The sequence below is a fragment of the Halorussus pelagicus genome, assembly GCF_004087835.1.
Taxonomy (GTDB): Archaea; Halobacteriota; Halobacteria; order Halobacteriales; family Haladaptataceae; genus Halorussus; species Halorussus pelagicus.
This window is the reverse complement of sequence record NZ_CP035119.1, coordinates 1957976-2013029: the sequence shown is the minus strand read 5'-3', so window position 1 is coordinate 2013029 and position 55054 is coordinate 1957976. Positions and strand designations below refer to the sequence as shown.

The 55054-nt window shown below is 67.2% G+C and carries 60 protein-coding genes and 1 tRNA gene (2 of these 61 cut by a window edge); 32 read left to right on the top strand and 29 right to left on the bottom strand.

Annotation, left to right across the window (positions count from 1 at the left end):
- The 8 genes from EP007_RS17775 to EP007_RS10070 form a co-directional block, all read left to right on the top strand.
- On the top strand, nucleotides 1-2392 hold the 3' portion of the coding sequence (locus EP007_RS17775; protein WP_208023483.1) for a hypothetical protein. Its footprint begins 1937 nt before the window's first position; only the last 2392 of its 4329 coding nucleotides appear in the window; the start codon falls outside the window, past its left edge; its stop codon occupies nucleotides 2390-2392.
- Between the two features lie 54 nt (nucleotides 2393-2446).
- Nucleotides 2447-2728 (top strand): 50S ribosomal protein L37ae, encoded by a 282-nt coding sequence (locus EP007_RS10100; protein WP_128477535.1) that lies wholly within the window; start codon nucleotides 2447-2449, stop codon nucleotides 2726-2728.
- Nucleotides 2725-2859, top strand: a complete 135-nt coding sequence (locus EP007_RS10095) for a DNA-directed RNA polymerase subunit P (RefSeq protein ID WP_128477534.1) — start codon at nucleotides 2725-2727, stop codon at nucleotides 2857-2859. Before EP007_RS10100 ends, EP007_RS10095 begins: the two co-directional genes overlap by 4 nt.
- A gap of 13 nt (nucleotides 2860-2872) precedes the next feature.
- The gene (locus tag EP007_RS10090) at nucleotides 2873-3172 is read left to right on the top strand and encodes a KEOPS complex subunit Pcc1 (RefSeq protein ID WP_128477533.1); all 300 of its coding nucleotides are present in this window, start codon (nucleotides 2873-2875) and stop codon (nucleotides 3170-3172) included.
- A 261-nt stretch (nucleotides 3173-3433) separates the two neighbouring features.
- Nucleotides 3434-3835: a prefoldin subunit beta gene (locus EP007_RS10085; RefSeq protein ID WP_128477532.1), complete on the top strand. Its 402-nt coding sequence runs from the start codon at nucleotides 3434-3436 to the stop codon at nucleotides 3833-3835.
- Nucleotides 3836-4078: a DUF3194 domain-containing protein gene (locus tag EP007_RS10080; RefSeq protein ID WP_128477531.1), complete on the top strand. Its 243-nt coding sequence runs from the start codon at nucleotides 3836-3838 to the stop codon at nucleotides 4076-4078. It abuts the gene before it with no gap.
- 288 nt (nucleotides 4079-4366) lie between these two features.
- Complete coding sequence (locus tag EP007_RS10075) at nucleotides 4367-5017, top strand: helix-turn-helix domain-containing protein (protein ID WP_128477530.1); 651 nt, start codon at nucleotides 4367-4369, stop codon at nucleotides 5015-5017.
- 84 nt (nucleotides 5018-5101) lie between these two features.
- Nucleotides 5102-5518: a DoxX family protein gene (locus EP007_RS10070; RefSeq protein WP_243700364.1), complete on the top strand. Its 417-nt coding sequence runs from the start codon at nucleotides 5102-5104 to the stop codon at nucleotides 5516-5518.
- A gap of 152 nt (nucleotides 5519-5670) precedes the next feature.
- Here EP007_RS10070 and EP007_RS10065 read toward each other — a convergent pair whose 3' ends face one another.
- The 4 genes from EP007_RS10065 to EP007_RS10050 form a co-directional block, all read right to left on the bottom strand.
- Nucleotides 5671-7605, bottom strand: coding sequence for a DUF2070 family protein (locus tag EP007_RS10065; RefSeq protein ID WP_128477529.1), 1935 nt, complete (start codon nucleotides 7603-7605; stop codon nucleotides 5671-5673).
- Nucleotides 7606-7650: 45 nt separating this feature from the next.
- Nucleotides 7651-8199: a GMP synthase subunit A gene (locus EP007_RS10060; RefSeq protein WP_128477528.1), complete on the bottom strand. Its 549-nt coding sequence runs from the start codon at nucleotides 8197-8199 to the stop codon at nucleotides 7651-7653.
- Nucleotides 8200-8314: 115 nt separating this feature from the next.
- A complete protein-coding gene (locus EP007_RS10055) occupies nucleotides 8315-8755 on the bottom strand; it encodes a VOC family protein (RefSeq protein WP_128477527.1) in 441 nt (146 codons plus the stop codon).
- Between the two features lie 52 nt (nucleotides 8756-8807).
- Nucleotides 8808-9428, bottom strand: a complete 621-nt coding sequence (locus EP007_RS10050; protein WP_128478561.1) for a DUF7097 family protein — start codon at nucleotides 9426-9428, stop codon at nucleotides 8808-8810.
- Nucleotides 9429-9568: 140 nt separating this feature from the next.
- Here EP007_RS10050 and EP007_RS10045 point away from each other — a divergent pair, with 140 nt between their 5' ends.
- Both EP007_RS10045 and EP007_RS10040 read left to right on the top strand, forming a co-directional pair.
- Nucleotides 9569-9916 carry a DUF192 domain-containing protein gene (locus EP007_RS10045; RefSeq protein WP_128477526.1) on the top strand — a complete coding sequence of 116 codons (348 nt, stop codon included), beginning with the start codon at nucleotides 9569-9571 and terminating at the stop codon, nucleotides 9914-9916.
- A gap of 136 nt (nucleotides 9917-10052) precedes the next feature.
- Nucleotides 10053-11294: an MFS transporter gene (locus EP007_RS10040; protein WP_208023482.1), complete on the top strand. Its 1242-nt coding sequence runs from the start codon at nucleotides 10053-10055 to the stop codon at nucleotides 11292-11294.
- 11 nt (nucleotides 11295-11305) lie between these two features.
- On the opposite strand, the gene EP007_RS10035 is transcribed toward EP007_RS10040, so the two are convergent.
- Both EP007_RS10035 and EP007_RS10030 read right to left on the bottom strand, forming a co-directional pair.
- A complete protein-coding gene (locus EP007_RS10035; RefSeq protein WP_128477525.1) occupies nucleotides 11306-11875 on the bottom strand; it encodes a DUF3368 domain-containing protein in 570 nt (189 codons plus the stop codon).
- 9 nt (nucleotides 11876-11884) lie between these two features.
- Nucleotides 11885-12160, bottom strand: a complete 276-nt coding sequence (locus tag EP007_RS10030) for a UPF0175 family protein (protein WP_243700363.1) — start codon at nucleotides 12158-12160, stop codon at nucleotides 11885-11887.
- 263 nt (nucleotides 12161-12423) lie between these two features.
- Here EP007_RS10030 and EP007_RS10025 point away from each other — a divergent pair, with 263 nt between their 5' ends.
- The gene (locus EP007_RS10025) at nucleotides 12424-13932 is read left to right on the top strand and encodes an alpha-isopropylmalate synthase regulatory domain-containing protein (protein WP_243700486.1); all 1509 of its coding nucleotides are present in this window, start codon (nucleotides 12424-12426) and stop codon (nucleotides 13930-13932) included.
- Nucleotides 13933-13956: 24 nt separating this feature from the next.
- On the opposite strand, the gene EP007_RS10020 is transcribed toward EP007_RS10025, so the two are convergent.
- The gene (locus EP007_RS10020; protein ID WP_128477523.1) at nucleotides 13957-14235 is read right to left on the bottom strand and encodes a hypothetical protein; all 279 of its coding nucleotides are present in this window, start codon (nucleotides 14233-14235) and stop codon (nucleotides 13957-13959) included.
- A gap of 104 nt (nucleotides 14236-14339) precedes the next feature.
- On the opposite strand from EP007_RS10020, the gene EP007_RS10015 reads away from it, so the two are divergent.
- Complete coding sequence (locus tag EP007_RS10015) at nucleotides 14340-14849, top strand: TspO/MBR family protein (protein ID WP_128477522.1); 510 nt, start codon at nucleotides 14340-14342, stop codon at nucleotides 14847-14849.
- A 124-nt stretch (nucleotides 14850-14973) separates the two neighbouring features.
- Entirely contained in the window at nucleotides 14974-15369 is a 396-nt protein-coding gene (locus tag EP007_RS10010; RefSeq protein WP_128477521.1) for a hypothetical protein, read from the top strand.
- Between the two features lie 100 nt (nucleotides 15370-15469).
- Here EP007_RS10010 and EP007_RS10005 read toward each other — a convergent pair.
- Nucleotides 15470-15555, bottom strand: a tRNA-Ser gene (locus tag EP007_RS10005).
- Between the two features lie 102 nt (nucleotides 15556-15657).
- On the opposite strand from EP007_RS10005, the gene EP007_RS10000 reads away from it, so the two are divergent.
- Together EP007_RS10000 and EP007_RS09995 are read left to right on the top strand one after the other, a co-directional pair.
- Nucleotides 15658-16608 (top strand): AAA family ATPase, encoded by a 951-nt coding sequence (locus tag EP007_RS10000; protein ID WP_128477520.1) that lies wholly within the window; start codon nucleotides 15658-15660, stop codon nucleotides 16606-16608.
- Between the two features lie 122 nt (nucleotides 16609-16730).
- Nucleotides 16731-17339 (top strand): response regulator transcription factor, encoded by a 609-nt coding sequence (locus EP007_RS09995; protein WP_128477519.1) that lies wholly within the window; start codon nucleotides 16731-16733, stop codon nucleotides 17337-17339.
- 115 nt (nucleotides 17340-17454) lie between these two features.
- Here the strand turns inward: EP007_RS09995 and EP007_RS09990 are convergent, their stop codons facing one another.
- The 6 genes from EP007_RS09990 to EP007_RS09965 all read right to left on the bottom strand — a co-directional run bounded on the left by EP007_RS09990 (nucleotide 17455) and on the right by EP007_RS09965 (nucleotide 24991).
- Nucleotides 17455-17955: a DUF7519 family protein gene (locus EP007_RS09990; RefSeq protein WP_128477518.1), complete on the bottom strand. Its 501-nt coding sequence runs from the start codon at nucleotides 17953-17955 to the stop codon at nucleotides 17455-17457.
- The gene (locus tag EP007_RS09985) at nucleotides 17952-19229 is read right to left on the bottom strand and encodes a DUF58 domain-containing protein (protein ID WP_128477517.1); all 1278 of its coding nucleotides are present in this window, start codon (nucleotides 19227-19229) and stop codon (nucleotides 17952-17954) included. Before EP007_RS09985 ends, EP007_RS09990 begins: the two co-directional genes overlap by 4 nt.
- On the bottom strand, nucleotides 19226-19921 hold the full coding sequence (locus EP007_RS09980; protein WP_128477516.1) for a DUF7269 family protein: 696 nt from the start codon (nucleotides 19919-19921) through the stop codon (nucleotides 19226-19228). Before EP007_RS09980 ends, EP007_RS09985 begins: the two co-directional genes overlap by 4 nt.
- Nucleotides 19918-20862, bottom strand: a complete 945-nt coding sequence (locus EP007_RS09975) for a DUF4129 domain-containing protein (RefSeq protein ID WP_128477515.1) — start codon at nucleotides 20860-20862, stop codon at nucleotides 19918-19920. Before EP007_RS09975 ends, EP007_RS09980 begins: the two co-directional genes overlap by 4 nt.
- A gap of 314 nt (nucleotides 20863-21176) precedes the next feature.
- Entirely contained in the window at nucleotides 21177-22892 is a 1716-nt protein-coding gene (locus tag EP007_RS09970) for a hydantoinase B/oxoprolinase family protein (protein ID WP_128477514.1), read from the bottom strand.
- The gene (locus EP007_RS09965) at nucleotides 22889-24991 is read right to left on the bottom strand and encodes a hydantoinase/oxoprolinase family protein (protein ID WP_128477513.1); all 2103 of its coding nucleotides are present in this window, start codon (nucleotides 24989-24991) and stop codon (nucleotides 22889-22891) included. Before EP007_RS09965 ends, EP007_RS09970 begins: the two co-directional genes overlap by 4 nt.
- Before the next feature lie 216 nt (nucleotides 24992-25207).
- Here EP007_RS09965 and EP007_RS17465 point away from each other — a divergent pair, with 216 nt between their 5' ends.
- Both EP007_RS17465 and EP007_RS17460 read left to right on the top strand, forming a co-directional pair.
- The gene (locus EP007_RS17465) at nucleotides 25208-25360 is read left to right on the top strand and encodes a hypothetical protein (protein WP_166035528.1); all 153 of its coding nucleotides are present in this window, start codon (nucleotides 25208-25210) and stop codon (nucleotides 25358-25360) included.
- Nucleotides 25361-25519: 159 nt separating this feature from the next.
- A complete protein-coding gene (locus EP007_RS17460; RefSeq protein WP_166035526.1) occupies nucleotides 25520-25672 on the top strand; it encodes a hypothetical protein in 153 nt (50 codons plus the stop codon).
- Nucleotides 25673-25747: 75 nt separating this feature from the next.
- Here the strand turns inward: EP007_RS17460 and lanM are convergent, their stop codons facing one another.
- From lanM to EP007_RS09945, 4 genes are all read right to left on the bottom strand, one after another.
- Nucleotides 25748-28951, bottom strand: coding sequence for a type 2 lanthipeptide synthetase LanM (gene lanM, locus EP007_RS09960; RefSeq protein WP_128477512.1), 3204 nt, complete (start codon nucleotides 28949-28951; stop codon nucleotides 25748-25750).
- Nucleotides 28952-29024: 73 nt separating this feature from the next.
- Nucleotides 29025-29864 (bottom strand): ABC transporter permease, encoded by an 840-nt coding sequence (locus tag EP007_RS09955; RefSeq protein WP_128477511.1) that lies wholly within the window; start codon nucleotides 29862-29864, stop codon nucleotides 29025-29027.
- Entirely contained in the window at nucleotides 29861-30778 is a 918-nt protein-coding gene (locus EP007_RS09950) for an ABC transporter ATP-binding protein (RefSeq protein ID WP_128477510.1), read from the bottom strand. Before EP007_RS09950 ends, EP007_RS09955 begins: the two co-directional genes overlap by 4 nt.
- A gap of 179 nt (nucleotides 30779-30957) precedes the next feature.
- Entirely contained in the window at nucleotides 30958-32148 is a 1191-nt protein-coding gene (locus EP007_RS09945; RefSeq protein ID WP_128477509.1) for a hypothetical protein, read from the bottom strand.
- Between the two features lie 174 nt (nucleotides 32149-32322).
- Here EP007_RS09945 and EP007_RS09940 point away from each other — a divergent pair, with 174 nt between their 5' ends.
- Nucleotides 32323-34545 carry a type II/IV secretion system ATPase subunit gene (locus EP007_RS09940; protein ID WP_128477508.1) on the top strand — a complete coding sequence of 741 codons (2223 nt, stop codon included), beginning with the start codon at nucleotides 32323-32325 and terminating at the stop codon, nucleotides 34543-34545.
- A gap of 33 nt (nucleotides 34546-34578) precedes the next feature.
- Here the strand turns inward: EP007_RS09940 and EP007_RS09935 are convergent, their stop codons facing one another.
- Entirely contained in the window at nucleotides 34579-34833 is a 255-nt protein-coding gene (locus EP007_RS09935; RefSeq protein ID WP_128477507.1) for a hypothetical protein, read from the bottom strand.
- A 180-nt stretch (nucleotides 34834-35013) separates the two neighbouring features.
- On the opposite strand from EP007_RS09935, the gene EP007_RS09930 reads away from it, so the two are divergent.
- The 13 genes from EP007_RS09930 (at nucleotide 35014) to EP007_RS09875 (ending at nucleotide 47608) form a co-directional block, all read left to right on the top strand.
- The gene (locus EP007_RS09930; RefSeq protein WP_128477506.1) at nucleotides 35014-36915 is read left to right on the top strand and encodes a type II secretion system F family protein; all 1902 of its coding nucleotides are present in this window, start codon (nucleotides 35014-35016) and stop codon (nucleotides 36913-36915) included.
- Nucleotides 36912-37691 (top strand): DUF7289 family protein, encoded by a 780-nt coding sequence (locus EP007_RS09925; RefSeq protein WP_128477505.1) that lies wholly within the window; start codon nucleotides 36912-36914, stop codon nucleotides 37689-37691. The genes EP007_RS09930 and EP007_RS09925 overlap by 4 nt, the downstream gene beginning before the upstream one ends.
- Entirely contained in the window at nucleotides 37684-38262 is a 579-nt protein-coding gene (locus EP007_RS09920; protein ID WP_208023479.1) for a DUF7266 family protein, read from the top strand. The genes EP007_RS09925 and EP007_RS09920 overlap by 8 nt, the downstream gene beginning before the upstream one ends.
- The gene (locus tag EP007_RS09915; RefSeq protein ID WP_243700362.1) at nucleotides 38259-38936 is read left to right on the top strand and encodes a DUF7263 family protein; all 678 of its coding nucleotides are present in this window, start codon (nucleotides 38259-38261) and stop codon (nucleotides 38934-38936) included. Before EP007_RS09920 ends, EP007_RS09915 begins: the two co-directional genes overlap by 4 nt.
- The gene (locus EP007_RS09910) at nucleotides 38929-39369 is read left to right on the top strand and encodes a DUF7262 family protein (protein WP_128477504.1); all 441 of its coding nucleotides are present in this window, start codon (nucleotides 38929-38931) and stop codon (nucleotides 39367-39369) included. Before EP007_RS09915 ends, EP007_RS09910 begins: the two co-directional genes overlap by 8 nt.
- A complete protein-coding gene (locus EP007_RS09905) occupies nucleotides 39366-39905 on the top strand; it encodes a DUF7261 family protein (RefSeq protein ID WP_128477503.1) in 540 nt (179 codons plus the stop codon). Before EP007_RS09910 ends, EP007_RS09905 begins: the two co-directional genes overlap by 4 nt.
- A 253-nt stretch (nucleotides 39906-40158) precedes the next feature.
- Nucleotides 40159-41007 carry a hypothetical protein gene (locus EP007_RS09900; RefSeq protein WP_128477502.1) on the top strand — a complete coding sequence of 283 codons (849 nt, stop codon included), beginning with the start codon at nucleotides 40159-40161 and terminating at the stop codon, nucleotides 41005-41007.
- A gap of 35 nt (nucleotides 41008-41042) precedes the next feature.
- Nucleotides 41043-41858: a hypothetical protein gene (locus tag EP007_RS09895; protein WP_128477501.1), complete on the top strand. Its 816-nt coding sequence runs from the start codon at nucleotides 41043-41045 to the stop codon at nucleotides 41856-41858.
- Nucleotides 41848-42408: a hypothetical protein gene (locus tag EP007_RS09890; RefSeq protein WP_128477500.1), complete on the top strand. Its 561-nt coding sequence runs from the start codon at nucleotides 41848-41850 to the stop codon at nucleotides 42406-42408. Before EP007_RS09895 ends, EP007_RS09890 begins: the two co-directional genes overlap by 11 nt.
- Before the next feature lie 7 nt (nucleotides 42409-42415).
- On the top strand, nucleotides 42416-42571 hold the full coding sequence (locus EP007_RS17455; protein ID WP_166035524.1) for a hypothetical protein: 156 nt from the start codon (nucleotides 42416-42418) through the stop codon (nucleotides 42569-42571).
- Nucleotides 42565-43500, top strand: a complete 936-nt coding sequence (locus EP007_RS09885) for a hypothetical protein (RefSeq protein ID WP_128477499.1) — start codon at nucleotides 42565-42567, stop codon at nucleotides 43498-43500. The genes EP007_RS17455 and EP007_RS09885 overlap by 7 nt, the downstream gene beginning before the upstream one ends.
- Before the next feature lie 34 nt (nucleotides 43501-43534).
- Nucleotides 43535-44479 carry a metallophosphoesterase family protein gene (locus tag EP007_RS09880; RefSeq protein WP_128477498.1) on the top strand — a complete coding sequence of 315 codons (945 nt, stop codon included), beginning with the start codon at nucleotides 43535-43537 and terminating at the stop codon, nucleotides 44477-44479.
- Nucleotides 44480-44884: 405 nt separating this feature from the next.
- Entirely contained in the window at nucleotides 44885-47608 is a 2724-nt protein-coding gene (locus EP007_RS09875; RefSeq protein ID WP_128477497.1) for a PKD domain-containing protein, read from the top strand.
- Here the strand turns inward: EP007_RS09875 and EP007_RS18265 are convergent.
- Nucleotides 47553-47771, bottom strand: a complete 219-nt coding sequence (locus EP007_RS18265; RefSeq protein WP_368408102.1) for a hypothetical protein — start codon at nucleotides 47769-47771, stop codon at nucleotides 47553-47555. The genes EP007_RS09875 and EP007_RS18265 overlap by 56 nt on opposite strands.
- Here EP007_RS18265 and EP007_RS17925 point away from each other — a divergent pair.
- Nucleotides 47664-47912 (top strand): hypothetical protein, encoded by a 249-nt coding sequence (locus tag EP007_RS17925; protein ID WP_243700361.1) that lies wholly within the window; start codon nucleotides 47664-47666, stop codon nucleotides 47910-47912. The two genes, EP007_RS18265 and EP007_RS17925, sit on opposite strands and share 108 nt — an antisense overlap.
- A 28-nt stretch (nucleotides 47913-47940) precedes the next feature.
- On the opposite strand, the gene EP007_RS09865 is transcribed toward EP007_RS17925, so the two are convergent.
- The 9 genes from EP007_RS09865 to cobS all read right to left on the bottom strand — a co-directional run.
- Complete coding sequence (locus tag EP007_RS09865) at nucleotides 47941-48570, bottom strand: hypothetical protein (protein ID WP_128477495.1); 630 nt, start codon at nucleotides 48568-48570, stop codon at nucleotides 47941-47943.
- Complete coding sequence (locus tag EP007_RS09860) at nucleotides 48567-49340, bottom strand: nucleotide-binding protein (RefSeq protein ID WP_128477494.1); 774 nt, start codon at nucleotides 49338-49340, stop codon at nucleotides 48567-48569. The genes EP007_RS09865 and EP007_RS09860 overlap by 4 nt, the downstream gene beginning before the upstream one ends.
- A gap of 359 nt (nucleotides 49341-49699) precedes the next feature.
- Nucleotides 49700-50374, bottom strand: a complete 675-nt coding sequence (locus EP007_RS09855; protein ID WP_128477493.1) for a PKD domain-containing protein — start codon at nucleotides 50372-50374, stop codon at nucleotides 49700-49702.
- 71 nt (nucleotides 50375-50445) lie between these two features.
- Nucleotides 50446-51072, bottom strand: coding sequence for a cob(I)yrinic acid a,c-diamide adenosyltransferase (locus EP007_RS09850; protein ID WP_128477492.1), 627 nt, complete (start codon nucleotides 51070-51072; stop codon nucleotides 50446-50448).
- A complete protein-coding gene (locus EP007_RS09845; protein WP_128477491.1) occupies nucleotides 51069-51857 on the bottom strand; it encodes an adenosylcobinamide amidohydrolase in 789 nt (262 codons plus the stop codon). Before EP007_RS09845 ends, EP007_RS09850 begins: the two co-directional genes overlap by 4 nt.
- A complete protein-coding gene (gene cobD, locus EP007_RS09840) occupies nucleotides 51850-52860 on the bottom strand; it encodes a threonine-phosphate decarboxylase CobD (protein WP_128477490.1) in 1011 nt (336 codons plus the stop codon). The genes EP007_RS09845 and cobD overlap by 8 nt, the downstream gene beginning before the upstream one ends.
- Nucleotides 52847-53887 (bottom strand): nicotinate-nucleotide--dimethylbenzimidazole phosphoribosyltransferase, encoded by a 1041-nt coding sequence (locus EP007_RS09835; RefSeq protein WP_128477489.1) that lies wholly within the window; start codon nucleotides 53885-53887, stop codon nucleotides 52847-52849. The genes cobD and EP007_RS09835 overlap by 14 nt, the downstream gene beginning before the upstream one ends.
- Complete coding sequence (locus tag EP007_RS09830) at nucleotides 53884-54444, bottom strand: NTP transferase domain-containing protein (protein ID WP_128478556.1); 561 nt, start codon at nucleotides 54442-54444, stop codon at nucleotides 53884-53886. The genes EP007_RS09835 and EP007_RS09830 overlap by 4 nt, the downstream gene beginning before the upstream one ends.
- Nucleotides 54444-55054 carry the 3' portion of an adenosylcobinamide-GDP ribazoletransferase gene (cobS, locus tag EP007_RS09825; protein WP_128477488.1) on the bottom strand. The gene runs 166 nt beyond the window's last position, so only the last 611 of its 777 coding nucleotides appear in the window; its start codon lies off the right edge, out of view; it ends in the stop codon at nucleotides 54444-54446. Before cobS ends, EP007_RS09830 begins: the two co-directional genes overlap by 1 nt.

Below are 55054 nucleotides of genomic sequence, written 5' to 3'. Positions count from 1 at the left end.
CGGCGAGGAAATCGAGCGAGATAGCGACCCGCTGGACGCTGGCGACCCGGCCTCGCAGGACGCCGACGGCGACGGTCTCGCCGACCCACAGGAGCGCGAACTCGGCACCGACCCCGAGAATCCCGACACCGACGGCGACGGACTCGACGACTTCGAGGAGATTTACGACTTCAACACGGACCCGACCGACTCGGACACCGACAGTGACGGACTGGCCGACTTCGAGGAAGTCCGGCAAGGAAGCGACCCGACCAACCCCAACGACCCCGAACCGACCGACAGCGACAGCGACGGCCTCACCGACGACCGCGAGCGCGAACTCGGCACCGACCCCGAGAATCCTGACACCGACGGCGACGGCTACTGGGACGGCGAGGAGGTTCGAGAGGGGACCGACCCGCTGGACTCGGCGAGTCCGGGCACGACAACGACCACGAGGATGACCGACACCACGACCACTGAAACCACGACTTCGACCATCGACACTACGACCACTGAAACCACGACTTCGACCATCGACACTACGACCACTGAAACCACGACTTCGACCATCGACACTACGACCACTGAAACCACGACTTCGACCATCGACACTACGACCACGACGACTGCAACGACCACGGAGGAACCGACGACAACCGAGACAACCACTGAAACGACGACTACCACAACAACTGAGAGGCGAACGCCGGTGACGACCGTCGATGGTCCCGATTCCGACGAGGACAACCTGACCGATGGCCGCGAGCGCGAACTCGGTACCGACCCCCAAGACCCGGACACCGACGGCGATGGACTCGAAGACGGCTTCGAGGTGGCTGGTCTCCCGAACTACGATTTGGAACCGACCGACCCAACCGACTCCGATACCGACGGCGACGGACTCACCGACGGCGAGGAGTTACTGGAGGAACCGCTCAGCGACCCGAGCATGGCCGATACCGACGATGACGGACTGGACGACGGGCGAGAGATAAACGAAGTCGGGACGAACGCGACGCTCGCGGACACCGACGACGACGGCTTCACCGACGGTGAGGAAGTCGAACGAGGGAGCGACCCCCTCGACCCGTCGAGTACGTCCGCGCAGGATACGGCGGACGAGAACGAGACGACCACGATCGAGACGACGACGGAAACAGCGACCGAGACGACGACCACGACGACGACAGAAGACGGAGCCACGACCACCACGGAGACGACAACAACGGAAACGACGACAGGGGACACAGGTCCCTCCGGAGAGGACGCACCGACAACAGAAACGACGGCAACGACGACTAAGACGACCACCACGGCGGAACCGACGACCACCGAAACGACTACCACGGAGACGACTACCACCGAAACGACTACCACGGAGACGACTACCACCGAAACGACTACCACCGAAACGACTACCACGACTGCAACCACGACGACTGGTACAACCGAGACGACCGCGACGACTGAGACCACTTCCACAACTACCGAGACGACTACGACAACCACTACTGCGACAACCACGACCACGACGACTACGACCACGACAACTACGACCACGACGACCACAACGACTACTGCAACGACAACCACTACTGCGACAACCACGACCACGACGACGCCAGCAGACTCCGACGAGGACGGTCTGACCGACGCCGAGGAGGAGGAAGCGGGCACCGACCCCGAGAGCGCCGACACCGACGGCGACGGGTTAGACGACGCCCGCGAAATCAAGGAACTCGACACCGACCCGACCGCGGCGGACACCGATGAGGATGGACTTGCCGACGGCGAAGAAATTGAGGCAGGTACCGACCCGACCGCGGCAGACACCGATGAGGATGGACTCGCCGACGGCGAAGAGGTTGAGACAGGTACTGACCCGACAAGTCCGGACTCGGACGACGATGGCCTGCTCGACGGCGAGGAAGTGAACGAGTACGGCACCGACCCGACCGTCCCAGATACCGACGACGATGGCCTGCTCGACGGCGAAGAAATCGAGGCAGGAACCGACCCGACCGCGGCAGACACCGATGAGGATGCACTGACCGACGGCGAGGAGGTGAACGAGTACGGAACCGACCCGACCGTGCCAGATACCGACGACGACGGGCTAACCGACGGCGAAGAAATCGAGGCAGGCACCGACCCGACGAACGCTGATTCAGACGAGGACGGACTCGAAGACGGCGAGGAGGTGAACGAGTACGGCACCGACCCGACCGCTCCAGATACTGACGAGGACGGACTCGAAGACGGCGAGGAAGTCGAGCGCGGGAGCGACCCGACGAACGCCGATTCCGACGGCGACGGCGTGCCCGACGGCGAGGACTCCGACCCGACGGACCCGAGCGTGCCCGCCGACGACCCCGACGAGGACGCGCCCGCAACCACGACGGCGGCCTGAGCGCCGCCTCGACTCAAAGGCTTTATCAGCGCGCCGGGGCAAATGCGCAGTACTATGGCCGAAAACACGAAGAGTCGAACCGGAAGCGCCGGTCGCTTCGGCGCGCGATACGGCCGCGTCTCCCGCAAGCGCGTCGCCGACATCGAGAGCGACATGAACGCCGACCACACCTGTCCCGAGTGCGGTACCGACGACGTTGACCGTCAGGGGACCGGTATCTGGCAGTGCAGCAGTTGCGGCTACAAGTACGCGGGCGGTACCTACCGCCCCGAGACGCCCGCGGGCCGGACGGTCACGCGTTCCATCCGTGCCGCGCTCGGCGAAGACGAAGAATGAGCTACAAGTGTTCGCGGTGTAAGCGCGACGTGGAACTCGACGAGTACGGCGGCGTTCGCTGTCCGTACTGCGGGCACCGCGTCCTCCTGAAGGAGCGGAGCCGCGACGTGAAGACGGTCGAAGTCCACTAACTCGCCGCTCTTCATGGGCGACTCTTCTGACGCGAGCGCGCGGTCGTACGACGCCGATGAGTCGAAACGCCGACCGCACGACGCGACGCTTCGGTTCGAGTACGAGTCGCCCGCGCGCGCTCGCGCAATCGCCCGCGCCGTCGCCCAAGAGGTCGGCGAAATCGACGGCGAGCGCTCGGCCGCGACGGTATCGCGCGAGGAGGTAGCGGTGGTCGTCCGCGTCGTCGCGGACGACCTCGTGGCGCTCCGCGCGGGGTGTAATACGTGGGGGTCGCTGGTCGAAGTCGCGGAGCGCACGTCGAGTCTCGCGTAGCGGTGCGGGCGGGCAACGATGGCGTCGGCGGTAGCTGTTACTTTCTCGGCGAGGTCTGGAAAAGCGAGTGGCTGCCGACGCCAGTCGGGACCGCACAGCACTGCGGCTCGGCGGAGACACCTCCGACTCGACAGCGTCCGTTCGGCTCACACCCGTCGAGCGACCCATCAGCCGACCGCGAACCGCCGAATCCGACGCCCTCGCTTGGACCGACAAAACCGAAAGCGGGGGTTTTTCTGTCCGGGTCGCATTTCCGTAGGTATGCAGGGTAATCTACCACCGGAAGCACAAGAGAAACTCGAAGAGCTACAGGACCTACAGGAGACCGCACAGCAGGTCGCTGCCCAGAAGAATCAGGCTGAGACCCAGCTCAACGAGGCCCAGACCGCCCTCGACGAACTCGACGACATCGACGAGGACACCACGATGTACCGAGAGGTCGGCGAACTGCTCGTCAAGACCGGCTACGACGAGGCGCAGGACGACCTCGACGAGAAGGTAGACAGCCTCGAAATCCGCGTCGAGACCCTCCAGAAGCAGGAAGAGCGCGTGCAGGAGCAGTTCGAGAGCCTCCAGTCCGAGCTTCAGAACATGCTCGGCGGCGGTGGCGGTCCCGGCGGCCCGCAGGGACCGGGAATGGGCGGCGGCGCTGGCGGCGCATAAATGCCGACTGACGACGAAGTCGTCCAGACGGCCGCCGAGGCAGCCGAGGGCCTGATATTCGCTCGGTTGCAGAACTCGACGGTCAAGGACCTCGACGTAACTGTCGAGTTCGAAGATGGCGTCCTCGACGTGGACGTGTATCTCAACGCGCCCGAAGCCGACGAGGAAGACGAAATCGCCGAGGACGCCGCGCTGGCGGCCCGGTCGGCGGTTGACGAACTGTTCGCCGACGCCGAGGACTGACTTCGGACTCACCGTTCTCGCGGATATTTCTTGCCGGGAGCGGATGCTATCGAGAGTCGTTGACCCGGCCGAGCGCGAAGCGAATAATTTCGAAATCCGGCGGCGCGCAACCTATTCAGGCATCACAAGACCTATTTATAACGCCCGAAATGCCGTGAACACCGCGGGTAGGGGTACCTTGCGGTGTTTTTTCGATCCGGTTCGGAGCGTCGCATCGCCCGGACCGAGCGAGCGGGACAGTTCAAAGAAAAATCACAATTAATACGTGATACCGCGGAGTGGGTAGTAATGAGCGTAGTAGCCGCGTTTACCGTTCCGGGAAACGACTTCCTATTGGGGTGGACGCTCGAACGCGTCCCCGAGATGCAGATCGAAATCGAACGGGTCGCCGTCGAGGACGAGGACGTGACGCCGTACTTCTGGGCCGCGGGCGGCGACTTCGAGACTTTCGAGGCGGTGCTAGAAGACGACCCGAGCGTCGAGGGCGTCACCACGCTGGAGGACCACGGCGACCAGCGCCTCTATCGGGTCGCGTGGAAGCGCGACTCGAAGGGAATCGTCTACGCCGTCTCGGAGGTTGACGCGACGGTGCTTCAGGCCACCAGCGACGGTACCGACTGGTCGGTCGAACTGCTCTTTCCCGACGACGAGATGGTCTCGGAGTTCCAAGAGTACGCCGCGACCCACGACCTCTCTTTCGAACTCCGGTGGCTTCACAACTCGGCCCACCCCGAGGCGTTCGGCCGGTACGGCGTCACCGACGAACAGCGCGAGGCGCTCGTGACCGCCTACCGAATGGGGTATTTCGAGGTGCCGGGAGAAGCGTCGCTCGGCGAGTTGGCCGACGAACTCGGCATCTCGAAGAACGCCGCCTCGGCCCGCCTCCACCGAGGCTACTCCAACCTCGTGGAGAACGCCCTGATTCACGACATTCTGTGAGAGAGTAGCAGGTCACGGCCGGGGAGCGCAGTCCTCGGCCAGAGAGCGAAACTGTTTCACCTCCGTGAGAGGTATCCATCGAGTATGAACGAGATTCTACACCGGCTCAAGCGCCCGTTACTTTATTTAATGGGTCCGGCGTACGTCGTCGCAGGCGTTCTGCATTTCGTCGTGCCGGAGTTGTACGTCCAGATCGTCCCGCCGGTGTTTCCGGCAGCGCTCGTACTCGTCTATCTGTCCGGCCTCGCCGAAATAGCCGTCGGGGTCGGGCTATTGATTCCCCGAACTCGACAACGCGCAGCCTGGGCGACGGTCGCGTTACTCGTTGCAATCTTTCCTGCAAACGTCTACATGGCGACCCACGGGGTCGTCATCGAGGGGTTGTCGGGCGGTGGCGACCCCTCCGACCTCGTTCGCTGGGGCCGACTCCCACTGCAGGGCGTGTTAATTCTCTGGGCGCTCTGGTACACTCAGCCACCGTCCAGAACCGAATCCCGTTGAGACAGGCAGAGAGCAACCCACGGCAGAAAAGTTGGCACCCTGGGTAGCGACTACCTCCACAAATTTATATATAATAGTTTGGAGATGCGAGTCGCCGATTCAACGTGCGATGTCTACCAGCGACGAGAGACTATTCGAAACCGAATCCCGACTCATGACCCCGCGAGGAAGAAGATGAGCAGGCTCAGGGCCATCGCGGCCATGATGACCGTCGCGGCCAGCGCCGCGCCCATCGAGATGAGCGCGTTGGCGTGACTGGCCAGCGTCTCGGTCCGGTCGTTGCCGAACACCGTCACCTCGGCGCGCTCGGTTGCCATGCCCGCCTCGACCGGTTCGAGGTCGTCGGCCGCCTTGCCGACGAGGCGGTCGATGACGGCGACGAGTTCGTCTTGGTCGATGGACTCGCCGACCTGATTCGAGGCCTCGACCTGATTGACGATGTGGGTGTCCGTGGTCATCACTTCGGCCTCGTCGATGGCCGGGAGCGGTGCGCCGTCGGCCGCGGCGGCGGAGTCGGTCTCGCCGACGCCCTCTTGCTCGCCGGTCAGTCGCGCGACGATGCGGTCGCGCAGGCCGGGTTCCATGTTGTTGCCGTCCACGAGGACGTAGGCCGTGCGGTGGTCGCCGACCTCCAGAATCGAGACGCGGACCCCGAGCGGACCGATGCCGTCGAGGGGAGTCCAGTCGGTCGCGTCCCACGCGACGCCCATCCTGACGGGGGCCTGTTCGGTCTCGGCCAGTCTGTCTCCGGTCTCGCCCGCGGCCTGCATCATGTCGAACGAGCGCTCGCTACCGGGGTAGACGTGGCCGAGGTCCGGCCCTTGCAGTCCGTTGTTACAGTTGTGCGCGTCCACGAGCATCACGTCCTCGACGCCCGCCGACCGGGCCTCCGCGGCGGCCGAGAGACCGACCGCGTACTCCACGTCGTCGGCGAACTCCGGCGAGTAGGTCGCCACCAGCAGGGCGTCGCCGCCGAACGCCTGCCCGACGAGTTTGGCATCGCCCTCTTGGACGCGAATCGCGGGTGTCGCGGTGTCGTGATATTCGATGTTCTCGAAGGCCTCGTCGGCCGTCTCGATGAGGGTCTCGACCTCGTGTTCGGTGACGAGGTTGAAGTCGTGTCCCGCGGTGGCGTGTGGCGGGAAGGCGATGCCCTCGGCCGACTCGGCGACGCGCTTGGGCAGGTTGCCGCCGCCGATTTCCCCCATCGGGCCGGGGTGAATCATCGGGAGGACGAACCGGGCCTTCTCGGTTCCGCTGTCTGCGCTCCGGAACGCGAGGACCGTCACGGGCACCACGGCTTCCTCGCCGATGTCCTCGAAGAATCCTTCCAGTTCGTTGGTCCCCTCCGCGATGTGGCCGATGAATCCACGGACAAAGTCCAGCACGCTCACGCCGAGGCTTCGCTTCCACGGCCGGTCGATGAACTGGACGAACGCCCAGACCGCGAACCCGTAGATAAGGCACATGATGGCGAGCAGGGCGAAGTCCACGGGGACGATAACCCCGAGTTCCGGCGGTGCCTCGTCGGCCCGCATGAACAGAATCTCGATCAGCGGGCCGCCCCCGACGTAGAGATACTTCATCGTGCCGCTGTAGATGAAAAACAGGAGGGCGGCCGCGGCCGTCTGGATGCTGGCCGGAATCACCGCGATGAGAACCGACCGCCGCGAGACCGCCATGACGACCAGCAGGCGGAGCGCGAACACCGAGGCGACGCCCACGATGAGCGCGTCGAAGACGAACTGCTGGCCGAGATGCGACGTGAGTTCAGCTATCGCTCCCGCCGCCGCCATGATGGCGACGATGACGACTTCGCAGGTCAGCGCCAGTAGCGACGACCGACTGTAGGTCAACTGGCCGCCCAGCCAGCGGTCAACCGGCGTGGTCAGGAGGCTGGCGGCGACGGTCGGGACGCCGATAAAGAAGACGCCCTGCCACGCGTCTTCCAGCACGAACTGGGAGTCGAACGCGCCGACGCCAGCGACGGCGGCGATGAGGAGCGCGAACGTCACGCTGGCGTACCATCGCGGCGCGCGAAAGATATACCGCGACAGATTGGCGAGGTCGCCCTGCGTCGCTGTCATACTCGAGATTTTCTGCCGCGGAAAATAAAAGGTGCTACTCTCTGCTTACTCGCAGATTGCCCGGAAGTTCTCGAACACTTCCTCGCCCTCCTCGGTGTGGGCAACCTCGGGGTGCCACTGGACGCCGTAGAGGTCCCGGTCGGCGTCGGCCATCGCTTCGACGCCGCACACGTCGCTGGTCGCGGTCCGGGAAAAGCCCTCAGGAACTTCCTTGACCTCGTCGGCGTGACTCGCCCAGACGCGCGTCTCGGGCGCGAGCGACCCGACGAGCGGGTCGTCGTCGGCCAGAACCTCGACGCTCACGTCGGCGTAACCACCGTACTCGCCCTCGCCGACCCGGCCGCCCAGTTCGTCGGCGATTATCTGCATGCCGAGACAGATGCCCAGCACGGGCACGTCGAGGTCGAAGTAGTCGGCGCAGTTGCCGATGTTCTCGATGTCGGGACCGCCCGAGAGGACGAGTCCGTCGGCATCGATTTCTTCCGGCGGCGTCGTGTTATCGATGATTTCGGTCTCGACGCCCATGTCGCGGAGCGCGCGGTGTTCCAAGTGCGTGAACTGCCCGTGGTTGTCAACTACGACGATACGAGTCATTGACGAATCGTAGTTAGTAGCCCTACTAAAGCAGTTCGATGACGGGAAAATCGAGTCGAGTCGAATCGAACGAAACCACGTCGAATCGACCACCCAGAGGCTCGCCGGACCCGTATCACGCTCCGAGCGATTCGGGGTCGAACCGCGCGTTCTCGCCGCGCCACTCCTCTCGGTCGCGTTCCTCGCGCGTGTCGAGATACACCTCCACGCCGTTTCCGTCGGGGTCGTCGAAGTACAGCGCCTTGCTGATGCCGTGGTCCACGGGCGCGACTTCGACGCCGCGCTCGCGGAGTCGGCGGTAGGTCGCCCGGAGCGCGTCGGCGTCCGGCACTTCGAAGGCGACGTGGTACATCCCGACGCCGGGACCGGGACCCTCGGCGTCCGGGCCACGGCCCTGCAAGGCAACGTCGTGATGCTTCTCGCCCCACGAGAGGAACGCGTAGTCGCCGATTCGCTCGGTCACGTCGAGACCCAACACGTCGCGGTAGAACGCCACGGAGCGGTCCACGTCGCGGACCTTCAGGTGGACGTGACCGAGTTCTGTCGGATGGTCCATATCGGCGTTTCGAGGCGACCGAGCAAAAACCGGCGGTTCGCGGCCGATTCTGTCACTCGTCGTCTGCGTGGAATCGCTCGGCGGCCGACTCGAACCCGGTCTCCGACTGCTCGCGCGACCGGCGGTCCTCCGTCTCGGCGATTGCCTCGGGGTCCGGGTTCGCGTCGTCGTCGATGCGCGCCCACGACTTGTGGACCTTCGCGTGGCACCACCGACAGAGGTAGACCGTGATTTCGTGGCCGAGCGTCTCGCCCTCGCCCGCGTCATCGGACGGCGTCGGATTGCTCTGTGAACCCCGTTCACCGGGGTACGAGAGGTGATGCTCTTCGAGGAGCGGGCGCTCGTCGGAGTGGGCCATCCGGCGCTCTTCGAGACCGCACCGGACGCACTTGCGGTCGCGCTTTCGACAGCGGTAGTGCGGACAGGACGCCCAGTCCCAGTCGCCGCTCGCGGTTCCACCGCTCTTTTTCGAGGCGCACGACGCCTCGCCGTCAGGGTCGGCGGCGGGGCACCGCAGGTCCTCGCGCCTGCGCTCGCGGGCGAACTCCGGGTCCTGCTCGGGATGGTCGAAGGCGAACCGGCACTTGCCCTCGTCGGTGAGATGGTCGCAGCGTCCCGCGTGGTCGTAGGGGTCGTCCACGCCGACCGGGGTCCCGGTGGGCGTCTCCTTCATCGCACGGTCGTTGGTCGGCGTCGGTAATAAGGGTGCGGCGATGGGCGTCTCCACCGCGGCCGAGCGTGGCGCGGAAACCACCGATTCGGCCCCTGTCGCGGACGGAAACGTTTTTCGTGCCGCCGCGAACACTTTCGGTCGTGCGACTGGTACGCGACGACGGCCGGACCGAGCAGGTCCTCGCCACCGAGGTCGAGACCGCCGACTCGTTCCTCTCGCAGGCCCGCGGCCTGATGTTCCGGCGGTCGATTCCCGACGACTACGCGCTCGTGTTTCGATTCGACGGCGTGGACGCCCGCGACGTACATATGGTGTTCGTCCCCTTCCCGCTTGACGTGCTGTGGTTGCAGGACGGCGAAGTCCAGCACAAAGAGCGCCTCTCGGCGTGGACCGGACTGGCGGAGGCCGAGGCCGACCAGCTAATCGAACTCCCGGCGGGCAGTGCGGACGAGGTGGCGGTCGGCGACGACGTGCGACTGGTGGAGTAGTCACCGACGAGGGTCGTCGGGTGAAGTAGTCGGCCGATTTCGGCAGTAGTTTCGCCCGCCTCGGCCGTTTTATTACGCTTCGCCCGATTCGGTCATAACAAGACGTTTCCGAGGTTCGGGAGTATCGTCGCTGTCGATGACAGAGCGCGAGTGGTCTCGTCTACCGGACTCGGCCGTGGTCAGGTACTACCTCTACAAGGCGACGAAAGCGGTCGAGTTCTACCGGCCCGTGATGTACCTCTACTTCCTCTCGCAGGGGCTATCGTTCACCCAAATCGCCCTGCTCGAAGCGACCTACAACGTCACGACGGTTCTGGGCGAGGTGCCGACGGGCTACATCGGAGACCGAATCGGCCGCCGAAACAGCCTGCTGGTCGGGACCGGACTCATCGCGGCGACGCTCGTCGCCATCGGCTTCGCGGGGTCATTTCCGGCGCTCGTCGCTCTCTACGTCTGCTGGTCGATGGGCTACAACTTCCGGTCGGGGAGCGAGGACGCGTGGCTCTACGATACCCTGACCGACGACCGCTCGGCCGACGAGTTTTCGCGGGTCCGCGGGCGCGGCGAGTCAGTCTCTCTGTTGACGGGCGTCGGCGCGGCCGTCGTCGGCGGCTACCTCGGAAACCTTGACCTCGCGTACCCCTTCTTCGTCGCCGCCGGAGTCACCGCGCTCGGGCTTCCGGTCTTGCTCTCGGTCTCCGAATCCGACACCTACGAGGAGACCGACCGAGACGACCTCTCGCTCCGGCGGAGCGTGGGCATCGTGCGCGAAACGGTGACGAACCGCCGGATTCGCGCGTTCGTTGTCTACTACTACGTCCTGTTCGCCGCGGTCCTCTATCTCGTCTTCATGTTCGTCCAACCCGTCTTCGAGTCGGTCGTCGTGGACCTCGGCGTCGCGTCAGGCCGCGTCGAGTCGCTTCTCGGGTGGTACTACGCCGCAATAAGTCTCGTCGGCGCTGGCGTCAGCTACTACGCCGGAGCCATCAGGGACCGAATCGGACTCCGGACGTGGTTTCTCGTCCTGCCGTTCGCCGTCGGCGCGGCGCTGGTCGGGATGTACGCCGTCCCGGTGCTGGCGCTCCCCGTTCTTCTGCTTGCCCGCGGCATCGCGGACGCGACCCGCGCGCTCGCCAGCCAGTACGTCAACGACCGCACCGAGTCGCTCGGCCGGGCGACGGTCCTGAGCTCGATGGCGATGGTCAGCGGCCTGACCGTGATTCCGTTCCAGTTGGCGAGCGGCGCGGTGTCGGACTTCTCGTCGCCGCTACTGGCGCTGGCGATAGCCGGGGGCGTCCTGATAGTCGGGTCGCTGGCGGTCGTCGCGTGGGAGGTTCCGGTAGCCGCCGAGCAGAGAGCCAAAATCCGCGAATTGTAGCGCGAGTGCAGTCACTCGGCCGCGCTGTCGACTAGCTTCTCGGCGCGCCGGAGCAGACGGGCGCTCAATCTCGCCCCTACCTCGTCCATGGTGACGAGTGCATCCTTGGCGGCGTCCGGGTCAAGGACTCCCGTCTCGACTGCTGCGACCAGTACACCGATGGACCCGGACAGAGAGACGCCGAGCGCCTTGCAGGCCTTCCGTAGCGGTTTGTCGTCAGTCACGACGACCGGATTTTCTACAACCATACCGAGAGCAAGGAGTGCAACGTCTCCTTCGAACTCGGGGGCGTCGTCCCGGTCGGCGTTTCTACTGACAGGCGTTGCGTCGAGATGTGACGCCGCATGGTTGACAGTCTCGGCTCCAGCAGTTTCGACGGCGTCCACGATTCGAAGCCAGTCGTCACTGGCCGAATCGAGATGTGAAGCGGCCGGTTCGTCGGAGATTTCGTCGGCCACGGCCCACGGTACGACCACCTCCCCGTCGAGTCCAGCGAGTAGATTAAGGTGGTCAATTTCCGCGAGAGTGATGAAGACGCTAGCGTCCACGAACAACTGTTTCGGCGGGAGTTCGTCGCTCATCTTCGGGCCTCAGAGCAGGTTCTCCACGTCGGATTCGAGGTCAGTCTCGTCGTAGTTACTCAGGACGCCGCGCTCATTGGCTTCGGCCATCATTTCCGCAACGGTGAGACCCGCAATGTCGGCGGCCCCGCGCATACCGACCTCGCCGTGTCGGTACTTCTCCAACGCGACGCGGACGAGCTGTTCGCGCGCTCCGCTCCGAATTGCGGCCCGAATCGCATCGCTCCGACTCCCGTCGTGCTGATCGGCGAGTCGGTCCACCAGATCGAGTTCCTCGTCGCTCATGCGAGTCGTGACGTTCTCCATGTGAAATACATTGCAATGCAACGTATTATTCTTGGCGGAGCGAAACCGGTCCGACAGACCGGCCTGTCACAAAGGCCCCCTTAACTACTCCCCGGTGAAAGCGAGAGCGTGGTCAATCATGGCCAGTGAACGATTTATTCGGGGGTTCCCCGAATAACACATCCCCCGCAGACGGCGACGGACAGAGCGACGAACGCACCGAACGACGCGCCGACCGCGACCGACGACTCTCGGGGCGCGACGTGCAACTTCTGGACACCACGCTCCGAGACGGCGAGCAGGCGCCGGGCGTCTCGCTGACTCCCGAGGAGAAAGCCGAGATAGCGACCGCGCTCGACCGCGCGGGCGTCTCGGTCGTGGAGGCCGGGAGCGCCTGCACGGGCGAGGGCGAGCGCGAGACCATCCGTCGCGTGGCCGACCGCGGCTTGGACGCCCGCGTCACCAGTTTCGCGCGCGGCGTCCGCGACGACATCGACCTCGCGCTCGACTGCGGCGTGGACGGCGTGAACCTCGTCGTGCCCGCAAGCGACCGCCACGTCGAAGGCAAGGTCGGCACCTCCCGCGACGAAGTAGTCGAGACGACGGCCGATCTTGTGGCGTACGCCCGCGACCACGGTCTCTGGGTCGAAGTCATCGGCGAGGACGGCTCTCGGGCGGATTTCGAATTCTTGGAACGCCTCGCCGCGGCCGCCCACGACGCCGGAGCGGACCGGTTCTGCTTCGCGGACACGGTGGGCCACACCGGCCCGGAGAGCGCCTACAAGGCGGTCTCGCGGCTCTCGGAACTCGGACCGACCAGTACGCACACCCACGACGACCTCGGACTGGCAGTGACGAACGCCCTCGCCAGCGTGGCCGCGGGCGCGGACCTCGTCCACGCCACGGTCAACGGCGTCGGCGAGCGTGCGGGCAACGTCGCGCTCGAAGAGGTCGCCATCGCTCTCGACCACTGCTACGGCGTCGAGACGGCCGAGACGACCAAACTCTACGACCTCGCGCGAGCGGTCGCGGACGCGACCGACGTACCCCTCGCGCCGAACAAGGCCGTCGTCGGCGAGAACGCATTCGCCCACGAGTCGGGTATCCATACCGACGGCACGCTGAAGGACGAGCGGATGTACGAACCCTACCCGCCCGAAAAGGTGGGTCGGGAGCGCCGACTCGTCCTCGGCAAGCACACCGGCCGGGCGGGCGCGAAGGCGGCGCTCGCCGAACACGGCGTCGAGGTCAGCGACGACGAACTGGCCGAGGTCGTCGCGCGCGTCCAGCGACTCGCCGAGCAGGAAAAGCGCGTGACCGACGCCGACCTGCTCGCCATCGCCGACGACGTGCGGGACCGCGAGCGGGACCGCCGTATCGCCCTGCTCGAACTCACCGCGACCAGCGGCGGGCCACAACCCACCGCGAGCGTCCGCCTCGAAGTTGATGGCGACGAGCAGGTCGCCAGCGGCACCGGCGACGGACCGGTGGACGCCGCGGTCAGCGCGGTCCGCGAGGCGGTCTCCGGGTCGCGCGAGTCGGCCGCCGTGGCGGCCGACGCCGCGCTCGATTCGTACCATGTTGACGCCATCACGGGCGGGACAGACGCGGTGGTGACGGTCGAAGTCGAGATGTCGCGGGGCGACCGCTCGGTGACGGTCCGGGCGAGCGACGGCGACATCACCCGCGCCAGCGTCACCGCGATGGTGGACGCGCTGGACCGACTGCTCGTCGTGGACGACGAGACCGAGCGCGCGAGCGCGGACGACTGAGAAGTACGGCGGGCGCGCTCTGCTCTATTCGTCCCGAAGCGCCGCCGCCACCGCTTCCAGTTCCGCCTTCCGGAACGAGTTCGGAGCCTCCTCCGGGTCGTCGTCGTTCAACTCGCCGAGTGTCCACAGAATGCCCGCGCGCATCTGTGGCTTCGACGGGAGCCGATTCTCGTCGATGTCGTAGCCCACAGCGTCACAGATTGCCGCCAGCGCCTCCTTCGTGAACCCGGTCGATTCGACGCGTTCGTACCTGCCTACGGCCGTCCGGATTTCGTTCCGGAGGTCGTCCACGGTCGGTGACATACGGACAGAGACGGAGAGACCGGTCCTGTAAGTTGCGGTCTAGCGACGGAAACGCTCGAAATGGACCCTCCATCTCTTTCCCGCTTCCCGACCTACAGAGGCGCATGACCATTACTGAGACACTGACCCGAGGCAACGACGGAGAGGGCGTCTCGTGGGTTGCGCTCGTCGCCAGCGTCCTCGTCTGCGAACTCGCCGGTATCGTCCCGTCGCTGTTGACCGCCGACGAGGTAGCGACGTGGTACCCGACGCTCGCCAAACCCGCGTTCACGCCGCCGAGTTGGCTGTTCGGCCCGGTCTGGACGACGCTCTACCTGCTGATGGGCGTCGCGCTGTATCTGGTCTGGCGGAGCGACGACGGGCGACCCCGGACGGTCGCGCTGGCGCTGTTCGGCGCACAACTCGTTCTGAACGCCGCGTGGACGATGGTCTTCTTCGGCGCGCAGGCCATCTTCGGCGGACTGGTCGTCATCCTCGTCCTACTGGCGACGATTCTGGCGACCATCGGCGCGTTCGCCCGAATCGACCGCCGGGCGGCCGCACTGCTCGTGCCGTACCTGCTCTGGGTCGGGTTCGCCACCGCGCTGAACCTCCAGATTTGGCGACTCAACTGACCCCGAGTAGCAGGTCGTTACCGCCGAATCGCACGGACCAACCACGCCTGACGCCCGATTGGGCCGCGATTACGCCGACTATTCGCGGTCTATAACAAAGGATTCGCACGGCGTCGGCGGTGTCGTGTCGAACGACGCGTCCACCTACGCCGTCGGCGGCGGCCGCTTCGCGGTCGGCGCGGACCGCCTCACCCTGCTCGCGGTGCTGGTCGTCGGCAAACTGCTCGACGCCGTCAGCACCGTGACCGTCCTCTCGCTCCGCGACGACGTGTACGAGTCGATGTGGCTGACTCGAACGCTGATGGGCGAGTTCGGCATGGTCGAGGGCGTCCTCGTCACCGTCGTTCTTGCCGTCGTCGGGGTGGTCCTGCTGGCCGAGAGCGGCGCGGTCGTCGCCCGACTGGTCCCCGACGAGTGGGCACCGGACCGGTATCCCGCCGTGTTCCGCGTCGTGACCTACTGCTCGGCTGGCGTCTGGTACGGCTGTCTGGGCGTCCACAACGTCTCGTTTCTGTTCTGAGCGAACGTCGAAAGTTAGTATACATGGATGTCTCGATTCAGTGGCCCTGAAACCAAAAGCAAGAGATGCCCGTAGCTAAGAAGGCTGAAAGTCGGAAAAACGCCGAGAAGGAGATTCGAACTCCTGTGTCCGTAGAGGACAGTTGCTCTCGAAGCAACCGCCTTGGCCGGGCTAGGCTATCTCGGCTCACTCTATCTTTCTGCCCTCTTCGACTTAGGGATTTCGATTCCGCGCGCTTCAGTCAGTAGACCGTCACCTTCAAGCGGACGGCCCGCCACCGGGTAGGGTATGGACGTAACCGAGGCCAACGAGCAGTGCGACGCCGTCCTCGACGCTATCGGCAACGCCGTCATCGCCGACCGGGAGTTCCTCGAAACCGTACTCTTGGGCGCGATGGCGGGCGGGCACGCCCTGCTGGAGGACGTTCCGGGAACGGGCAAGACCCTGACTGCGCGGAGTTTCGCGTCGGCGCTCGGCCTGTCGTTCTCGCGGGTTCAGTTCACCCCCGACCTGCTTCCCGCGGACGTGACCGGAACGCACGTCTTCAACGAGCAGGACCGCGAGTTCGAGTTCAACGAGGGACCGATCTTCGCAAACGTCGTCCTCGCCGACGAGATCAACCGCGCGCCGCCCAAGACCCAAGCCGCCCTGCTGGAAGCGATGGAGGAAGGGCAGGTCACGGTGGACGGCGACACTCACGACCTCCCCAAGCCGTTTTTCGTCATCGCCACGCAGAACCCCGTCGAGCAGGAGGGCACGTTCCCCTTGCCCGAGGCGCAGGTTGACCGCTTCGCGGTCAAGTCCTCTATCGGCTACCCCGAAATCGAGGGCGAGTACGAACTCCTGCGCCGACGCGCCGGGCGCTCGGCCCAGAGTCCGTCGGTCGGGACCGTGCTGGACGAGCAACTCGTGACCGAACTTCGGGAAGTGCCCGAGACGGTTCGGGTGGACGACGACCTGTTGGAGTACATGGCCAACATCGCGCGCGAGACCCGCGAGGACCGCCGCGTGCAGGTCGGCGTCTCCCCGCGCGGGACCCAGCGACTCTTCGAGACCACCCGCGCCTACGCCGCGATGAACGGTCGGGAGTTCGTCACCCCCGACGACGTGAAGCGCGTGGCTCACCCCGTGCTGGCCCACAGGGTCGTTCTCACGCCCGACGCGCAGGTCAACAACGTCTCGAAGTCCTCGGTCGTGGACCGCGTGCTGGACGACGTTCCCGTTCCGACCGTAGAGTGAACACGATTCGCACGAAACGGTTAGTTCGGATTACCTTCCCCCTACGATATAAAACAATACAGTTAAAGTTGGAAAACCATCACAATCTATATACGAAGATACTCTGATAATTCGGACAGAAAATGGGCGTCGAACCGTGGACGGAGAGCGAAACCCGCACTCGCGCGTCGAACGTTCTGCTGGTCGGAGAGGCGGCGAACTTGTGTACGGAGTGGCTACCGAGACTGAACGTAACGACCGCCAGCGACGGCGAAATTGCGCTCGCGGTCGCCGACGCCGACGTGGACGCAATGCTGATACCCCAACGCTGTCCGGACCTCTCGGGCGACGAACTCGTCTCGAAACTCCGCGACCGTGGCGTCGAAGCACCCGCGGCGGTGGTCCTCCCCGAAGCCTCCGACGCCGACGTGCTCGAACTCGGGTTCGACGACTACGTCTGTCGGCCGCTCACCGAGCGTAAAATCGAGACGGTACTCCGGCGACTCATCAAGCGACAGACGTACAACCGACTGCTCCGGCGGTACTACCGACTCGCTATCTGTCAGACGAATCCGGTAATACGCGAGGACGAGTCGAGCGCCGAAGCACGCGCCCGAATCGAGGCGGAGTTACGAGACGTGCAGGACCAACTGGCCGCAATCGAGAGCGAGATGGCGGCCGATGAGTACGAGGACCTGTTTAGAGACCTCCAGCGGGCCTTAGCCGATGCCGCCGAGCGGAGTGAGGGCTGAATTTTCCCGTCCGCGATGACTAGCGCGCCCCGGAGCGAACGTCCTGCGGGATTTTCCGGTCGTTCGAAGCATCGAGCGATGGCTTCGAAAAGCCACCGGGCGCGGAACCCCGGTCTCAGTTCCGGAGCGCCGACGTGAGAACCACGGCGGCCAACAGCAGGAAGACGAGCGCGGACACTGGCTGACCGCCCGACGCGGCCAGATAGATGCCGTAGCCGAGCGCGCCAGCGCCGACGCCGACCACGGTACTGCCCGCGGCGTGGGTCACTTCCAGTTGCGTCGTGTCGGTCTCGCGGCCCAACTGCTCGCCGACGTTGATGGCCTGCTCGGCGAAGTCCCACGCTAACACCGTGGCGATGACCCCCGGCAGAAGGACGTACGGCGCGCCGACGAGCAGGCCGCCGACCAGCGCGCCCACGAGCAGGGCGCTCGCGCCGAGCGTGACGCCGCGCCGGGAACCGCGAACGACGCCGACCGCGACGACGACGAATCCGGCCACGCCGAGCGCGAGTCCGGCGCTCGTCGTGAGCGCGCTGGTGCCCGCCGCGAGCGCCGCCGCGCTCACCGCGAGCGCCGACGAGAGGCGCGCTGGCGAGCGGTCGATTTCGCGGGTCACGCGCCACCTCCTGTCACTCTGGCCATCCGTGACAGCGCGACGCCCAACTGCTCGTCGGTGTCCCAGTCCACGACCCGGAGACCCGCCTGCCGAAGCTCCGAGACGCGGTGCTTGCGCTGGGTCCGCGCGAACCGCTGGCCTGCGGTGTCCGTCGCGGTGGGGTCCGGGCTAACGACGGTCACGAGGTGGCCCTCGGCGTCGAGTCTGCGGGCGACCTCAGGCCCGAAGTCGTCACAGAGCGGCGTGACGAAGACGACCTGCGTCGAGGCGGGCAGGCGCTTTCGCAGTTGTTTGAGCCGCGTCGTCGGGTAGAACATCCCCTCAGGGGGCGTCGGCGCGAACGCGGGATGAGTCGCCAGCAGGTCCCGAGCGCGGGCCTGATGGTCGTGGCCAGCGCCGGGCGCGAGCCAGCAGGTCTTCGGTCCGAGCGAGGCCACTCCCACGCGGTCGCCCGCGTCGAGCAGTTGCGTGACGATTTTTCCCGCGGCGTCCACGCCGTACTGGACCGCGTTGCGCGCCTCCTCGTCGCGGGCCAGATACGCCTTCTCGCGGGTGTCCACGAGGACGACCACGCTCGCGGCGCGCTCCTCGCGGAAGTCGATGGTCGTGAGTTCGCCCGTGCGCGCGAGGCGGTTCCAGTCCACCCGCGAGAGGGGGTCGCTGGTCCGATACTCGCGGGTCGCGTGGAACTCGACGCCCGACCCGCCCGTGTCGGTCGTGACCCGACCGGTGTACCGGGTGGTCTGGGCGCGCAAGGGCACGTCCACGGTGGTTCCGAGTTTTGGGACGCACCGGAGCGTCGTCTCGCACTCGATTCCCTGCTCAACCTCGATGGCACCACTGAAGTCCCGGACGATGGCCGTCGCGGGGTCGAACTCGTGGTCGCCGCGCTCGGTCTCCACCGTGTAGGCCAGCGTCGCCGACTTGCCGGGACGGAGCGCGGTGCCGAGGCGCGCAGAGCCGGAGACGACCGGCAGGGCCTCTGGCACGCCGTCTACGACTCGAAGGTCCGGGACCATCGAGTCGCCGACGTTCTCGACGGTGAGTCGGACCTGCACCTCCTCGCCCGGCAGGGGTTCGTCGTCGCTGACGGTCCGGGTCACGTCGAGGTCGGGGTCGGGCGTGCCCGCGGTCCGGGCGTAGGCCGCGAACGCGACGCCGACGACGCCCGACAGCAGGACCAGCGGTCGGCTGAACAGCACGCCGAGCGCGCCCGCCAGCAGGGCCACGCCGCTGATGCCGCGCCAGCGGTTCGTCTGTCGAATCGACTTCACGCTTCGGTCTCCATTCGACTCGATTCGTCGGCGCGAGAGTGAGTCGGCTCGTCGGTCTCGGACGCGCGAGCGCGCCCGGCAGTTTCTTGCACATTATTTTGGGAGTCGTCTTCGTCTTCGACGCCCGCCGTCCGGGCCACCGCGTCGGCGGTCCGGCGAATCCGGTACTGGAACGGCGACTGGGTGCTGGCCGCGATTTTCACCCGGTCGGCCAGCGGCGGCGAGGGAGCGTCGGGACCGCCGAGGAACGTCGCGGCGTGGGGGTCGTCGGTCCACGCGCCGGTCTCGATGCGGTCGCGGGCCTGGTCGCGCGAGCAGTTCTCTCGGTCGGCGACGGCGGTCAGCGCCGCGGTTTCGAGGGTGTCCCGGAGGTCCGACCGCTCGCGGATGAGGTTGCGTCGGGGACCCGACCGCAACTCGGCGACAGTCCGGTCGAACTCCTCGCCGGGCGTGGGCATCGCTTCGACGGTCTCCACGTCGTCGGTCTCGGCGGCGCGCAGTTCGGTCGCCATCCGGGAGCGAGCGACCCGCACCGCCTGCACCAGCGCGAGCAGGCCGACGACGGTGACGGCGGCGTAGCCGGTGCCGATGGCGGCCGCGAATCCGGGGACGAACATCAGCAGCAGGCCGACCGCGACCGCGACGACGCCGACGGTCGTCAGAATCGGGTGGCCGTCGTCGTCGCCGGTCATCGGTTCTCACCCGCGTACTCGCGTTCGATGCGCCGGAGGGCATCAAGCGCCTGCTGTTCTCGCTCTTCGGTCGGCGACTCGCCGCCGTAGCGCACCTCCTCAAACAGCGTGGTGAGTCGGTCCACGTCCTCGCGGGCCATGCCCGCATCGACCGCAGCGGCCGCGAACTCCGAGGGCGTGCTAGACTGAGGGTTGGCCACGTCGAGGTGGTCGGTCATCTCGTGCCACGCGCGGAACACCTCGTTGTCCACGTCGGTCGCTGTCTCGATGCGGTCGGCGGCCTCGCCCGCGGCCCGGCCGACCGCGTTCACGTCGGTCGTGTCGTCGGGTTCCGTGAACGCCTCGTCTTCCTCGGGGTCCTCGCCGCTGGAGGAGACGAACAGGAGCGCGACGGCCGCGACGAGCGCGACGCCCAGTCCCGCCAGTAGGAGAACCGAGGGGTCGGTGATGCTCGTCCCGGTCGAACCGCCGGGCGCGCCGCTCCCGCCCTCGGGGACGAGCGAGAGGTTCCCCTTCTCGAAGAGGGAACTTCGGGCGTCGGGCAACGGTTTGGTACAGGCCGTGAGCAGGGCGTGGGCGAACAGGAGCGGGATGCCCACCGGCCCGGCGTAGGCGACGACGCCGAGACCTCCGAGTCGCCGGTAGGCGACGTACGCGCCGCTGGCGAATCCGGCGAACAGGAGCGTGACTGCCCACCACTGGTCGAAGACGGGGTAGCACGGGAGGTTCAACGGCGGCCCGGCGTCGCCGTCGGACGACTGGTTGCCGAGTTTCAAACTGGGCTGACTGCCGTTCTGCGCGCCCGCGTCCGAACTCGGCTGGCCGAGACCGAACCCGCCCGAGTCGGTGACGACGGCGGAGTTCAGCGTCGCGGCCGCGACCCCGATAGCGACGACCGCCAACAGCGCGAGTACGACAGGGCGTGCGGTATCACGGTCCACGGAGGTAGGTAGCAGGATTGATAACTTAGAGGTTCTGCCTTGTAGTGGATGTTGGGGTGTCGCTGAGTCGTTTCGGTCGTCGTTTGTACGGTTGCTGTCCGCGGAGTCGGAGGTGACGGTTTCGAAAGCCCCCGCCGCGTCGGTCGATTCACCGGGCGTCTGCCGGTGGTCAGGGCAGTCGAGCGCGTTCCGGTGGTCGGTCACGGGGAGCGCACGCCAATAGCCCGTCGAGACTTCTCTACCTGTGGAAAAGACATCTATAGAAACCCAAGAGAACGAAATGCAATTGTTCGAGAATCTATTCCTGCTCTATCTCACTCCTCGTCCGTCACTTTCCCCTCCCTCCGGTCACACTCGCGGGCCTCGTCGGCCCGCTCGCTCGGGTCGCCGTAACCGCCGCCGCCGGGCGTCAGCACCGTGACGGTCGTTCCGGATTCGACTTCGCGGGTCGTCTTCGCGCCGACGCGCTCGCCGTCGATGCGGTTCTCGCCGAGCGCGCCCGCGCCGCCGCCGTCGAGACCCTGCGGCGCGTGGCGGCGGCGCTCCGTCAGAAGCGAGACGGTTGCGCGCTCCTCGACGGTGACACTTCGCTCCAGTCCGAGACCGCCGCGGTGGCGGCCCTCGCCCCCGGTGTCGGGGCGGAGCGCGTAGCGTTCGACTCGGAGCGGGTACTCCGCTTCCAGTGCCTCGACCGGCGTGTTCAGCGTGTTGGTCATTCCGACCTGCACGCCGTCGGTGCCGTCGCCCGTCGGGCGCGCGCCCGCCCCGCCGCCGATGGTTTCGTAGTAGGTGAAGTCGCCCGCGCGACTCCCGATAATCAGGTTGTTCATCGTCCCCTGCCCGGCCGCCGGAACGCGCTCAGGCACCGCCTCGGCGAGCGCCCGGAACACCACGTCGGTCACGCGCTGACTGGTCTCGACGTTGCCGCCGACCACCGCGGCGGGCGCGCCGGGGTTCAACAGACTCCCCTCGGGCGCGCTGACCGAGACCGGCGCGTAGCACCCGTGGTTCGGCGGAATATCCGGGTCGGTCACGCACCGGACGACGAAGTAGACCGCACTCTTGGCGACCGCGAGCGGTGCGTTGAGGTTGCCCGGCACCTGTCCCGCGGTGCCCGAGAAATCGACCGAAAGCGAGGGGCCGTCGATTTCGACCGTCACTTCGATTGGCACGTCGTCGTCGCTCACACCGTCAGACCTACGGTCTGACGAGCCTCCGTTCGCTTCACTCTCGGAGACCCCGTCGCCCTCCAAGAAGTCGCGCGCGGTGTATTCGCCATCGGGCAGGTCAGCCAGTTCCGTCTCGACGCGCTCGCGGGAGTAGTCTATCACCGCGTCGAAGGCGGCCAGCAGGCGGTCGCCGTGGTCGGCCAGCAGTTCGCCGACGCGCTCCTCGGCGCGGTCGTTGGCGGCCATCTGGGCGCGGAGGTCCGCGCGGCGCTCCTCGGGCGTCCGGACGTTGGCCAGAATGAGGTCGCGTACGTCCTCGACGAGTTCGCCGCCCGCGACGAGGCGGACCGGCGGCAGGCGCAGGCCCTCCTGATAAATCTCCCGAGCGCCCGCGGGCATGCTCCCCGGAGACATTCCGCCAACGTCGGCGTGGTGGGCGCGCGAGACGGCGTAGCCGACGATTTCCCGACTCGCGTCGGTCGCTTCGTGCGCGTCGTCGCTTTCGGCACCCGAATCGGCAACTGCCGATTCGGGCGCGAGCGGCGAGACCAGCGTCACGTCGGGCAGGTGTGTCCCGCCATCGAAGGGGTCGTTGACCACGAACGTGTCGCCGGGTTCGGGGTCCAGTTCCAGCACCGCTCGGACCGCTTCGGGCATCGCGCCGAGGTGGACCGGGATGTGTTCGGCCTGCGCGACCAGTCGCCCCTCGGCGTCGAACAGCGCCGTCGAGCAGTCCCGCCGCTCCTTGATGTTCGGCGAGTACGCTCCCCGAATCAGGACCTTCCCCATCTCCTCGGCGACGCTCTCCAGTTGGTTCCGGAGGATTTCGAGTTCCACCGGGTCGAGGTCCGCGTCGGTCATTCTCCGGCCTCCCGTTCCAGCACCAGCGTTCCGTCGTCGCGGACCGCGGCCCGCCACGCTGGCGGCACGACCACCGTGCTGTCGGCCTGCTCGCAGATTGCGGGACCAGCAAACTCTCGCCCGGCCGGAAGCGCTTCCCGGCGGTAAATCGGCGTTTCGCGGCGTTGCCCGCCGAAGTGGGCCTCGCGCTCGCCGACGCGCGCCTCGCCCGCGCCTTCGTAGGCCACCGCGGGCGTCTCGCGCGCGACGGTCGCCTGCGCGCGCAGGCCGACGAGTTCGACCGCCTCGTCCATCCGGTAGCCCGAAGCGGACTCGTGGGTCTCGTGGAACTGCTCGGCCACGATTTCGGGGTCGAAGGCATCGCCGACTTCGACCGCCAACTCGAAGCTCTGGCCCGCGTAGCGGAGGTCGGCCTCCCGCAAGACGGTGGCGGTGTCGGGGCCCCGGAGGTCGGCCCGCGCCTCGTCGGCGAGGTCCGCGAGGACGCCCTCGATGGTGTCCGAATCGGCCTCCGCCAGCGTCGTCCGGTAGGTCCGGACCGCGTCGCGGGTCTCGTCGGCCGCGAGCAGGCCGAACGCCGAGAGGACGCCGCAGGCCCGCGGAATCACGACTCGGCCCACGTTGAGGCGCTCGGCGAGCGCCGCGGCGTGCATCGGTCCCGCGCCGCCGAACGCCGCCAGCGCGAAGTTCCGGGGGTCCCGGCCGCGCTCGACCGTCACCGCCCGGACTGCGCGAGTCATGTTGGCGTTCGCTACGCGATAGACGCCGCGGGCCGCCTCGACAGGCCCAGAGAGGTCGGCCTCGTCGGCGAGGTCTGCCAGCGCGTCGCGGGCGGCGTCGAGGTCCAGCGAGAGTTCCCCGCCGAGCGCGGTGTCGCCGCCGAGGTAGCCCAACACGGCGTTCGCGTCGGTGACGGTCGGTTCAATCCCGCCCTTCCCGTAGCAGGCCGGGCCGGGGTCCGCGCCCGCCGACTCGGGACCGACCCGGAGCGCGCCGCCCGCGTCCACTCGCGCGACGCTCCCGCCGCCCGCGCCGACCGTCGTCACGTCCACCATCGGGACGCCGACCGGCCGGTCGCCGATTTCGGCCTCGGTCGTGCGCTCGACTTCGCCGTCCCGGACGAGACTCACGTCGCTGGAGGTGCCGCCCATGTCGAACGTGACGAGGCCCGCGGAGTCCGAAACGGACTCCGCGGCCGCTCTCTTTGCAGTCGCGTCCGCGCCTCCATCTTCCGCGGCCACTCCCTTCGCGGTCGCGTCCGCGCCAACCACCCCCGCGGCGGGACCGGAGAGACAGGTCGTGACGGCGTGTTCGCGGACGGTCGCGGCGTCGGCGATGCCGCCGTTCGACTGCATCACGAGCGGTGCGGGAAGTCCGGCCGCCGCCGCGCGCTCGACCAGTCGGCCGAGGTAGGCGTCGATTTTCGGCGTCACGTAGGCGTCCACGGCGGTCGTCGCGGTGCGCTCGTACTCCCGGAACGCCGCGAGAACTTCGTGGGAGACCGAGACCGGCGCGTCGAGTTCCTCGCGGAGGATTCGGGCCACGCGTCGCTCGTTCTCGGGGTGGGCGTAGGCGTGGAGCAGCGAGACCGCCACGCTCTCTGCGTCCGAGTCGCGGATTCGGTCCGCGAGGTTCCGGACCGAATTCGCGTCGGGTTCGACTTCGACACCCTCGGGCGTGGCGCGCTCCGCGATTTCGAAGCGCCTGTGGCGGGGCACCAGCGGGTCGGGTCGCTCGGCGTCCAAGTCGTAGAGCGCGGGGCGGTCCTGTCGGCCGATTTCCAGCACGTCGCAAAAGCCCTCGGTCGTGACGAGCGCGGTTCTAGCCCCGGTTCCTTCGAGGAGCGCGTTCGTCGAGACCGTCATCGCGTGGGAGAAGGCGTCGATTTCCTCGGGGTCCACGTCGGCCTTCTCGCAGGCCTTTCGGATACCGTCGAGGACCCCCTCGCTCTGGTCGTCCGTGGTCGGGACCTTCGCGGTGACGAGTTCGTCCTCGGCGGTGAGCAAGACGACATCGGTGAACGTGCCGCCCACGTCCGCGCCGACGCGGATTCGGTCGTTTACGGTCCGAGTCTGGTCGTTTGCGGTCCGGTCTGTCACGATCAGGACCCTCCGCGGTGTCGGTGCGCTCGTTGGTCGTTCATGCGGTTGGGATGTGGTTACAGACCATAGTAAGTGATGATTGCGGTAGTCGAGGCACTCCGAGCAAGCGACGGCGAACGAGCAAATCGCACAGTGAACCACCGCTATAGATAATTGCTTGTTTCTAACTATCGGAAAGTTTTTATTGAGGTGTATTCACAATCATGATACGGTATGTCACGAGACTCAACCGCCTCACTCGAATCGGAGTACGAACCGTCCCACGACGAGACTGACGACCGCGCCGTCATCGGTAGTTCGATCTGTGGTGCCTCGATGGACCCGATTTGCGGTAGTCCGGGCGAAGACGACGAGATGGAATTTTAACCGCGGAGTTCTCCACGGGGACGGTCTCAGTCGCCCTCGCTTCGGACCGTCGAGCGACGCTCGACAGCTCCGTCCCTGCGACAGCAGTGTCCCGGATGTATAATTTCGTAAATAATTACCCTAGTTTTATGTCCATGTAGGGCATGAGTTTGATATGCAATGTCACGAAGCATCACCACTTCACTCGAAGCGGAGTACGAACCGTCCCACGATGAGACCGACGACCGCGCCGTCATCGGCTCCACTGGCTGTTACATCTCGGACAAACCCGTCTGTATCGGTTCGGGCAAGGACGACGAGATGGAGTTCTGAACGCCGGACGGACTCGTCGCCAGTCTTTTTTCGGGGCGCTCCCGCGCTCTATTCGGTAGCGCGAGCGACGGTTCCTCACTCCAGTCGCGTCACGTTCGGGAGTTCGACGCCGGTTCCGCGCGCCTCCAACCGGAGCGCGACGTAGCCCACGCCCGCGACGCCGGTGAACAGGCCGAGTCGAGGGAGCATCGGGAGGTGGTTCGACAGTCGGACCCGACCCTCGCGCTCGGCCCGGTCGAGGGTCCGCTGGAACAGCGCCTCGCCGCGCTCGGCCAGCGAGGGGTCTTCGAACACCTCGCCCGCGTCCAGCAGGAACAGCGCGCGACCGACCGACCCGCAACAGAGTGAGTCCTCCAGACTCGGTTCCGGTCGCAGGTCCTCGCGGAGGACCGAGAGGTCCCCGACGCGCTCGTCGTCCATCGAGTCGGCCACGGCGACGCGACTGGTGCCGACGCCAGCGACGCCGTTACACCAGCCCCAGACGTTCGCTGTCTCGTCCGCGTCGTCCGCGCCATCATCGCGCGCATCGTCGTTGCCCGCCTCGCCTGCGCGCTCCGGTAACACGCCGTCGCGCCGCCAGAGTTCGGCGTCGAACCGGAGCGCGTCGCGGCCGACGCTGGCGTAGGTCTCCTCGCCCGTGACCGCCCCGAGTCTCACGAGCGCGTAGCCGATGCCCCCGACCCCGTGCGCGAAGGCGAACCGCCGGTCGCCGTCCTCGCCCGTCGGGATTCGATACCCGGCTTCGGTCTCCGTCGTCGCGTCGAGGAGGCGGTCGCCGCACCGCCGCGCGCGTTCGAGCGCGGCCTCGTCGCCGGTCCGCTCGTACACCGCCAGTTGGGCGAGCAGTTGGCCCGCTGACCCGGCCATCACGTCGAGGTTCTCGTCGGCGGCGATGTCTGCGGCGGTCGTCCGACGCGCGATGGTTCGCGCGCTCTCCACGAGGTCGTCGTCCCCGAGCAGGTCGCCCGCAGTCAGGAGTCCGTAGACGACTGACCCGTGGCCGTCCATCCCGCCGAGAGCCAACTCGGCGGCGTCTTCCTCGTCGTTCTCGAAGGCCGACTGGACCGGTTTCAGGAGTCGCCGACTCCGATCTGCGAGTTCGTCGTCCCCGCGAACCGCGGCGACCGCGGCGAGGAACAGGCCGACGCCGACGTGCCCCTGATAGAGGTCGAACGTCGGCTCTCGCACCCGAAACTGGCCGGTCGGCGACGACCGGGCCAGTTCCGCCCAGCGGAGCGTTCCGTCGGGGTAGCGCGTCGTCGCCTCGTCTATCAGCGCCACGACGTTCGAGACGACCTCCCGCGGCGAGTCGGCGGTCGGTATCGAGTTCGACCCCGCGTCCGAAGGCGCGGCCACCGGGTCCGAGACCGACGACCCGGTGAACGCGAGGTCCACCAGTCGGAGTTGGGTCTCGACCCGGTGGTCGTCGAGGTTCGAAACGCGGCGGCGAGCGTGGTCGAGCGGCGACTCCTCGACGGCGACGCCCGGTCGGTTCCCGCGGCCGTCCGCCAGTTCGCGGCCGTCCGCTTCGACCGTGAACCGGGGAATCGTGAGTCGCCGGAGCGTCGCCTGCTCCGTCGAGACGAGTTTCCAGAGGTCGGCGTCGCCGTCGGCCCGCGGCACGAACACCGTGTAGAGCGACTCCAGCGCGAGCGACCGGCCGACCCCCGACCGGAGTTGCGACGAATAGAGGCTTTCGGAAAGCTTCGAGGCGTAGTGACTCGTCGGGCGCGGTAAGTATCGCACGTCGGTCCCCTCGAACGCGGCGAGCGCTCCCGACGGCCCGGCGAATCCCTCTCGGTCGGCGAGTATCGCGTCAGTCACGGCCCGGAATCCCCGCTTCAGTTCGTCGAGATGCGACGAAACGCCCCGGACCTCGCCGTCGAATCGGGGCAGGTTCTCCCCGTCGAGTCGGTAGGGCTTGTCGAAGCCCATCTCCATCGCGTCGGTGTTCGGGTGTCGGAAGTTCGGGCGCTTCTCGCGGCGCTGTTCGCCCGCGAGGTCGGTCAGTCCGTTGCTCGTCCGGTCGGCGTCCGGTCCGCCCGAGTCCTTCGCAAACGGAATCAACACCGTGTTCAACACGGAGTCTTCCAGTAGCGAGTCCATCGCGGGCGAGACCGGCTTGTTCGAGGTGCCGACCTGCGGGGAGAGGGCGGTCTCTTGGTCCACGATGACGGGATGGTCGCCCATCGCCACGATGTTCTCGTGGTGCAGGTCGGTCGAACCGAGAACGAACGCCAGCGCGGTCAGCGCGCCCATTCGCTCGTAGAAGCGCCCGACGCCCGCCGCGGAGTCGCAGGGTCGGTGAGAGACGACCTCCATCCAGCCGTACTCCCCGCGGTCCAGAACTGCCGGAACGTACAGGTCCGGCACCGCCGCGTTGGCGTTCGTCCAGTCGATGACCGCGCCGAACGCCGCCTCGCCGCCGACCGACCGCGGCTTGTAGACGACCGAGCAGTCGCGCTCGAAGTCGAGTCGCAGGACGATTTCGCCCTCGCCGTGGGGGTCGTCCGAGAGCGTCGCCACGTCGCGCAACCGACCCAACTTTTCGCCGTCGTTGAACCGTCGCGCGAGGTCGGACCGGTCGGCCGCGATTCGGTCGTCCAGTCGGCGGACCATCTCGCGCCACTGCTCGGCGACGACGCCGAGCAGTTTCGCCAAGACCGGGTACTGCTCGAAGACGGGTTCGTAGTCGCGGTGGGCCGCGACGAACTCGTCGTAGACCGCGGTCGAATCGGTCGCGTCCGCGAAATCGCGGTCGGGATACTCCCCCTTCTGATAGGCCTTGAACAGGATGAACAGCGGATGCTGGAACGCCGCCGTCAGTCGCTCGAACAGCCAGTCTTCCAGCGATTCGAAGGCCGCCGGAGCGCGGTCGGCGTCGAGCGCGACTGGTTCGCTGACGGCCGCGGCGAGGGGCGCGAGCAAATCCACGAACGGCGAGTCGGCGTGGCGCTCGGCGAGCGCCTCGCCGCGGTCGGACTCGGTTGCGCGGTCCACGATTCGCCCGGCGATTTCGATTGGCTCGGGAAGCGACTCGGGACGCGATTCGGAGGCGTCCGCCCCGTCTCGAAGTCGCTCGCCGACGCGCTCGACTGTGAGGTCCGCGAGTTCGAGGCGTTCCCGGAACTCCTCGTCGGCGTCGAATACGTCTCGCCAGTCCGCGAGCAGGTCTTCGGGGGCGTATTCGGGTGGGAGCGAGGCGTTCGCCGTCGAGTCGAAGAGTTCGGCCAGCGGTCGAGACCGGGCCGCGCAGTCGGTGAGGAACGTCCGGCGCATGCGTGAGCGGACAGTGGTTCCGCCGGAGGTTAATAATTTTGCAGGAGAGGGTTCGGAAATTTGTCGCGGGCGGCTATCCGATGTCGGCGCGCTCGAAGCGCCAGTAGCCCAACGCCACTGGCACGACCAGCCAGAGGGCCAAGATGACGAGACAGAACCAGTTCTGGACGTAGAACGGCACCGAGGACCCGGCTAGCGCCTCGGCCGGAACTATCGGGCCGATCCCCGAGAAGACGATTTCGGAGGCCTGCGAGTAGGCGTTCGTGGGATTGAGACCCTGCACGAGGTAGAACCACGCCGGAAGTCGCGTCGCCCCGGTCGGTAGCCCGCCCTCCACGAGGTAATAGGTTCCGAGAGGGATGATGTCCCAGATGACCTGAAAGAGGAAGAACGCGCTGATAGCCAGCGCCATCGCCCGCGAGCGCGTCGCCGAGAGCGCCGACGCACCGATGGCGATGCCGACGAAGGTGAGACCTAACAGCGCGGTCAGGAGCGTCAGCAGGACGAACTCCACGACCGCGAGGCCGCCGGACAGTCCGAGCAGGATCAGCGCCGCGCCGACGAACGCGACGAGGAGAGCGACGGTGACGACCGCGGTCCGGCCGACCAGTTTGCCCAATACCACGTCGGCGCGGGTGTGTGGCAGGCCGAGCAGAATCTTGATACTTCCCGACTCGCGCTCGCCCGCGATGGCGAGGTACGCGACCACGAGCGCGGTCAACGGGACGATGAGTCCCGCCGGGACCGTCAGAAACTGCACCGCGCTCGGGAAGCCCGGTTGCTCGGAGAAGACCACCCTCTGGATGAACACCGCGCCTACGGTGAACAGCAGGAAGATGGCGGTGATGACCCACAGCATCCGCGAGCGCACCGCGTCCGCGAAGTCCTTGCGCGCGACGACGAGCCAGCTCATGCCGTCACCCCCACAGAGGTGTAGGCCGCGAACAGGTCCTCCAGCGAGGCCTGCTGGGTGGCGATGTCGGTGACGGTCGCGCCCTGTTCTTCGACGCGGTTGATGACCTTCGATTTGACGTTCGGGTCGCTGACCATCACCCGGATGACCGTTTCGCTGACGGTCACGTCGCTGACCGCCTCGATGTCGTCGAGATGCAGGTCGTCGGGCACGCGGTCCACCGAGAGTTCGAGCGTCGAACCGGACCCGACCGACTCGCGCAGGCCCTCGATAGTGTCCTCGGCGACGAGGCGGCCGCCGTTCATGATACCCACCCGGTCACAGACCGCCTCGACCTGTCCGAGGATGTGACTGGAGAAGAAGACCGTCGTCCCGCGGTCGGCCTCCTCGCGGACCAACTCGCGCATCTGGCGCGCGCCGTTGGGGTCGAGTCCCGAGGATGGTTCGTCCAGAATCAGCAGGTCGGGGTCGCCGACCAGCGCCATCCCGAGCGCGAGGCGTTGGGCCATCCCGGTCGAGTAGCCACCGGCCTTGCGCTCGGCCGCCTCCGGTTCGAGTCCCACCCGGTCCAGAATCTCGCTGGGGTCGTCGTCGGTGTCCTTCGAGTCCACCGCGAACTCGATGTGCTTTCGCCCCGAAAGGCGGTCGTAAAGGTCGAAGCCCTCGGGCAGGATGCCGATTCGCTCGTGAATCCGCTGGCTCTCGTCTTGGGCATCGTGGCCGAGGACGGTCACGGTCCCCTCGGACGGCCGGATGTAGTCCAGCAGGACGTTGATGGTCGTGGACTTGCCCGCGCCGTTCGGGCCGAGGTAGCCGAACACCTCGCCCTCCTCGACGGTGAGGTTCAAGTCCTCGACGGCGACCACGTCGTCGCCGAATCGCTTGGTTAGGTTTTCGGTTCGTATCGCTGGCATGAGTTCACTGTTGACTTCTCCGGTAATAGTGTTGTTGAAAAACATTATCTATTGATATGTGGTCTAGTAGAGAAATCGGTACTCTCGGAGCAGCGCTGACCAGCCGAGAGTGTAACGGGCGGCGGAGCCGCAACGAATGGAGGATCGAAAAGCGGCCGCGGGAGACCGTTACCGCTCGGTTACGACTCGCCGAGGACCCACTTGCCCTCGACGACTTCGACGACGGCATCCGGGTCGTAAGCCACGGGGAACTCCGGTTCGAAATCGCCGTCGAGAATCGAGTCGGTCGTCGTGCTGTCGAGCGTCGTGGTCACGAGCGAGTCGGTCGCGGACCCGCCGAGAATCGGGAGAATACCGTCGTCGCCATCGTCGCCGTCCACCGTCCGCTCGGCGATGGCTCCGGTGTTCCCGACCGCAACGTCGAAGTTCGGGCCGCTGGCGACGCCGTTGAACTGGGCGTCGGTCGCCGTCTGGAACCGGGTCCACTCGCCCGCGGACTGTCGCTCGTAGATTTTTCCGTCGGTCCCGACAGCGAGACCGTCGCCGCCGTCCCGGTCGATGCCGCGAATCGCCTGCCTGTCGCCGTCGATTACGTGAGGCGTCCAGCGCGACCCGTCGTACCTGTAGACGATGCCGTCACCGCCAGCCACGTTGACATCGTCCGCCGCGACGCTGGCGAGGTCGTAGAACGCCCCGCCCGCGAAGTCGATGCCGATTCGGTTCCACTCCATGCCGCCGTCGCTCGTCGCCGCGACGAGTTGACTCGTGCTGGCGACGTGGCCCGCTTTTCGGCCGTGAAAGTCGATGCCGGGGATGGTGGAGCCGCCGCCGGGCTTGAGAACCTCCTCGTACCGTATCGCTCCCGACTCCTGACGGACGCCGACGAGCAGTTCGCCCGAACCGTTGACGAAGTAGAGGCGCTCGTCGGTTCCGGCGTGGCCGACCACCGCCACGTCCTCCCACGTACTCGTTTTCCCCTTCGGAGCCGAGTAGTTCGTCAGCGTGTCCGTATCGACCCGGTACTCCCCGATGACGCCCGACCCGCCGACGAACCAGACACCGTTCCCGTCGTCAGTGACGGCGGCACCGCGGAGCGGACGACTCCGGGCCTGCGGGCCGTACTCGACTATCTTCGACCAGCCGTTCGCGCCGCGGGCGACGACATCGCCGCCCGCGCCGACCGCGACGGGGCCCTCGCTCGACGTGACTGCGCTGAACAGCGTCTTTGTCGTCGGGGACTCCTCGACGACCGTGAACTCGTCCCCCGAAGACTGGGCGGTACCCACCTCGCTCGAAACTCCGAGGCCCGCGGTACTCAGTAGCGATGCTCCTGCGACCGTGAGGAAACTGCGGCGCGAGTGGTGCGACATTGCGACGGCTCACTCTGGCGGCCGCCAAATTATATGTCTTCTGAAAAATCTTAAGTGAATTTATATTCTATAATATCGTATTTATATTCGAATCGGTATGCTGTGATCGACGCCACAAACGAGGGCCGGAACGAGCGTCAAGTTTTAAATACGAAAACGCGTGGAAAGAGAGATATGACCGAGATTGCAGGGGCGGGCGGCGGCCCGACCACCGACCGGTCCGACGAGACGCCCCGAGTTCCGTCGCCGAAACCGCCCGACGACCCCGAGGCGTGGTACGCGCCCGACACCCGCGCCCAGTACGAACTCCACCCCGGCGTCGTCGCCACGATTACCGAGACCGACGCTGGATTCGATTATCGCGTCCGAGAACCCCGTCTCTCGCCAGCGGGGACAGACGCCCTCGAAACCATCGGCGACCACTTCGCCGACGCGAACCTCGCCCGACCGCTGACCCGCGAGGGTGCCCGCGAGCGAATGGCCGCCGGATTCGACTCGAAGTATCGGCGCATCGTGGACCGACTGACCGACCTGCCGCCAGACGCCCGGCGACGCGTCGAGTACCGCGCGCTCCGGAACCTCCGGTGTCTCGGCGATTTGACGCCGCTAGCGCTCGACGAGGGCATCGAGGTGGCCGACAGCGCTGGCGAGCGTCTGGTCGTTCACACCGACGACTACGCGCCCGCCGACACCGGTCTCGCGGCCGACGCCGACTATCTAGAGCGATTCGCCAGCGAGCGCGTCGAGAGCCACACCGTCGATTTCCGGGAGTTTCAGGTCCCGGTGGTCGTCTACCGCGAGCATCTGCTGGCCAACGACTCCTTTACGACGAAGTACGCCGTGCTGGAACCCGACCTGCTCCCCGGCGACGAGGAGTTGATTCAGGAATGCAAAGACAGAATTTGGGAGACCAACGTTGACGGTGTAGTCGAGGACCGCGCGGCGTTCGTCCGCGAACGCGCCCGGACTTTCCTCTCGCGGCGACTCACGGCGCGAAATACGAGGGCGTGGCTCGACGCCGCCGCCTATCGGGTCCGGACCGCCTTGGCGGAGTACGATTTGGCGGTGCCGCCGGTCAACCATCGCTTCTCGACTGACAGGCTCTCGGACCTGCTGTACTACGTGATGCGGGACTTCGTGGGCCACGGCAAACTCACCGTCCCGATTCGGGACGACCTGCTGGAGGACATCGAGGCCAACCGCGTCGGCGAGCGCATCAAGGTCGTCCCGCGCGGCCGCGAAATCGGCCACGGCGAGCGCGCGCCGACGAACCTCCGGTTCGAAGACGAGGAGACGTTCGCCAACGTCGTCACCCAGATGGCCGCCAGCGACGGGACCGAACTCAACGCCTCGAACCCGAGCGCGAAGGTGAACCTCCGACCGGAGGGCGTCCCCGAGGAGGTCACGATTCGGGCCGCCGTCGCGCTCGGGGTCATCAGCGAGGACGGGCCGCACATTTCCATCCGGAAGCAGGCCCCCGAAGCGATGACGCCCGTGGATTTGCTCGACTCCGACAGCCTCTCGACCGAAATCGTCACCCTACTCTGGCAGGCCTACGAACACCACGGCGTCGTGCTATTCTCCGGGCCGACTGGCACCGGCAAGACGACGCTGATGAATTCGCACATGCCGTTTATCCCCTACCGCGACCGGCCCATCTCCATCGACGAAGGCTCGCGGGAGGTCCGCCTGCCCCACGAGACCGGCGTTTCGCTGACGACGCGCGACCACGAGAGCGACTACAAGCGCGTGACGATGGCCGACCTGATGACCGAGTGTAACTACCTGAACCCCGACGTGGAGGTCATCGCCGAAATCAACACGCCTGCGAGTTTCCAAACGTTCGCCGAGAGTCTGAACACCGGCCACGGCATCATCGGCACCACCCACGCCGAAGACGTGGAGAAACTGGTCAACCGCGTCGTCGAGCAGGGCCTACCGCCCTACCTCCTCCAGGAGTTGGACCTCGTGGTCTTCCCCCGGCGCGCGGACGGCGACCGCTACGTCGGTGAGGTGGTCGAACTGCTCACCGAGTCGGAGTTCGCGGACCTCGACGCCGAGCGAGCGCGCTGTGGCGCGATAGAGAAAGAAGAGACGACCGTCTACTGGAACACCGTCGCGTGGCGCGATACCGAGGGCGAGTTCCACCTCGCCGCCGACGCGACGGATGCGGGCGACGAGTCGAGCGAACGCCGCTTTCGGTTCTTCGACAGATTGGCGGAACGGACCGACCGGCCGGTCGAGGAAGTCGAGACCGAATTCCACCGTAAGCACCGCTACGTCCAGTACATGGCCCGCGAGGGCATGGACGACTTCGAGGAGTTGTTCGCGTTCCTCGCGGACCTACGCAACGACGAGGCCGCGACCGTCGAGCGCGTGAAGCGGGAACGCAACTGAACTCTTCGCTCGAAAAATGGGGGACAGTCGGTGCTACCCTGCACACCGGCAACCGTCGTAGCAGTCGTACGGACAGTCACTGCAGTCGAACACGCAACAGTCCGGATTCTCCTCGCAGAATCCGTCGTCCGGTTCGACTTCTTCGAGTCCATCCTCCGTCACCCGATACTTGAACTCAACGTCGTCGAGATTCTTCGGTTCGGAATCCGATGCGCCTGCGGCACCCACCAGCGCGAAGGTTGACCCTGCACCGGCGGCGAGTCGCTTGAGTGCGGTACGTCGTTTCATGAACGACCACATCAACAATCCCTGTTATTAATAATTAATTTTCTACCTAATTGTATTGTGTTAACACCTATTTCAATTTCGAACTGCTCTTCCGATTCGTTTACCGGCCATATCACTAGACCTTAAGTACCAGAGCGAAGAGAGGAACGGCCATGAACGCGACTGGAGGAGGACGACGGAGTGAACACGTCTGCTAACGCCGACCACACCGCCTCGACTCTCTCGGTCCTCGACCGGGCGCTCTACGCGCTGTTCTCCCGGCACGCCGACCGGGCGCGCCACGACGCCGACCGCAAGCGGTACCGCGCGACCGGCGTCACGACGAGTTTCGACGTGTACCTCTCTCGGACCTACGGCCTATCGTGGGCGGTCTTGGGCCTGTTGGCGGCGTGGACGTTCGTCGTCGTGGTCGCGCTTCCCGACGCCACGCTGGCGGCCGCCGCCGACTTCCTTCGGCGAGGGGTCCCCGGTCTCGAAACGGTCGGTGTTCCGGCCGTCTCGCGGACCGTCGTGGCCGCCGGGGTCGGTCTCAGCGTCGGTCTCGCGGGCAAGCGCGCGACTGTCGCGCTCGGCGGGCGCTATCTCAAGTGGACCGCGAGCGCCCGGCGGTCGAACATCGAGCGCACGCTTCCCGGCGCGGTCCGGTACCTCCACGCGCTCTCGTCGGGCAACGACGACGGCGCGGCGATGCTCCGCAAGGTCGCCGACCGCGAGCAGGCCTACGGCGAGACCGCGGTGGCGTTCCGGAAGGCGCTGAACAAGGCGACGCTGACCGGGAGTCTGGGAGAGGGACTGCGGGTTGTTGCCCGCGATACGCCGTCGCGGGACGCGCTCGCTCCGTTTCTGGTGAAGTTCCGCGAACACACCGAGCAGGGACCGGACGCGCTGGCCCAGTACCTCCAGATGGAGAGTCGAATGCTGAGCAATCGGCAGGCCAGAGACCGCGAGCAGGCGGGCGATTTCCTCGAACTCGTCGCGGAGATGTTCGTCGTCCTGCTCGTGCTTCCGGCACTACTCGTCATCATCGTGACCGTGATGAGCGTCCTCGCGCCGGGCCTGAGCGCCGAGACCGCGACGCCCGTCGGGTCCGTCTCGGTCCGGGCGCTTCTCGTCTACGGAAGCGGCGCGTCCATCCTCGTCGTCGGCGCGGGCGCGGCCGTGGTAGTGGCCGCGCTCCGCCCGCCCGACCAGTCCGGGCGAGTCTACGAGCGCCCCGAGGGGGCGCTCGCCACGCTCGCCAGCGCGCTCCGGAACCCCGCGAGCGCGTCGGTCGCGTTCGGACCGCTCGCGGTCGGCGTCGCGCTCGCACTCTGGGCGCTCGACTACTCGGCGGTCAACGTCGCGCTGCTCGGCTACGTCGCTGCCGCCCTGCCGGTTGGTCTCGTCTCGCTCCGGCGGGCGAACCTCGACGACGCCAAGGACCGGGAAATCAAGGACTTCGTTCACGCCGTCTCGGGACACGTCAGCCTCGGCAGACCGTTCTCGGAGGCGGTCGAGCGCGTCGCCAGCGACGTGGACCTCGGCGCGCTGGACGACGACGTGGCCGACCTCGCGTTCAACACTAACCTGACGACGCGGAGCGGCGACTTGCAGGCCGCCGCGCTCTCGCGGTTCGTCGGTCGAGTCGGGACCCCGCTGGCCGACCAGACCATCGGGCTGGTCACGGGCGCGCTCGACGCGGGCGGTGACGCCGAGACCGTCTTCGAGACCCTACAGGTCGAAATTGGACGACTCTACCACGAGCGGAAGTCGCTCCGCTCGAACATGCTCGTCTACGTCGCTGTCGGGTGGACCACGGCCCTGCTGGTCGTCGGCATCATGGTCGCGGTCAACGTTCACGTCCTCGATAGCTTCGCGCAACTCTCCTCTATCTCGACGGCCGACGCGGGCATCGCGCTCGACGCCGACGCCGTGCAACCGGCCCGCGACCAGCGGCGCTTCTATGTCGTGACGCAGGCGACGATGCTGGCCTGCGGGTGGTTCGCGGGGTACGCGAGTCGCGGGCGCTACGAGGCGTTGCTTCACTCGGGCGCGCTCGTCGCCGTCGCGTACTTCGTCTTCGCGGGGGTCGGGATGGTGTGACCCGGAACACGTCCCGCTCGCGCGCCGACCGCGCCCAGTCGAACGTCGTCGGCGTCGCCATCCTGCTCGGCGTGGTCGTCGTCGCGCTCGGGTCGCTGACCGCGGGCATCGGGTCGGTCGTCGAGGAGAACGCCGCGGCGGCCGACTCCGCGCGCGTCGCCGCCGACTTCGACGCCGCGCTCGAACCGGTCGAAGCGACGGGTGTCCACCGCGGCCGGGTCTCGTTCACCGACGGCGAGTTGCGGACCGTCGAGCGCGACCTCCGAGTGTTGAACGAATCGGGCGTCGTCGGGACCGTCCGGACCGACGCGCTCGTGTTCACCGCGGGCGACCGCAGGGTCGCGTTCCTCGCGGGCGCAATCGTCCGCGGGCCGCCGGACAACGCCGTGGTCCGGACGCCACCCCCGATTACGGTCTCCCGCGGCGGAGGCGGTGGGGACAGAGAAGGCGGCGACCCCGACTCCACGGGCGTCCTCGTCGTCGGCGCGCCCGCGCTAAACGGGTCGGTCGCAGTCTCGGGGTCCGGCGGCGCGTCGGTCTCGCTCCGGACGACCGTCTCTCACGAGCGGACCAACCTCGGGAACGGAACGTATCGAGTAGCGGTCGAGACCGCGACGCCCAGCGCGTGGCGGCGGTACTTCGAGCGCCAGAACGCGACCGTGACCGCGCGGGACTTCGACGGCGACGGCGTCGAGAGCGTCGTGGCCGCCTACCCCGGCGAGCGCGTCGGATACCTTGTCGTCCACAGAATGGGACTGGAGGTGCGGAATGGATAGCGAGCGCCGACCGCCGCGAGGCGGGCGGCGCGATGGGTGGCACGCCAGTCGGCGCGACTGTCAGCCCGCCAGTCAGCAGGGCAATCGGCGCGGTCGCTCCGACCGCGCCGTTTCGCCGGTCGTTGGCAAGGCCCTGGAGGCCAGCATCGTGGTCCTCTACATCGGTCTCCTGTCGTCAACGCTCTACGGCGGCGTCGTTCCAGACTACCGGACAGCGGCGGGCGCGGAGGTCGGCGAGCGCGTGCTTGCCCAGTCGGCCGAGCGCGTCCAGCAGGCCGTGCCGACCGACGCTCGCGCGGTCCGGGTCCGCACCGAGATATCGCTCCCCCGGACCATCCGCGGGGAGACCTACGCGGTCCGGACCGACGAGCGGGCGCTGGTCCTCGACCACCCCGCCGACCGAGTGAGTGGTCGGGTAGCGCTCGCACTTCCCGAGACGGTCACCTCGGTGTCGGGCAACTGGTCGAGTCGGGAGTCGGCGTTCGTCATCGTTCGGAACGAGGAAACCGGCGGACTCGCGGTGCGCCTCGAATCCGGCGGAGAGCGCGGTCCCGGAGGCGAGCGGGTATGACTCGCGGCCAGATGAACCTGCCCGCGCTGGCGGTCGCACTCCTCGTCGTGACCTCGGTGACGGTCGTGAGCCTCGGTCTCGCCGACCGGGCGTACCTGAGCGCCGAGCGCGATGCCGACGAGCGCCGGATTGCGGTGGCGCTCTCGGAACGCCTCGTCGCGCCCGACTCGCAGGTCACGACGCGCGCGAACGTCCTCGACAGCGAGACTGTCGCAGACCTGAACCACTCTCGACTCCGAAGCCAGTTTCCCGTGACCGGCGACGCCGACGTGGAGGTCCGACTCGGCGACCGAACGCTCGCGGTCGGAGGCGACCCGACCGGTGGGACGACCGTCCGTCGCATCGTGCTGGTCGAGAATCGAACGACGGCGTCGCTGACGCCCGACCTCTCGCCGAGCGACCCCGCCGTGACGCTCCCCCGGCGCTCGCCCCGAGTCGAAATCGAACTGACCCCGCTGGACGAGAGCAATGTAAAGATGGTTAAAGCAAACGAGAATGTGGTTCTTCGGAACGAGTCCGGACTCCGCGGCCGGTTCGAAGTTCGGCTCTCGCGGTTCGAGACCACGACGCTCGCCTTCGAGAGCGACGGGGCGCTGGCCGAGGGGAGCGTCGAACTGACCTACTACCCCGCCGAGACGAGCAAGGCGGTGCTGGCGGTGACCGTCGATGACTGAGAAGCGCGCTCGCGGCGTCCGCGGGCGGACGCCGCGAGGCCAGCTATCGCTGTCGGTCGTGGAGGCGGGCGTCGGCGTCGTGTTGATTCTCGCGGTGGCGATGGGGTTCGCGCTCGGGGTCGCGCCCCCCGACGACAGGGCCGCCCAACTGGACCTCTACGCGGAGGACGCCGCGACGGTCCTCGCTGGCGAACCGCCGCGCCACGGCGGCGCAACGCGACTCTCGGAAGTCGTGCGCTCGCCCGACGCCTTCGACCGCGAGCGCGATGCCCTCCGGCGACGGGTCGCGCGAATCCTCCCCGACAACCTCATGTTCCGGGTTCGGACGCCCCGCGGCGCGGTCGGGTTCCGGAAACCCGCGGGCGTGGCTGTCGGGACCGCGAGCGTGACAACTGCCCATGGCGACGTGCGGATTTGGGTGTGGTATGTATGAAGGGAGAGACGCCAGCGACCCGCGAGCGCGCCCAACTCGTCCTCGCGGCGGCCGCGCTGGTCGCCGTCGCGCTCGCGCCGGTCGTGGTTGCCTACCTTCAGCTAGGCTACCACGCCGACGTGACCGCCACCGCGGAGTACGACGCCCCCGACCGGAACGCCGAGCGGTTGCTCTCGCGGGCAGTCCACGACGCCGCGGGCGAGGCGACTGGCGAGTTCGCGTGGGGCGAGCGAACTGCGGCCGCGGCCGCAGTTCGCAGCGATTTGTCGCCGAGACTCAATGCGCTTCGGTCCTCGCGCGTCGAATCCGGGACGGTGTATCAGGTCGGGTATAACCAATCGGCGGCCGGGGCGTGGAGCGACGCGAACTGTCCCGGCGGGCCGAACCGACAGTTCGGTCCGTGCCAAGCACACGAGGGCGTCGTCGTGCAGGAGCGCGCGGACGAGACCCACATCCTCGCGGTTGCGTTCGACGTGCGCGTGACCACCGAGAACGCGGAGACGGCCCTGACGCTGATCGTCGAACGAGTGGAGTGAACGAAGTTCGGGCACCGTGACGCCCCGGTCGGTCGCGGCGTCGCCCCCAATTCAAGAGACAGCTATCACATTTCAATTATTCTTCGAAGGCTGTTCTATCACTATCTGAGAACAGGTATGGCAGATAGATTCACGAGTTCATATCGGCTGTAGATAGCTTTTAGTCGCTCAGAGGGCGTTTTACTCGTAACGGATATTAGTAAAGTTACTCGTAAAGATATATACGTGTGGAGTTATACATCGGAAATGAGAGATGAAGAAGATCCAGTTCAAACGCACGTTCATCGCCGTCACGGCGCTCCTCGTCCTCGCGTCGAGCGTCGGCGCTCCGGCAGCCGCACAGACTTACAACGACGTTACGGCCGCGAACGACGCACAGACCACCACGCAGGCCGCGACGACGACCGCGGTCCCGACAACCACCGAGGCCATGACGACCACGCAAGCTGCGACGACCACCGAGACCATGGCTACCACCGAAAGCGCGGCCTCCCAGAGCGCGTGTGAGGCACCGGCCTCGCCGCCGAGCATGGAGCAGGCCCGCCTTTACGCCGCCGAGAAGACCATCGAGAAGACCAAGCCCGGTCAGATCGCGGGCGGCTTTCAGGTTGACCCCACCGCGACCTGCCCCGTCGTCGTCCACGTCACGATGAGCGTTCCGAGCGGCATGACCATTCAGGGTTCGTCCGACATCTTCACGGGCGGTGCCGGGATGGTCTCGGGCAACTTCGAGGTCCGACCGCAGGGCGGTATCAAGGACATCCGCGCGAACGTCTACAGCACGAACACCGGCACGCGCACGGTCACCGCCGACATCCAGTATTGGCCCAAGGGCCACAAGGACATGGCGCGGGAAATCGACGGCATGTCGTTCACCTTCGACGTGAAGGAACCGGTCGAGGCGACCGTCGAGTCCGGAAATAGCTCGTCCGACAACTCCGGCAACACGACGACCGTGGCTTCGAGCACCGGCGGCAGCGGCGGTCTCCCGCTCTCCCAGAACATGCTGATCATCGTCGGTCTCATGTTCATCCTGCTCGTGGCGGTGCTGGCCATGACCAAGATGAGTCCGCGAGACATCAACATCGGAGTCAAAAAGTGACAGTCCGTTTCGGACTGCAAGCGAGGTAATCGCCAATGTTCGACCGATTCTTCGGCAACGAAGACGACTCGGACGCCAACTCCGAGGCGGACGTTGAAGTCCAAACTAACGCTGGCGCGTGGGGAACGAACGTCAACGTCGGATCCGGCGACCCCTCGGGCGTCCTCGACGGGGACTCGTGGTTCGACACCCACACGTTCGACGTGGACTCCGCGGAGAGTTCGACCGGGACTCGGAGCCAACCCCGACCCCGACCGGACGTGTCTCCTCGGGACTCCCCCGTCGGTTCGTATCCGCGCGGAACCTTCGCGTTCCCCGACTCGAAGCCGTTCATGCAGGCGCTCGAAACGCGCGGCAAGAACGGCGCTCACGAGCGCGTCGAGACGGTGTACGTCTTGACGGGCCAATCGCCGACAACGCCGACCGAACTGTTCGGTCTCGACAAGCCCGAGTATTACGAGTCGGCGACTCGAACCAGCGTCACCACCTTCGAGGGAAAGGTCGCCCGGCGCGTCGCGGCGTCCTATCCCGACGGCGAGACGCCGAACGTCGTCGCTCGGTTCCACACCCATCCGGGCGGGACGACGACGCCGAGTGACGTGGACGTGAAGAGCGCCGAGAGCGTCAAAGAGAGCTACCGAGACGCCTTCGGGACCGACGAGTTCGAGTTCTTCCACGGCATCCACGCCTACGTGGACCAGTCGGGCGTCCCGTCGGTCGAGGAGCGACACGACGCGACCGCGCTCAGCGGCGGCGTCTCGTGGCGCGGCGAACAGTACCGTCACGAACTCGCGCTGTTCGGGCCGCGGTTCAGAAACTCGCGGGACGTGGTGATAGCCGATGGCGAGTGAGGGGTCGCCCGACGCGCGAGTCGAATCCGCCTTCGAAACGCTCGGTTCGGAGACGGAGGCCGCACTGCGACGCCTCGCGCAGAACGATCCGGCGCTGTTGCGCGAGACACTGGCGGATCTTGGCTATCTCGACGCCGAGTCCGAGTCGGCCGACACCGTCGAGAACAGCGAGACCGCCGACCTCACGCCCGCGCAGGAACGCCTCGGCGAACTCCTCGACTCGATGGGCAACCCCCGAAGCACGAACGAGATAATCGACTTGCTCGCCGACCAACACCCGTCGTTCTTCGACGAGCACGGCTCGGCGAAACACCGACCGTGGATGTCGAACCAACTCAACGCGCTGGTGGACGCTGGCGAACTCGGCCGGTACCGCGATGGACGAACCATCCTCTACACGCCGAGCATCGCCGACGCGGTGCGCCACTGGGCGCTCAAGAACGACTACTTCGTCGAGGACCTGACTGGCAGACACGTCGGCCGAATCGCGTCCGACACCGAGATGCCTCGCTCCGCGGTGCGCGAGGGGCTACGAGAACTGACCGAGTAGTGAGTCCATGCCCGAACGCCGCTTCAGCGCGACGCCGGAAGACCTCTCGCAGGCCGCTCGTGGCGACGAGTGTCCGCTAGTCGTCGAACTCCGGTCGTCGTTCAGAACCGCCGATACGGTCGCTCGAACCGCCGACGCCGTTCGGGAGGCCGGGGCGTGCTAGACCCGCCGGTTTCGATTTCGCTCGCTCCCGACGACCTCGCGGTCGCCGACCGACTCCCCGGCGCGGTCGAACTCAAGTTCAGTTGGGACCACCGCGACCTGTTGATCGGCGAGCGAGACCTCGACGCCCACCTCGACGAGGCGGGCGTCGATGCCCACCGAATCGCCAGCGTCCATCTCCCGCCGGGGACCGAGACGCGGGGCGACGACGTGGGGATGGCACTCACGAGCCAGAACCGCGGGACGATAGTGGACTTCGTTCACTCCCAGCTTTCGCGTCTCGCGGCGGCCACGCTGGTCGCGCACCCGCCGAAAAGGGTCGAATACGGCGAGGCGATACCGCTGTTTTCGACCCTGCTCGACTGCACGAACCGCCACATCTCCGTCGAGAACACGGCGGTCGAATCGCCGTGGTACACGCCCGAAGACCTCGGCTTCCTCGCGTCGCTCGTCCGACGATACCGACCCCTGTCGGAACTCCGACTGACGGTCGATAGCGCGCACCTGCCCCAAGCGGGTGCCCGGCGCGGACTCGACTCGGAGAACGTCGAGACGATACGCGCCAGAGTCGGCCGGAGCGTCCCCGCCGCGGCGCACGATTTCGAGACCGACCTCGAAGATCGACTGCCCGAGGAGTGGCCTCCGGCGGACGGCGACAGTCCGTATCTGCCGCTCCTGAAGGCGCTCCGGTTTGGCGGTCGGGCCGTGGAGAGCGTCCACCTGAACGACCCGACGACCGACGACGTGCCGCGGTTCGACGCTCACGACGAGGACCCGGTACTCGACCGGGCGCTGGCGGCGCTCGCCGACTGCGACGCGCAGGTGGTCCTCGAACCGAGCGACGACCTGCTCGCCGACCCCGAGGAACTGCGACGGCGCGCCGCCGCGCTCCGGGAGCGACTGACCGACGCGGGGGAAGCGCGTCGATAGCACCGAGACGAGAGACGCGACAGACCGACCACACATGCGACTCCTGATACTCCACGACCTGCACCTCGGCCCGAGCGACGACCGACCGGCGTACGCCCGCCCGGACATCAACGAGGCGAAGTTCGACGCAATCGTGACCGTGGGCGATATCGTAGACGAGAACCGCGACCACGCCAAGTCCGCGGCGGCCGGAGACCGCTACGAGCGAGTCGGCCGGGCGTTCTACGAGTTCCTCCACGAGGAGTACGACCTCCCGATTCTCGCCGTGCCCGGAAATCACGACCCGCTCGACTGCGTCGAACGTCTCACCGAGGGATTGGACCGGGCCGTCGTCGCCCACGAGCGCGTCCTCCGCGAATCCGACTTCCCGAACGCGGACGCCGACTTCGAGGGGTTCGCGCTCGCAGGAGCGGGATGCGAACAGTTCGACCAAGGTCCCGAGATTCGATACACCGAGTTCCCCGCGACCGACCCCCTCGAAGACGCGACCAGCGCGACCATCGACCACGTCGCGGCCGAGCGCGCCCAAGAGGTCGAGTCGGCCGCGGGCCGGTATCTCGACGGGACGGCCGACGCCGAGGCGGTCGCAAGCCCGCTCGGTCTCGCAGGCGACGCCCGAGCGCGACTGCCCGACCAACTGGCGACGCTCGAAGACCGCTACGAGACGCTGTACTCGCTGGCGACCGCCGACGAGCGCGTCCTGCTCTTTTCGCACGTCTCGCCGTTCGACGTTGCCTTCGACCACCATCACGCGACGAACGGACTCCGGGACCGCGTTCGGAGCGGGTCGATAGCCCTCAAACACGCCGTCCGGCGCGCCGCGCCCCACGCGGTGTTCAGCGGACACACCCACGTCTACGGCATCGACACCGTGAGAACCGCCCGCGGCGACCGCTACGCGTTCAACGCGGGGTCGCCCGGCGTCGCAGTCGTCAAAGTGGAGACCGACCCCGCGGTGTTAAACGTCCAGACGCCCTGAGAAGCGAGCGCGGAGACCCCGAGACCCAGTTCCGAGCAACTGGAGCGCACGACGGCGAGAGAGACCGAACGTATCGTTTTCCGCACAACTACGGCATCCGATAGAACGAGAATGACTGGATAACGCTTCTGAAAGTCGAAAACACGGGGTCGTTGAGTGCAAACGTTGACACGTAAACGCGCAAACCAGCGTACGTCGCCGTACGGCCGAGCCGACGCGAAGATAACTATATTTTCTTATATTTATTTAAAGTACAAAAAGGCCGTAAAGACCGTCTGAGCGGCCCATCAACACTTTTATCCATATTTGATATATATGTTTGTGTATGATACGCGGGCGTGACGTGCAGGGAGGTCGCAGTTTTTCACCGGTTCGGTGGCGGCCAACGTCGCGCGTTCGACGCGGATGGTCAGAACCGCCGTCGCGGTGCCCGCCAACGACGACTCAGCAACGCAAGTCGGCGAGGTCCGAATCGCCGAGCGAGACCCAATTGAGCGAGGGATTCCGACAATGATGGAGAACACTCTCGAAACAGGAGTGACGGTGATACTCGCGGTGCTACTCGTGATGACGCCCGTCGCCGGTGCGGCGTCGGCCGGAAACGCGGACGCTCCGTCGAGTGCGGGGGCCGCGACCGACCCGGACCACGCCGAGACGACCGGCGGCGTTGGGGCACTGGCACAGTCAACGAGCGGCGCGACTGCGCGCATACTCAACTTCAACCAGCAGACCGGTCGTGTCGAATCGGGCGAGCGCGTCATGGCGGAGGTAGAGGTTCGGAACACTGGCAGTACCAGACACACCTTCTTCGTCGGGTACGGCGTCCAAGGACCCGACGGGACGTGGTACAACAACGACGAGCGAACGGGCACGCGAGTCACGCTGAACGCGAACGAGCGCGACTGGATAGCGGTCAGTTGGACCGTCGAAGACGACGCGCCTACCGGACGGTACGACGCGCGAACGGCGGTCTGGGAGGAAAGCGACCGTGACAACCTCCACACGCGACTGGACGACGAACGGCGGTACGGTGCCTTCGAGGTCGTCGAGCGACCGAACCGAGCGCCGAGCGCCGAGATGGCGTGTACCGACACCGAGGTCGCAACTGACGAGTGGGTGACCTGTTCGGCGGAGCGCTCGACCGACCCCGACGGGTCAATCGAGTCGTACCGATGGGACATCAGTGGTCAGGACACCGAATACGGAGATTCGGCGTCTCACGCCTTCCAGCAGAGCGGCTACTACGAGTTCGAACTGACCGTGACCGACGACGAGGGAGCGACCGATACGGCGTCCCGAAGCGTCCGTGTCGAGGACGCCAACGACGCGCCGTCGGCCGAGATTACGTGTCGTCCCACCGACGCGAAGGTGGGCGAGACCGTCGAGTGTAGCGCCGCCGGGTCCGACGACCCGGACGGCGCGCTTGAGGAGTTCGACTGGCGCTTCGGCGACGGCGAAACCGGGTACGGCGAGTACGAGAGCCACGCCTTCGACGAACCGGGCACCTATTCCGTCGAACTCGAAGTCGCCGACGGGGCGGGAGCCACCGACACCGCATCCGAGCGGATTTACGTCGAGGAAGCCGAACGACGGCCCTCTATCGACGTGATGTGTTCCGCGGACGAAGTGAAGGTCGGCGAGACCGTCGAGTGTAGCGCCGCCGGGTCGAACGACCCCGACGGAACCGTCGAGGAGTACGAGTGGCAGTTCGGCGACGGAACCATCGAGTACGGCGCTCGCGTCACGCACACCTTCGAGGAGGCGGGAAGCCACACTCTCGAAGTCGAAATCACCGACGACGACGGCCTGACCGACAGCCTCTCCGGGACGATTCGGGCCGAGGCCGTCGAGAAGCGACCGTCGGCCGAGATCTCGTGTCGCCCCGACGAGGTCGCACCGGGCGAACCCGTCGAGTGTAGCGCCGCGGGGTCGAGCGACCCGGACGGCGCGGTCGAGGAGTTCGACTGGCGCTTCGAGGACGGCGGGACCGACTACGGCGAGCGCGTCACCCACGTCTTCGACGAACCGGGCACCTACGCAGTCGAACTCGAAGTCGCCGACGGCGACGACCTGACGGCCACCGCGACCGAGCGGGTCACCGTGCGCGAGACCAACGAGAAGCCGACCGCCGACATCGCCTACTCGCCGCGGCGCATCGAGCGCGGCGACACGGTGGAGTTCGACGCGGACGGCTCGCGGGACCCCGACGGGCGCATCTCGGAGTACAAGTGGGACCTCGGTGGCTCGGTCAAGTACGGTGAGCGAGTGCAGTACACGGTCGGAGACACCGACGACGACACGGTCGAACTCACCGTTATCGACGGCGACGGCGGGTCCGACACCGCCACGCAGTCGCTGTCGGTCCGGAGCGAGCCACCGGCCGCCTTCGACTTCGCGCCCGAACAGCCCGGTTCGGGCCAGAGCGTCTCCTTCGAGGCGGAACGAGACGCGCGCATCGACCGCTACGAGTGGGACTTCGACGGCGACGGCGAGTACGAGGCGACCGGTCGGAACGCCGCTCGGGCGTTCGATTCGCCGGGCAAATACTCGGTGAAACTCCGTGTCGTCGGCAACAGCGGCATGGCGAACACGGCGAGCAAAATCGTCACCGTCCAGCAGAACGCCTACTTCCAGTTGACCGCCGACCGCGGGACGGTCGAGACCGGAAACGGGACCGCCGTCGTGATGTTCAGCGCGTCGAATCACGTCAACGACGAGTCCCTGCAGGTGAAACTCGAACTCGACCTGCCAGAGGAGGGAGTCTCGATACAGAGCGTCGGCGGCGAGTCCCCCGCGAGTCGGAAGGCCACCAACTTCTTCAAAGTCGGCGCTGGCGAGGACAAGAGCTTCCGCGTCCGTCTGCAGGTGAACGAACCGGGCACGTACGACATCGGCGGGAAGGCCGTCTACTACTTCGGCGGACAGGACGACCGCCGGGACCGAGACATCGGACCGATAACCGTCGGCACGGAAGCGGCGATGCGGGACGTTGCCGCCGAAGAGGACGAACGTGACTCGGCCAGAACCGACCCACTCGATTCGGAGGGAACTACGCCCGGATTCGGTCCCGGCGTCACCGTTGCCGGAATCGTCGTCGCGCTCTGGGTCGCGGCGAAGCGGCGGTCGTAGCGAGCGCTCTCACTCGATTTGCGTCACGACGGCTCGGGTCGCCTCGATATCCTCGATGATGGCGTCGAACCCGCCGACGGTGTGGACCTTCCAAATCGCGGAGAATGTCGAATACTCGCGGCTCCGGGACCGAACTGGCGTCGGCGACTTCCTGCGCGGCTATCGTGCCTTGCTCGACCATGATGACGTACGCCGCGGCCTGCTACGGCGAGAGACCGTACCGTTCCAGGGTCTCGACGAGTTCGGGGCGTCCAGACGGGTCGTTCCGGTAGCCGCCTCGATAACGTCCATATCGGCGTGGTAACAACGCCACTGGTCGTGGCAACAAGTCGTTACTGCAACTCGCCGTCCAAGCCCCACTCCTCGGCGCGTTCTTTGGCTTCCTCGCGGGCACGGTCCCGAATCGCGGCGATTTTCTCCTCGTCGTCCAAGAACGCCTCGACGGCCGAGGCGTCGTCGCTCGCCGACTGCTCGTCGGGGGTCTCAGCGGCCGCGCCGCTGGAGTGGCCCTCCGGCGGCGCGGCCGCCCGCACGCGCTCGGCGAGGTCCGAATTGCCAGCGAGTCGGTCGGCGACGACGCCGGGCGAGACGCGGAGGTCCGCCCGTTCGACCGCCGCGAACTCCCGAAGCACCTTGGCGTCGGTCTCTCGGAGCGCCACGTCGTACGGTCCCGGAACCACGAGGTCGGCCAGCGCTGCCGGACCGCCCCGGCCCGTGCCGGTGTGGTACGCGAAGCGGGGCACCCCGTCCTCGAACGCCACCACGCCCGCGCCGTCGGCGTCCAGCAGGAGCGCGTCCTGCGGTTCGAAGACGGCGTAGCCCGTCACCTCGCCGTCGAGCGCCGCCGAGAGCGGCGCGGTCGGGTCGGACTCGACCCGCGAGCGGACGAGGGTGCCGTCGGGCAGGTCCGAGAGCGCGAGGGAATCGGGCGGGTCGGACGCGAGGGAGTTCCCGGAGGTCATGGCGAGTCGGGAATCACGGCGCTCCGGAAGCGGTCGGCCACGGCGTCCGATTCGCCCGCTCGCACGTCCAGATTCGCGGCCGCCTCGCGGTAGGCGCGGGCCGCCTCGCTGTCGGGCGCGTGAGCGAGCAGGGGGACGCCCTCGCGCCGGGCCGCGCGCGCGGCGTCCGAATCGGGCACGCTCGCCAGCGTCGGTCCCTCGAAGTAGCGTTCGGTCTTCTCGGCAACGCCCGCGGCCTCCTCGGGGTCGTGGACCTTGTTGAAGACGACGCCCGCGGTTCCAGTGCCGTAGGAGTGGGCGTACTCCTGAACTTTGAGACCGTCGCTGAGCGCCGGAATCGTCGGTTGGAGGACGACGACCGCGCGGTCCGCGAGGACGACCGGCAGGACCGCGCTCTTGGATCCGAGCGCCGCGGGCGAGTCCAGCAGGAGAACGTCGGTGTCGGCGGCGAGTTCGGCGACCACCGAGCGGAGTCGGTCGGGGTCGGCGTCCTCGAACGCCGCGAGACTCGTCCCGCAGGGGACCACCGACATGCCGAACCGGTCGTACACCGCGTCGGAGACGGCGGCGTCGGCGTCCGCGACCAGCAGGTCGTGAAGCGTCGTGTCGGCGTCGGTCAGGCCGGTGTGAAAGAGAAGGTTGGCCATCCCGGTGTCGGCGTCCACGACGGTCACGTCGTACTCCTCGGCCAGCGCCATCCCGAGCGCCACCGTCGTCGTGGTCTTGCCGGTTCCGCCTTTCCCGCTCGCAACCGCGAACGCCTCGACCATCGAGTCGTGGTTGCGCCCGATGTGTTAAAAAGTTGGTCGTGCGGAAATTTACGCGAATGTATAAATCTTTTCCGCGCTTGCGAGACCAGCAACTCTGGACGTTTGTATACGGTGTTCGCGGTTTCAGGGTTCGATGGGGTTCGACGCCACGCTCGACGCGAGACTGGCGTGCCGTCGGCCGGGAGGAGTAACGAGGGCGGACGCTCCGCGCGCCGCCTGCTCTCGCTTCGGCCCTCCGCGTTCTCCTGCGACTTCGACCCCCTCCCCGACTGCTTCGGCCCTCCTTTCGCACTCGGTTTCTCCGGACGCCGCGACGTGGCCGCGGTGTCCGTTCGACGGGACCGAGCGAACGCGCCCGCTCAGTTGTGGAACGTCACCGTATCGGAGTCGGTCCGCCCCCGCGAGTCGGTGACTTCCAGTTTGACGGTGTACTGGTAACTACTGGCGAACTCTTGGGTGAATGTCGGTCCGCTGGCCCACTCACCGAAACTATCGTTGCCAGCATCGTCGTTCCGGAAGTACCACGTATAGCTCTCGATGCTCCCGCGAGGTGCCGACGAGTACCGACCGATGAACGTTCGCAGGTCGGGGTCGCCGGTGGCCGGTTCCTCCTCGATGCGGGCTATCGGCGTGACCGTCTCCGTGGGGTAGAAGTCCACGGTCGCAGTGTCGGTGTTGCCGTCGGCGTCTGTGACCTCTAACTTGACCGTGTAGGGGTTGTTCGTCCACGTCTCCGCGAAACTCGGGCCGCTGGCGTACTCGCCGTATCCGCCCCCGAGAGTTTCGTTATTCCGGAAGTACCACGTATAGCTCTCGATGTCTCCGGTCGAACCGCTCCCGTCGAACGTGACTTCCTCGCCCTCCTCGGCCGGGAGCGCGTCCGCTTCGATGACGGCGGTCGGCCCGGCCGCCGCGGCGTCGCCGGTCGCAACGACGGACCCGGCGAGACCCACACCGGCGGCACCGACGGTCTTCAGCGCCGTTCGGCGCGAACAGGACTTTTCGGCGTCAATGGATTCGTCTGTATCGGTCATGTTTCGAGTTCCAATTTCGGTCCCTAGCGCACAAATTTCTCTATTTTATTACACTAGAAATTAGCCGCGGCTCAGAACTCGGTTCCCTTCCGCGCACCCTGCCCGTCCTCGATGGGATGGGATTCCTTCTCGACGTGGGTCACGAGGTCCGCGAGGTCGGTGACGTACTCGGGTCGGCGGTGGCCGCCGGTCAGGACGAGTTCGAGGTCGTCGGGTTTCGACTCCACGAACTCCCGCACGTCGTCGGGGTCCACGAGATTTCGGTTGGCGGCGTACAGCACTTCGTCGAGAATCAGCATGTCGTAGCCCTCGGCGGCGGCCTCGCGGGCGCGGGCCAGCGCGGCCTTCGCCCTGGCGGCGTGTTCGTCGTCGTCGCTCCCGTCCGAGAAGCCGTGCCACCCGTACTCGCCGGTCGTCTCGTAGGTGAACGTCGGCAGGGCGTCGATAGCCGCGTACTCGCCGCGTGTGTCCTCGACGCTGTCCGCGCCGCCCTTCATGAACTGGAGCAGGTGGACCCGGTAGCCGTGGCCCGCCGCCCGAAAGCCCATGCCGAGCGCCGCGGTGGTCTTGCCCTTGCCGTCGCCCCACCAGACCTGCACGAGACCGAACTCCTCGGGTTCGGCCGGTTCGATGGTGGGAGTCTGTTCGGGAGTGCGTTCGTCGTCCGCGTCGTTGGTGGATTCTGTATCGTGAGTCATGGGTTAAACACCGCTGCGCGTCGGTCCGTCCGTACGCCGTGGTCGGCGTCGCCGACCGATTTGGGAATCGTCGCGTCCGTCCGGTCGCCGTACCGCGATTCGACGCTCGCGCGCACGGCCTCCCGGACGCAGGCCCGCGCGCTGCTCCCGACTTCCGTGGCGCTCCCCGAGAAGGCGACTTCCTCGCCCGCGGGGTCGCAGGCCGCGATTGCGGCGTCGCTCGTCGTGCCAGGAAAACCGGTCGTTGCGAGCAGGGTCGCGGTCTTGGCTTCGACTGCAACCGCGAGCAGGTTCGCCAGCGCGCCGTCGGCCAGCGACCGCTCGGTGCCGACGACGACGTTGACCGTGCCGACCTCGGGGAGCGTCGAGTCGTCGCCGGATTCGGCGTCTCTCGACGCCGAATCCGCACGCTCATCGCCTGCGACCGAGTCCGCCGACTCGTCGGCGGACTCGGCCGCGGGGTCCATCGGGAGCGCGGCGGGGTTCGAGACCCCCGCGGTCGCCACCGCGGAGACCGAACCCAGTCGGGCGGCGCGAGCGTGGCGCAAATCGACGCCCGTGAGGAGCGCGGGTCCCGAATCCTCGAACCCCGCCGCCCGACGGCGCTCGGCGAGGTAGGCGTCGAGGTCCGTGCGGTCGAAGCCCTCGGGGACCGAGACGTTGTCGGCGGCGTCGGCGCGCCACTCGCCGCCCGACCACCCCGTCGAGAGCCAGCGCGCGCCCTCGTGGCGGACCCGGAGGACGCCCTCGCTGACGGTCGTCTCGAACGCGCAGTCCTCAGACATCGTCAAGAACCTCCAGCAGTCGGTCGTTTTCCTCGGGCGCTCGGACCGCAACTCGGACGTGCGAGTCGAGACCCCGGAACGTCGTGGCGTCCCGAATAGCGACGCCGCGCTCGCGGGCGCGCCGGACGATTTCCGCGGGGTCGCGCTCGCCGGTGTCCAACAGGAGGAAGGGCGCTTTCGAGGGGTGAACGCCGAAGTTCTCGCCGAGCGCATCGGCCATCCGGGCGCGCTCCCGGCGGACGCGCTCGCGGGTCTCGGCGACGAACTCGTCCGCTCGCAGGCAGTGCGCGCCGACGCGGGCCGCCGGGGTTCCGAGCGACCACGCTCGCCGGGCGGTGGCGAGGTCCGCGCCGACCTCGCCGACCGCGACGGCGAACCCGGCGCGGAGACCCGGCAGGCCGAAGAGTTTGGTCAGCGAGCGCGCGACGACGCATCCATCGGTGCCCGCCAGCGACTCGCGGTCGGTGAACCCGAGAAACGCCTCGTCGGCCACGAGGAGCGTGTCAGCCTCGCGGCACCGAGTTGCAAAGTCGCGGAGCGCGTCGGGGTCGCAGGCGTCGCCGGTCGGGTTGTTCGGATTGCAGACCACGGCCGCGGCGTGGTCTCGCGGGTCGGTCTCAAGCAGTCGGTCGTGCGCGACGAACTCCGGTTCGCCGCCCTGCAAGCGAATCTCACGGGCGTACTCGCCGAAACTCGGATAGGGGACCAACACGGAGTCGCCGGGCGCGACGCTCACGGCGAACGCGAGGCGGAGCGCCGCGAGACCGCCCGGCGTCGGGACGACCGCCTCGGGGTCACAATCCGCGAAGTCGGCGGCCGCGGCCCGGAACTCGGGGTAGTCGTCGTCCGGATACGACCGCGAGGCGTCGAGCGCGTCGGCGTAGACCTCGCGGGTTCCCGGCGGCGTCCGCGGGTTGGTGTTCGCGCTGAAGTCGAGCAGGTCGGGGTCGTCACTCCCGCCGTGGGGCACCCGGCCGACCTCCCGGACGCTATCGGGGTCCATCGTCGCGCTCCGCGAGGGCCGAGTCGCCGTCGGCGGCGTCGCCCTCGACCAGTTCGTCGTACAGCGTCCGAATCCGGTCGCGGACGCGGGCCATCGGAATCCCCTCGCGCTCGGCGAGCGCCAAGGCCCCGCCCATCCCGACGCCCTCCTTGGCCTCTCCGGCGACGTACCGAGCCATCGCGGGGTGGTCCGAGGCCTCGAACTCGGGGTCGGTGACGGTCAAGTCGAGGTCGAACTCGACGGCGGCCTCTCGGAGGTCCGTGGCGGGGTCCTCGGCGACGAACGTCGTCGTGGCGAGCGAGAGCGGCGCGTCGAGGTCGGCGTGGCGCGCGAGCGCCGCGACTGCGAGCATCTGGGTCCCGCCAGCGAGCGTAATCGCGGTGCCGGTCCGGGCGGCCCCGACGACGAACCCCGCGGCGCTCGCCAGCACCGGGTCGCCCGCGCGCCGGACCGCCAGACGGGGGTCGCCCCGAGCGTCGCCGGGTTGCAGTCCGCTGGCGGCGAGCGCGTCGGCGACCACCTCGCGCTTCTGCTCGATGGGGTTGTCGGGGAGCGACGAGGAGACGCCGCGTTCCTCGCCGAGCGCGGTCATGACCCCGAGCGCGGTCGTCGTGCCGCCGGGAATCGTCTCGGCAACCATGACTTCGTCGTCCGGTATCTGGCGGCCGAACTGCCGGGCGGCGGCGTAGGCCCCCGGTGCGGTCGCCACGGGGTCGTCCTCGCGGATGTCCTCGCCGGGGCGCGCGCCGACAGAGACGGTCGGCGCGGCGCTCGGTTCGGCGAGTCCGGCGTCCACGACGCCGGTCTCGAAGTCGGCGACATCGCGGACCGCTCGGGTCACGAGCGCGGGCGTCGGACACCCGGAAGGACTGACCGGAATCTCCGGCAGGCGGACGGGTTCGCCGTACTCCAGAATCTCGGCGTCGGCGCTCGGCGTCTTGACCATCGCCTCTGGGTCCGCGCCAGCGGCGCTTATCCCGTCGATTTCGGCGGTCCGGGTCGTTCCGGCGAACAGAAGCAGTCTCATAGCAGACCCTCCGCGAGGGCGGCATCTGGGAGTCGATTCACGTTCACTGCCAGTCGTGCGTCGTAGGTTTCGTACATGGTTTCTCCGTCGGTTTCGGCGACGACGTTGACACCGGTCGGGGCGAGTTCCCGGCCGTCGCGCTCGAAGGCGGTGTCGAGGCTCGCGCCGAGCGCGCGCTTGAGTTCGGCCGGAACGCAGACGGTCATCGACAGTTCGCCTTCCGTCCTGCCGTAGGCGTCGATGACCTCGTTTACGGCGTCTGCGTCGAGCAGTGGCAGGTCGGCCGCGACGGTCAGGACCGGCGGTTCGACCGCCTCCAGCGCGACCTGTAAGTCCGCGACGTAGCCCTCGCCCGGCGTCTCGACGGTGGCGAGGTCGTCGCGTTCGTCGGCGAATGTTCGAGTTGCGGGCGCGTTCGGCGAGACGACCGCGCGGACGGTCTCGATGTCGCTCTCGGCGAGCGCGTCGGCGACGCGGGCGACCATCGAGCGGCCGCCAACCTCGAACAGGGGTTTCTCGCGGTCGCTGTCGAGGCGGGTGCCCCGGCCGCCGCACATCACGAGAGCGTCCACGCGACCACCCCCAGATGCAGGCCCGCGAGTCGGCCGAGTTCGTTCGCCGCGCCGAAGGCGTCGCCGTTGACTCCGCCGAGGTTAGCCCGCGACCAGCGCAGGACGCCAAGCGCGCCCGCCAGCGCGCCGCCGAGCGCCGCGACGGCGGGGACGCCGAGCAGGGCGACCGGGACCGCAACGAGCGCCGGAGCGACCAGCGCGGCCGGGCGGTTGTCGGTGAACGCCGACCCCAGTCCCTCGAAAGCGGGGTCGCCGAGGCAGGCCAGCGCGGCCATCCCGAGTTTCGCGCCGACCTCCGCGGCGACGGCGATGGCGACCGCGGCGGGCACGCCGACCGCGGCGGTGGCGGGCGAAACGGCGGGCAGTCCGGCCAGCGCCAGCGCGGCCAGCGCGAGTCCCGCGAGGACGAGCGCGAGCGAAAGCACCGCTCCGACGCCGACCTCGGTGTCCTTCAGCACCGCGCGGCGCTCCTCCGGGTCGCCGTGAACGACCGCGGCGTCGCCGAGGTCTGCCACCCCGTCGGCGTGGTTGATTCCGGTGACGGCGTAGAGCGCGAGCAGGTAGCCGAACGCGGCGGTCGGGACCGGGAGGGGCG

What these genes read in the sequence shown, in the direction of transcription:
- EP007_RS10100 (WP_128477535.1), top strand. Translation starts at nt 2,447, where the DNA reads ATGGCCGAAAACACGAAGAGTCGAACCGGAAGCGCCGGTCGCTTCGGC.
- EP007_RS10095 (WP_128477534.1), top strand. Translation starts at nt 2,725, where the DNA reads ATGAGCTACAAGTGTTCGCGGTGTAAGCGCGACGTGGAACTCGACGAG.
- EP007_RS10090 (WP_128477533.1), top strand. Translation starts at nt 2,873, where the DNA reads ATGGGCGACTCTTCTGACGCGAGCGCGCGGTCGTACGACGCCGATGAG.
- EP007_RS10085 (WP_128477532.1), top strand. Translation starts at nt 3,434, where the DNA reads ATGCAGGGTAATCTACCACCGGAAGCACAAGAGAAACTCGAAGAGCTA.
- EP007_RS10080 (WP_128477531.1), top strand. Translation starts at nt 3,836, where the DNA reads ATGCCGACTGACGACGAAGTCGTCCAGACGGCCGCCGAGGCAGCCGAG.
- EP007_RS10075 (WP_128477530.1), top strand. Translation starts at nt 4,367, where the DNA reads ATGAGCGTAGTAGCCGCGTTTACCGTTCCGGGAAACGACTTCCTATTG.
- EP007_RS10070 (WP_243700364.1), top strand. Translation starts at nt 5,102, where the DNA reads ATGAACGAGATTCTACACCGGCTCAAGCGCCCGTTACTTTATTTAATG.
- EP007_RS10065 (WP_128477529.1), bottom strand. Translation starts at nt 7,605, where the DNA reads ATGACAGCGACGCAGGGCGACCTCGCCAATCTGTCGCGGTATATCTTT.
- EP007_RS10060 (WP_128477528.1), bottom strand. Translation starts at nt 8,199, where the DNA reads ATGACTCGTATCGTCGTAGTTGACAACCACGGGCAGTTCACGCACTTG.
- EP007_RS10055 (WP_128477527.1), bottom strand. Translation starts at nt 8,755, where the DNA reads ATGGACCATCCGACAGAACTCGGTCACGTCCACCTGAAGGTCCGCGAC.
- EP007_RS10050 (WP_128478561.1), bottom strand. Translation starts at nt 9,428, where the DNA reads ATGAAGGAGACGCCCACCGGGACCCCGGTCGGCGTGGACGACCCCTAC.
- EP007_RS10040 (WP_208023482.1), top strand. Translation starts at nt 10,053, where the DNA reads ATGACAGAGCGCGAGTGGTCTCGTCTACCGGACTCGGCCGTGGTCAGG.
- EP007_RS10035 (WP_128477525.1), bottom strand. Translation starts at nt 11,875, where the DNA reads ATGAGCGACGAACTCCCGCCGAAACAGTTGTTCGTGGACGCTAGCGTC.
- EP007_RS10030 (WP_243700363.1), bottom strand. Translation starts at nt 12,160, where the DNA reads ATGAGCGACGAGGAACTCGATCTGGTGGACCGACTCGCCGATCAGCAC.
- EP007_RS10020 (WP_128477523.1), bottom strand. Translation starts at nt 14,235, where the DNA reads ATGTCACCGACCGTGGACGACCTCCGGAACGAAATCCGGACGGCCGTA.
- EP007_RS10015 (WP_128477522.1), top strand. Translation starts at nt 14,340, where the DNA reads ATGACCATTACTGAGACACTGACCCGAGGCAACGACGGAGAGGGCGTC.
- EP007_RS10000 (WP_128477520.1), top strand. Translation starts at nt 15,658, where the DNA reads ATGGACGTAACCGAGGCCAACGAGCAGTGCGACGCCGTCCTCGACGCT.
- EP007_RS09995 (WP_128477519.1), top strand. Translation starts at nt 16,731, where the DNA reads ATGGGCGTCGAACCGTGGACGGAGAGCGAAACCCGCACTCGCGCGTCG.
- EP007_RS09980 (WP_128477516.1), bottom strand. Translation starts at nt 19,921, where the DNA reads ATGACCGGCGACGACGACGGCCACCCGATTCTGACGACCGTCGGCGTC.
- EP007_RS09970 (WP_128477514.1), bottom strand. Translation starts at nt 22,892, where the DNA reads ATGACCGACGCGGACCTCGACCCGGTGGAACTCGAAATCCTCCGGAAC.
- EP007_RS17465 (WP_166035528.1), top strand. Translation starts at nt 25,208, where the DNA reads ATGTCACGAGACTCAACCGCCTCACTCGAATCGGAGTACGAACCGTCC.
- EP007_RS17460 (WP_166035526.1), top strand. Translation starts at nt 25,520, where the DNA reads ATGTCACGAAGCATCACCACTTCACTCGAAGCGGAGTACGAACCGTCC.
- lanM (WP_128477512.1), bottom strand. Translation starts at nt 28,951, where the DNA reads ATGCGCCGGACGTTCCTCACCGACTGCGCGGCCCGGTCTCGACCGCTG.
- EP007_RS09955 (WP_128477511.1), bottom strand. Translation starts at nt 29,864, where the DNA reads ATGAGCTGGCTCGTCGTCGCGCGCAAGGACTTCGCGGACGCGGTGCGC.
- EP007_RS09950 (WP_128477510.1), bottom strand. Translation starts at nt 30,778, where the DNA reads ATGCCAGCGATACGAACCGAAAACCTAACCAAGCGATTCGGCGACGAC.
- EP007_RS09945 (WP_128477509.1), bottom strand. Translation starts at nt 32,148, where the DNA reads ATGTCGCACCACTCGCGCCGCAGTTTCCTCACGGTCGCAGGAGCATCG.
- EP007_RS09940 (WP_128477508.1), top strand. Translation starts at nt 32,323, where the DNA reads ATGACCGAGATTGCAGGGGCGGGCGGCGGCCCGACCACCGACCGGTCC.
- EP007_RS09935 (WP_128477507.1), bottom strand. Translation starts at nt 34,833, where the DNA reads ATGAAACGACGTACCGCACTCAAGCGACTCGCCGCCGGTGCAGGGTCA.
- EP007_RS09920 (WP_208023479.1), top strand. Translation starts at nt 37,684, where the DNA reads ATGGATAGCGAGCGCCGACCGCCGCGAGGCGGGCGGCGCGATGGGTGG.
- EP007_RS09915 (WP_243700362.1), top strand. Translation starts at nt 38,259, where the DNA reads ATGACTCGCGGCCAGATGAACCTGCCCGCGCTGGCGGTCGCACTCCTC.
- EP007_RS09910 (WP_128477504.1), top strand. Translation starts at nt 38,929, where the DNA reads ATGACTGAGAAGCGCGCTCGCGGCGTCCGCGGGCGGACGCCGCGAGGC.
- EP007_RS09905 (WP_128477503.1), top strand. Translation starts at nt 39,366, where the DNA reads ATGAAGGGAGAGACGCCAGCGACCCGCGAGCGCGCCCAACTCGTCCTC.
- EP007_RS09900 (WP_128477502.1), top strand. Translation starts at nt 40,159, where the DNA reads ATGAAGAAGATCCAGTTCAAACGCACGTTCATCGCCGTCACGGCGCTC.
- EP007_RS09895 (WP_128477501.1), top strand. Translation starts at nt 41,043, where the DNA reads ATGTTCGACCGATTCTTCGGCAACGAAGACGACTCGGACGCCAACTCC.
- EP007_RS09890 (WP_128477500.1), top strand. Translation starts at nt 41,848, where the DNA reads ATGGCGAGTGAGGGGTCGCCCGACGCGCGAGTCGAATCCGCCTTCGAA.
- EP007_RS17455 (WP_166035524.1), top strand. Translation starts at nt 42,416, where the DNA reads ATGCCCGAACGCCGCTTCAGCGCGACGCCGGAAGACCTCTCGCAGGCC.
- EP007_RS09880 (WP_128477498.1), top strand. Translation starts at nt 43,535, where the DNA reads ATGCGACTCCTGATACTCCACGACCTGCACCTCGGCCCGAGCGACGAC.
- EP007_RS09875 (WP_128477497.1), top strand. Translation starts at nt 44,885, where the DNA reads ATGGTCAGAACCGCCGTCGCGGTGCCCGCCAACGACGACTCAGCAACG.
- EP007_RS17925 (WP_243700361.1), top strand. Translation starts at nt 47,664, where the DNA reads ATGATGGCGTCGAACCCGCCGACGGTGTGGACCTTCCAAATCGCGGAG.
- EP007_RS09865 (WP_128477495.1), bottom strand. Translation starts at nt 48,570, where the DNA reads ATGACCTCCGGGAACTCCCTCGCGTCCGACCCGCCCGATTCCCTCGCG.
- EP007_RS09860 (WP_128477494.1), bottom strand. Translation starts at nt 49,340, where the DNA reads ATGGTCGAGGCGTTCGCGGTTGCGAGCGGGAAAGGCGGAACCGGCAAG.
- EP007_RS09855 (WP_128477493.1), bottom strand. Translation starts at nt 50,374, where the DNA reads ATGACCGATACAGACGAATCCATTGACGCCGAAAAGTCCTGTTCGCGC.
- EP007_RS09850 (WP_128477492.1), bottom strand. Translation starts at nt 51,072, where the DNA reads ATGACTCACGATACAGAATCCACCAACGACGCGGACGACGAACGCACT.
- EP007_RS09845 (WP_128477491.1), bottom strand. Translation starts at nt 51,857, where the DNA reads ATGTCTGAGGACTGCGCGTTCGAGACGACCGTCAGCGAGGGCGTCCTC.
- cobD (WP_128477490.1), bottom strand. Translation starts at nt 52,860, where the DNA reads ATGGACCCCGATAGCGTCCGGGAGGTCGGCCGGGTGCCCCACGGCGGG.
- EP007_RS09835 (WP_128477489.1), bottom strand. Translation starts at nt 53,887, where the DNA reads ATGAGACTGCTTCTGTTCGCCGGAACGACCCGGACCGCCGAAATCGAC.
- EP007_RS09830 (WP_128478556.1), bottom strand. Translation starts at nt 54,444, where the DNA reads ATGTGCGGCGGCCGGGGCACCCGCCTCGACAGCGACCGCGAGAAACCC.